This is a genomic window from Collinsella sp. TM05-37 (genome assembly GCF_003436455.1).
Lineage (GTDB): Bacteria > Actinomycetota > Coriobacteriia > Coriobacteriales > Coriobacteriaceae > Collinsella.
Map to the genome: position 1 here is coordinate 57,672 of NZ_QSPN01000002.1, position 45,392 is coordinate 103,063.

Annotated in this window: 40 protein-coding genes and 7 tRNA genes (1 of these 47 only partly in view); 13 read left to right on the forward strand and 34 right to left on the reverse strand. The window is 59.6% G+C overall.

All coding sequences use genetic code 11. From position 1 onward, the window contains the following. The 9 genes from asnS to DXD48_RS02030 form a co-directional block, all read left to right on the forward strand. Nucleotides 1-8, forward strand: the 3' end of a protein-coding gene (asnS, locus tag DXD48_RS01990; RefSeq protein WP_117563868.1) for an asparagine--tRNA ligase. It extends 1,396 nt beyond the left edge of the window; only the last 8 of its 1,404 coding nucleotides appear in the window; its start codon lies off the left edge, out of view; the stop codon is at nt 6-8. 249 nt (nt 9-257) lie between these two features. Then, the gene (locus DXD48_RS01995) at nt 258-1,043 is read left to right on the forward strand and encodes a hypothetical protein (RefSeq protein ID WP_117563783.1); all 786 of its coding nucleotides are present in this window, start codon (nt 258-260) and stop codon (nt 1,041-1,043) included. Nucleotides 1,044-1,203: 160 nt separating this feature from the next. Beyond that, nucleotides 1,204-2,184, forward strand: coding sequence for an ABC transporter substrate-binding protein (locus tag DXD48_RS02000; protein WP_117563784.1), 981 nt, complete (start codon nt 1,204-1,206; stop codon nt 2,182-2,184). Between the two features lie 204 nt (nt 2,185-2,388). Next, nucleotides 2,389-3,312, forward strand: a complete 924-nt coding sequence (locus tag DXD48_RS02005; RefSeq protein ID WP_099432089.1) for an ABC transporter permease — start codon at nt 2,389-2,391, stop codon at nt 3,310-3,312. Beyond that, complete coding sequence (locus DXD48_RS02010; protein WP_117563785.1) at nt 3,305-4,099, forward strand: ABC transporter ATP-binding protein; 795 nt, start codon at nt 3,305-3,307, stop codon at nt 4,097-4,099. Before DXD48_RS02005 ends, DXD48_RS02010 begins: the two co-directional genes overlap by 8 nt. A 157-nt stretch (nt 4,100-4,256) precedes the next feature. After that, nucleotides 4,257-6,275, forward strand: a complete 2,019-nt coding sequence (locus tag DXD48_RS02015) for a bifunctional UDP-sugar hydrolase/5'-nucleotidase (RefSeq protein WP_117563786.1) — start codon at nt 4,257-4,259, stop codon at nt 6,273-6,275. 128 nt (nt 6,276-6,403) lie between these two features. Next, on the forward strand, nt 6,404-7,171 hold the full coding sequence (locus tag DXD48_RS02020) for a mechanosensitive ion channel family protein (protein WP_117563787.1): 768 nt from the start codon (nt 6,404-6,406) through the stop codon (nt 7,169-7,171). A 93-nt stretch (nt 7,172-7,264) separates the two neighbouring features. Next, a complete protein-coding gene (locus DXD48_RS02025; RefSeq protein WP_117563788.1) occupies nt 7,265-9,181 on the forward strand; it encodes a BMP family ABC transporter substrate-binding protein in 1,917 nt (638 codons plus the stop codon). After that, complete coding sequence (locus DXD48_RS02030) at nt 9,178-9,888, forward strand: metallophosphoesterase (protein ID WP_117563789.1); 711 nt, start codon at nt 9,178-9,180, stop codon at nt 9,886-9,888. Before DXD48_RS02025 ends, DXD48_RS02030 begins: the two co-directional genes overlap by 4 nt. A gap of 125 nt (nt 9,889-10,013) precedes the next feature. Here DXD48_RS02030 and rplA read toward each other — a convergent pair whose 3' ends face one another. From rplA to DXD48_RS02085, 11 genes are all read right to left on the reverse strand, one after another. Beyond that, nucleotides 10,014-10,721, reverse strand: a complete 708-nt coding sequence (gene rplA, locus DXD48_RS02035; protein WP_022093892.1) for a 50S ribosomal protein L1 — start codon at nt 10,719-10,721, stop codon at nt 10,014-10,016. A 117-nt stretch (nt 10,722-10,838) separates the two neighbouring features. Then, nucleotides 10,839-11,267 carry a 50S ribosomal protein L11 gene (gene rplK / locus DXD48_RS02040; RefSeq protein ID WP_022093893.1) on the reverse strand — a complete coding sequence of 143 codons (429 nt, stop codon included), beginning with the start codon at nt 11,265-11,267 and terminating at the stop codon, nt 10,839-10,841. Nucleotides 11,268-11,387: 120 nt separating this feature from the next. Continuing rightward, nucleotides 11,388-11,924 (reverse strand): transcription termination/antitermination protein NusG, encoded by a 537-nt coding sequence (gene nusG / locus DXD48_RS02045; protein WP_006234984.1) that lies wholly within the window; start codon nt 11,922-11,924, stop codon nt 11,388-11,390. 3 nt (nt 11,925-11,927) lie between these two features. Beyond that, entirely contained in the window at nt 11,928-12,266 is a 339-nt protein-coding gene (secE, locus tag DXD48_RS02050) for a preprotein translocase subunit SecE (RefSeq protein WP_089572519.1), read from the reverse strand. 76 nt (nt 12,267-12,342) lie between these two features. Beyond that, nucleotides 12,343-12,418 (reverse strand) — tRNA-Trp (locus tag DXD48_RS02055). Between the two features lie 13 nt (nt 12,419-12,431). Then, complete coding sequence (gene rpmG / locus DXD48_RS02060) at nt 12,432-12,581, reverse strand: 50S ribosomal protein L33 (RefSeq protein ID WP_022093895.1); 150 nt, start codon at nt 12,579-12,581, stop codon at nt 12,432-12,434. Between the two features lie 279 nt (nt 12,582-12,860). Next, nucleotides 12,861-14,051, reverse strand: a complete 1,191-nt coding sequence (tuf, locus tag DXD48_RS02065) for an elongation factor Tu (RefSeq protein WP_117563790.1) — start codon at nt 14,049-14,051, stop codon at nt 12,861-12,863. Between the two features lie 96 nt (nt 14,052-14,147). Beyond that, nucleotides 14,148-14,224: transfer RNA gene (locus DXD48_RS02070), tRNA-Met, on the reverse strand. A 3-nt stretch (nt 14,225-14,227) separates the two neighbouring features. Further along, nucleotides 14,228-14,303, reverse strand: a tRNA-Thr gene (locus DXD48_RS02075). Between the two features lie 10 nt (nt 14,304-14,313). Beyond that, nucleotides 14,314-14,395, reverse strand: a tRNA-Tyr gene (locus DXD48_RS02080). A 430-nt stretch (nt 14,396-14,825) separates the two neighbouring features. Continuing rightward, entirely contained in the window at nt 14,826-15,659 is an 834-nt protein-coding gene (locus tag DXD48_RS02085; protein ID WP_158548907.1) for a MurR/RpiR family transcriptional regulator, read from the reverse strand. A gap of 151 nt (nt 15,660-15,810) precedes the next feature. Here DXD48_RS02085 and DXD48_RS02090 point away from each other — a divergent pair, with 151 nt between their 5' ends. Continuing rightward, complete coding sequence (locus DXD48_RS02090; RefSeq protein ID WP_117563792.1) at nt 15,811-17,229, forward strand: glycoside hydrolase family 1 protein; 1,419 nt, start codon at nt 15,811-15,813, stop codon at nt 17,227-17,229. A 9-nt stretch (nt 17,230-17,238) separates the two neighbouring features. Further along, on the forward strand, nt 17,239-18,639 hold the full coding sequence (locus DXD48_RS02095) for a PTS transporter subunit EIIC (protein WP_117563793.1): 1,401 nt from the start codon (nt 17,239-17,241) through the stop codon (nt 18,637-18,639). A 532-nt stretch (nt 18,640-19,171) separates the two neighbouring features. On the opposite strand, the gene DXD48_RS02100 is transcribed toward DXD48_RS02095, so the two are convergent. The 7 genes from DXD48_RS02100 to disA all read right to left on the reverse strand — a co-directional run bounded on the left by DXD48_RS02100 (nt 19,172) and on the right by disA (nt 25,076). Continuing rightward, nucleotides 19,172-19,246: transfer RNA gene (locus DXD48_RS02100), tRNA-Thr, on the reverse strand. Nucleotides 19,247-19,469: 223 nt separating this feature from the next. Beyond that, on the reverse strand, nt 19,470-20,147 hold the full coding sequence (locus DXD48_RS02105; RefSeq protein ID WP_117563794.1) for an NYN domain-containing protein: 678 nt from the start codon (nt 20,145-20,147) through the stop codon (nt 19,470-19,472). A gap of 3 nt (nt 20,148-20,150) precedes the next feature. Further along, the gene (gene rlmB / locus DXD48_RS02110; protein WP_117563795.1) at nt 20,151-21,071 is read right to left on the reverse strand and encodes a 23S rRNA (guanosine(2251)-2'-O)-methyltransferase RlmB; all 921 of its coding nucleotides are present in this window, start codon (nt 21,069-21,071) and stop codon (nt 20,151-20,153) included. Between the two features lie 255 nt (nt 21,072-21,326). Then, nucleotides 21,327-22,793, reverse strand: a complete 1,467-nt coding sequence (cysS, locus tag DXD48_RS02115) for a cysteine--tRNA ligase (RefSeq protein ID WP_117563796.1) — start codon at nt 22,791-22,793, stop codon at nt 21,327-21,329. A 3-nt stretch (nt 22,794-22,796) separates the two neighbouring features. Next, entirely contained in the window at nt 22,797-23,291 is a 495-nt protein-coding gene (ispF, locus tag DXD48_RS02120) for a 2-C-methyl-D-erythritol 2,4-cyclodiphosphate synthase (protein WP_006234975.1), read from the reverse strand. Continuing rightward, nucleotides 23,281-24,009: a 2-C-methyl-D-erythritol 4-phosphate cytidylyltransferase gene (gene ispD, locus DXD48_RS02125; protein WP_117563797.1), complete on the reverse strand. Its 729-nt coding sequence runs from the start codon at nt 24,007-24,009 to the stop codon at nt 23,281-23,283. Before ispD ends, ispF begins: the two co-directional genes overlap by 11 nt. Then, nucleotides 24,009-25,076: a DNA integrity scanning diadenylate cyclase DisA gene (gene disA / locus DXD48_RS02130; protein WP_089572525.1), complete on the reverse strand. Its 1,068-nt coding sequence runs from the start codon at nt 25,074-25,076 to the stop codon at nt 24,009-24,011. The genes ispD and disA overlap by 1 nt, the downstream gene beginning before the upstream one ends. A 358-nt stretch (nt 25,077-25,434) precedes the next feature. On the opposite strand from disA, the gene DXD48_RS02135 reads away from it, so the two are divergent. Further along, nucleotides 25,435-26,013 carry a manganese efflux pump MntP family protein gene (locus DXD48_RS02135; RefSeq protein WP_117563798.1) on the forward strand — a complete coding sequence of 193 codons (579 nt, stop codon included), beginning with the start codon at nt 25,435-25,437 and terminating at the stop codon, nt 26,011-26,013. Nucleotides 26,014-26,093: 80 nt separating this feature from the next. Here DXD48_RS02135 and DXD48_RS02140 read toward each other — a convergent pair whose 3' ends face one another. The 16 genes from DXD48_RS02140 to asnB form a co-directional block, all read right to left on the reverse strand. Next, on the reverse strand, nt 26,094-27,551 hold the full coding sequence (locus tag DXD48_RS02140) for an aminoacyl-histidine dipeptidase (protein WP_117563799.1): 1,458 nt from the start codon (nt 27,549-27,551) through the stop codon (nt 26,094-26,096). A 214-nt stretch (nt 27,552-27,765) separates the two neighbouring features. Then, nucleotides 27,766-30,408, reverse strand: coding sequence for an ATP-dependent Clp protease ATP-binding subunit (locus DXD48_RS02145; RefSeq protein ID WP_117563800.1), 2,643 nt, complete (start codon nt 30,406-30,408; stop codon nt 27,766-27,768). Between the two features lie 298 nt (nt 30,409-30,706). Continuing rightward, nucleotides 30,707-32,275 (reverse strand): threonine/serine exporter ThrE family protein, encoded by a 1,569-nt coding sequence (locus DXD48_RS02150; protein ID WP_199407875.1) that lies wholly within the window; start codon nt 32,273-32,275, stop codon nt 30,707-30,709. A 442-nt stretch (nt 32,276-32,717) separates the two neighbouring features. Further along, nucleotides 32,718-34,682, reverse strand: a complete 1,965-nt coding sequence (gene lysS, locus DXD48_RS02155; protein ID WP_117563801.1) for a lysine--tRNA ligase — start codon at nt 34,680-34,682, stop codon at nt 32,718-32,720. 79 nt (nt 34,683-34,761) lie between these two features. Then, complete coding sequence (greA, locus tag DXD48_RS02160; protein ID WP_006234960.1) at nt 34,762-35,232, reverse strand: transcription elongation factor GreA; 471 nt, start codon at nt 35,230-35,232, stop codon at nt 34,762-34,764. A 106-nt stretch (nt 35,233-35,338) separates the two neighbouring features. Beyond that, nucleotides 35,339-35,614 carry a twin-arginine translocase TatA/TatE family subunit gene (tatA, locus tag DXD48_RS02165; RefSeq protein ID WP_022094895.1) on the reverse strand — a complete coding sequence of 92 codons (276 nt, stop codon included), beginning with the start codon at nt 35,612-35,614 and terminating at the stop codon, nt 35,339-35,341. A gap of 112 nt (nt 35,615-35,726) precedes the next feature. Further along, nucleotides 35,727-35,803: transfer RNA gene (locus DXD48_RS02170), tRNA-Pro, on the reverse strand. A gap of 49 nt (nt 35,804-35,852) precedes the next feature. Then, entirely contained in the window at nt 35,853-36,749 is an 897-nt protein-coding gene (ispE, locus tag DXD48_RS02175; protein ID WP_233506758.1) for a 4-(cytidine 5'-diphospho)-2-C-methyl-D-erythritol kinase, read from the reverse strand. Nucleotides 36,750-36,751: 2 nt separating this feature from the next. Next, the gene (locus DXD48_RS02180; protein ID WP_006234957.1) at nt 36,752-37,048 is read right to left on the reverse strand and encodes a Veg family protein; all 297 of its coding nucleotides are present in this window, start codon (nt 37,046-37,048) and stop codon (nt 36,752-36,754) included. 114 nt (nt 37,049-37,162) lie between these two features. Then, entirely contained in the window at nt 37,163-37,609 is a 447-nt protein-coding gene (gene dtd / locus DXD48_RS02185) for a D-aminoacyl-tRNA deacylase (protein ID WP_117563802.1), read from the reverse strand. A gap of 3 nt (nt 37,610-37,612) precedes the next feature. Then, nucleotides 37,613-38,254, reverse strand: a complete 642-nt coding sequence (rdgB, locus tag DXD48_RS02190; RefSeq protein WP_117563803.1) for an RdgB/HAM1 family non-canonical purine NTP pyrophosphatase — start codon at nt 38,252-38,254, stop codon at nt 37,613-37,615. Between the two features lie 143 nt (nt 38,255-38,397). Further along, nucleotides 38,398-39,123, reverse strand: a complete 726-nt coding sequence (gene rph / locus DXD48_RS02195; protein ID WP_117563804.1) for a ribonuclease PH — start codon at nt 39,121-39,123, stop codon at nt 38,398-38,400. Nucleotides 39,124-39,177: 54 nt separating this feature from the next. Continuing rightward, entirely contained in the window at nt 39,178-40,062 is an 885-nt protein-coding gene (murI, locus tag DXD48_RS02200) for a glutamate racemase (protein WP_117563805.1), read from the reverse strand. Between the two features lie 51 nt (nt 40,063-40,113). Then, nucleotides 40,114-41,025 (reverse strand): HAD family hydrolase, encoded by a 912-nt coding sequence (locus DXD48_RS02205; protein WP_117563806.1) that lies wholly within the window; start codon nt 41,023-41,025, stop codon nt 40,114-40,116. 107 nt (nt 41,026-41,132) lie between these two features. After that, nucleotides 41,133-42,695: a Mur ligase family protein gene (locus DXD48_RS02210; RefSeq protein WP_117563807.1), complete on the reverse strand. Its 1,563-nt coding sequence runs from the start codon at nt 42,693-42,695 to the stop codon at nt 41,133-41,135. 112 nt (nt 42,696-42,807) lie between these two features. Then, nucleotides 42,808-44,688 carry an asparagine synthase (glutamine-hydrolyzing) gene (gene asnB, locus DXD48_RS02215; RefSeq protein WP_117563808.1) on the reverse strand — a complete coding sequence of 627 codons (1,881 nt, stop codon included), beginning with the start codon at nt 44,686-44,688 and terminating at the stop codon, nt 42,808-42,810. Nucleotides 44,689-44,875: 187 nt separating this feature from the next. Here asnB and DXD48_RS02220 point away from each other — a divergent pair. Next, nucleotides 44,876-44,951: transfer RNA gene (locus DXD48_RS02220), tRNA-Val, on the forward strand. The last annotated feature ends 441 nt before the right edge of the window (nt 44,952-45,392 follow it).

A 45,392-nucleotide genomic window follows, 5' to 3' on the forward strand; every position in this document is an offset into this window, starting at 1 on the left:
ACTTCTAATCGCCACAGCGCCACCAAACGCGTTCCAGCGCATCACGCCAGCGCCTCTCGGCAAGCCGAGGGGCGCTTTTTTCAACAGCATCCGTCAAGCTTTTGGCAAGTTTTTGGTCAGTTGGGCAGGGCTGTTGAAAACTCGACCCGCCGCTTGCCGACGGCTACCGACCGCCCAGGGCGTCCTGCGCCCCTGGGAAAGCCCCTCGTCCTAGGCTCCATACCGTCGCCACCCAAAACGGAAAGGACGTGGGCGCCATGACCGAAACCGCTGTTGAAACTTACGAGACCACGACGAGGGGCGCCGCCTCGATGGCAGCCTATCGCGCCGTTCGCATCCTGCAACTATTGAGCGAAAACACCGGTGAGGACAAGGCCATGCTTTCCGATGAGTTGATCCGGCGCCTCGCCCATCCCGACGACCCCGCCCGCATGCCCATCTCGGCGGCGCGGCGCAGCATCTACACCGCCATCTCCGCACTTCGCCATGCTGGATACGAAATTGAGTACAAGCGCGGCGTGGGGTATCGGCTCTTGACCCGTCCGCTCACCGACGAAGAAATCATCCGACTCCACGGCATGGTCATGCGCAACCGCTCTACGCCCATCGCCATTCGAAAAAGCATGGCGCAGCACCTGGTCGCCATGGCGAGTGCCGACGTTCGCGGCTACCTCGATGCACCCGAGCCTGCTCCAAGCGCAGGCGGCAAATCCACCAAGGCCACACGCACGCCCGTCAAGCGCATCGATGCCTGCGAGCTCATCGAGCAGGCCATCGACCACGGAACCACGGTGAGTTTTGATATTTCGAGTGTCACGGCACGCGGAGAGGTCGAAGTGGCGCGGATGACACTCCGGCCCTTTGCCATCAAGCAACGAGACGGCATCTCGTATTTGCTGGGAACGGTCTATGACGCGCGAGGCGCCGACGACACGCTGCGTACCGTTGAGATCGGCCGCATGAGAAACGTCACCACACGTCTCCTTGACGGCAAGAAGCTCTTCGCCGTCCTGGACGAGGACGATGCCTCCTCCGCCGCATAAGACCCTCCGCCGCCCATTCGACTACCCGTACCGCCCATCCGATTCTGTATTAAAAAACCCGCCAGGCTGTTGTAAAAATGGACATCAGCGCTACTATAGTTCCACTTGCACTTTGTCCCAGTGCAGTGTTTCCAGCCATTTTTATACTGGGGGTAATGATATGAAGGACATCACCATCAGCCGCAGGAGCCTTCTGGTCTCCGCCGGTCTGCTCGCGCTCGCCCCGCTCGCCGGATGCGGCGGCAACTCTGGTTCCGGCTCTGCTGCCGCCGGTTCCGACTACACCATCGGCGTTCTGCAACTCACCGAGCACTCCGCACTCGATGCCGCCAACGACGGCTTTGTCAAGGCCATCAAGGAGAGCGGCCTTAAGGTCAAGATCGACCAGAAGAACGCCCAGAACGACCAGTCCACGTGTAAGTCCATTGCCGACAAGTTTGTGGGCGACAACGTCAACCTGATTTATGCCATCGCCACGCCCGCCGCGCAGGCTGCCGCCGGTGCCACGGCCGATATCCCCATCGTGGGCTGCGCCATCACCGACTACGCCGCCTCCGGCCTGGTCCAGGACAACGACAAGCCCGGCACCAACGTCACGGGCGCCTCCGACCTCACCCCGGTCGCCGAGCAGCTCGAGATGATGCAGAAGGTCCTGCCCGACGTTAAGAAGGTCGGCTTGCTCTACTGCACCGCTGAGTCCAACTCCGACGTCCAGATCAAGGCCGCCAAGAAGGAACTCGACAAGCTGGGCCTCGAGTACACCGATTTCACCGTCTCGAGCTCCAACGAGATTCAGTCCGTCGTCGAGTCCGCCGTGGGCAAGGTCGACGCGCTGTACTCCCCCACCGACAACACGATTGCCGCGGGTGCCTCGCAGGTGGGCCAGATCTGCAAGGAGAATAAGCTCCCCTTCGTGACCGGCGAGGAGGGTATGTGCATGGCCGGCGGCCTGTTCACCCTCTCCATCAACTATAAGGACCTGGGCTACGCCGCGGGCGAGATGGCCGTTAAGATCCTGAAGGGCGAGGCCAAGCCCGAGGATATGCCGATCAAGCACCTCTCGAGCAAGGACCTGGTCGTCGTCAAGAACGACGAGACGGCCGAGGCCCTGGGCATCGACCTTTCCGCTCTGGACGAGTAGCGCCATGCGCGGTAACGCGTCTAGGGCCCGCACGCGCGCCACAGCCGCGTTATTCAATATCTGAGTCCTTGGGGCGAACGCTAAAGACCGGCGTTCGCCCTGCTTGTTTCGGATGAGACAAAACATCCGTCCGCAGCTCTTTTATGCATTGGTACCGCTATTATGGAAAATCACGTGTCCACCCTATCCTAGGAGGTATGAAGCATGCTCATTGCATTGCAGGGCGCCGTTTCGCAGGGCGTCCTCTGGGGCATTATGGTGCTTGGCGTGTTTATCACGTTCCGCCTGCTCGACATCCCCGATATGACCTGCGACGGCAGCTTTGCCCTCGGCGGCTGTGTCTGCGCCGTGCTCATCGTCAACAATAACGTCGACCCCTTGCTCGCCGTGCTGGCCGGCATGTGCGCCGGCGCCATCGCGGGCGCCGTCACGGGCATCTTGACCACCGTCTTTGAGATTCCCGCAATCCTCGCCGGAATCCTTACGCAGATCAGTCTGTGGTCCATCAACCTGCGCATCATGGGCAAGTCCAACACGCCCATCCTTGCCAAGGGCACTATCTTCTCATCCGTCAGCAACATGACGGGCCTGCCGCAGTCCACTGTTGCCATTATCCTAGGCATTGTGCTGGCCGTGGCCATCGTCGCCATCCTGTACTGGTTCTTTGGCACCGAGATCGGCTCGGCGCTGCGTGCCACCGGCAACAACGAGTACATGATCCGCGCCCTGGGCGTTAACACCAACACCACCAAAATGATCGCCCTCGTGCTCTCCAACGCCCTCATTGGCCTTTCGGGTGCGCTCATCTGCCAGAGCCAGAAGTATGCCGACATTGGCATGGGCACCGGCGCCATCGTTATCGGTCTTGCCGCCATCGTCATCGGCGAGGTGCTCGGTCGCCTGCTGCCCGGCGGTCTCACGCAGTTTAGCGTCCGTCTTGCCTCCGCCGTCTTTGGCTCCGTGGTGTACTTCCTTATCCGCGCCATCGTGCTGCAGCTGGGCATGGACGCCAACGACATGAAGCTGCTCTCCGCCGTGATTGTCGCCGTGGCCCTGTGCGTGCCTGTGGTTTGGGAGCGCTATAAGCTCCGCAGCTCCTACACGAAGGGAGATGAGGCAGATGCTTAAGCTCTCGCACGTCAAGAAGACCTTTAACAAGGGCACCGTCACCGAGAAGCGCGCGCTCACCGGCGTCGACCTCACCCTGAATGACGGCGACTTTGTAACCGTGATTGGCGGCAACGGCGCCGGCAAGTCCACGCTGCTCAATATGATCGCCGGCGTGTATCCGCTCGATTCGGGCGTTATCGAGCTCGACGGCACCGACATCTCGCGTCTGAGCGAGTCGCAGCGCGCCAAGTACCTGGGCCGCGTGTTTCAGGACCCCATGCGCGGCACCGCTGCCGATATGCAGATCGCCGAGAACCTGGCCCTCGCCAAGCGTCGCGGCCAGCGTCGCGGCCTTTCGTGGGGCGTCACCAAGGCCGAGAAGGACGAGTACGTTGAGCTGCTCAAGCGCCTGGACCTTGGCCTGGACACACGCCTCAACGCCAAGGTCGGCCTGCTCTCGGGCGGCCAGCGTCAGGCACTCACCCTGCTGATGGCCACGCTCACCAAGCCGCGCCTGCTGCTGCTCGACGAGCACACGGCGGCCCTCGACCCCAAGACGGCCTCTAAGGTGCTCAGCCTGACCGAGGAGATCGTCGACGAGAACCGCCTGACCACGCTCATGGTCACGCACAACATGAACGACGCCATCCGTCTGGGCAACCGTCTGATCATGATGCACGAGGGCCATGTGATCTACGACGTGGCCGGCGACGAGAAGAAGTCGCTCACCGTGGCCGACCTGCTGCAGAAGTTCGAGGAGATCTCGGGCGGCGAGCTCGCCAACGACCGCATGCTGCTGAGCTAAACCTACCAAAAAGGGACAGGTTTATTTTGGCAGGTTTTATCTGCGCAAACGTCAAAACCGCCGCAAAGGGACAGACGCCCTTGCGGCGGTTTTCGCATATTATGTCGATAATCCGATATTCAACCAGACTTTCTGGCTAAGGACTAAGGAAACTGCCATGAAAAGACTCCCCCGCCTTGCGTTAGCCGCCGCGTTGTTTGCCGGCTCGCTCGCAGGCATCCCAAGCCTCGCTTTCGCGGGGAACCTGCCCGCCGCTATTGACGGCTCTGTGACCGTCATGCACACCAACGATATCCACGGCAGCTACAAGTACAGCTACAACGCGGGCACTGTGGGCTTTGACGGACTGGCGGTTCTCTACAGCGCCCAGGGCAACGGCCCAGATCTTTTGCTCGATGCAGGCGACACCTTCCACGGGCAGTCCTTTGCCACCATGAGCGAGGGCAAGAGCATCGCCGAGCTCATGGACACCTTCTACGCCGACGGCTACGATGCGAACACACCGGGCAACCACGACTGGAGCTATGGCGCAGACAAGCTCCGCACCATGACCGGCTACAGCACCACCGGCACGCCCTTCGCCATGCTCTGCGCGAACGCGAAGTCTACGAGCGGCGTATGGAGCTCGAGCATCACCAAGACGCTCAACCGCACTTGGAAGGACGACGAGGGCAGTTCCACGTTTGATTACAAGATTAAGGTCGGTGTCGTCGGAGCCATGGATGAGTCGCTGGGCTCCTCGCTGCGCGCGGACCTGATCGAGGGCACGTCGTTCTCGGGTGCGGTGGACGCCATCAATGCCGAGGCCAAGCGACTGCGCGAGGACGAGGACTGCAACGTTATCGTCTGCATCGCGCACACGCTCAACGCCAAGACCTTTGCCGCACAGCTCAATGGCGTCGATGCTCTGGTCGCGGGCCACGAGCACATCAACTTAGACGAAAACGTGACGGGGGCTGACGGCAAGTCGGTCCGCGTCGTCGAGGCGGGCAGCGCCTTTGCCGAGGTGGGACTGCTTTCCGTCCCCTACGAGTACGACACCAAGGGCACCGAAAGCACCGACGATGACACGGTGGCAGTATACGCAGACAAAAGCGACGAGAAGCTCTATACCGCCAAGGATGTAAACGTTCTTTTGACCGATCCCAACAAGGGCTCCACCTATCAGAGCATCCTTGATGAGGTCCACGACAACAAGATCAAGCCGCTCGACGATGCCTTTAGCGCCGCATCGAGCGAGGTGATCGGCACGAGCTCTACCAATTATTTCTACGGCGAGAACGCATCTGGCACGCACGGCTGGGAAATGGTGCGCACCACCGATTTCCGCCCCAGCAAGGAGGGCGACACCACCAAGGCCCAGACCATCGGCCATGTGATCTGCGGCTCCTATCTTGACCTGACGGGCGCAGACCTTGCCATCGAGAACGCGGGTGGCATCCGCGGCGGCATCGCTGCAGGCGATGTGACCGCAGGCAACGTCATCGCTATCTCGCCCTACGGCAACACCGTGGAGACCTGGACCATGACCGGTGCGGACTTCCTGGCAGCGCTCGAGCACTCGCTGCAGATCAGCGACGAGTGCAATCACAGCTACGAGCTTCAGCAAGCCTACGTAGCGGCCGGCCACACCGAGCAGGAGGCGCAAGACATGTACAAGTGGCGCGACGACTCCGGCAGCGTCCTTTCCTTCGGCGGAATCAACGTGACAATCGATTGGACGCAGCCCGAAGGCAAGCGCATCGTGAGCGCCACGCTCACCAAGGATGGCAGCACGCTCGACCCCGCCAAGACCTACACCGTCGCCACCAACAACTACATCATCACCAACACGACCGACTTCCCCACCTTCGCAAACGCCACCAAGCACACCGAGTGGGGTACCTGCGAGTCAGCGCTAAGGGCGCTAATTGGGCAGAACGGCTGGGAGAGCAAGATGGCCTCGCTCGCGGGCACCATCAGCTTTGGCTCCGCTGCCGTGGACCCCACGCCCACACCGGCCCCGACGCCTGAACCCTCGCCTAAGACGGACGCGACGACCACGAAGGTCATCACCAAGAAGACGACCGGCAAGCTCGCCGCAACGGGAGACCGCACGCTAGCCGTGATCGGCGCATGCCTCATCGGCGGTATCGTCATCATCATTCTCGGCATTATCTGGAAGCGTCGACGCTAAGCTACACCGCCGGGCCTTGCAGCCCCGCCGCGTAAACCTTATATCGAGCACAGAAGCCCGTCCGAATTTGATCGGACGGGCTTCTTGGTGGGTATCATGGTTGGATGATCATGAGGAGGTTTCCCTACATGGAATTGTTTGAGCCAATTCTTCATTTCTTTGCACAACGATGGGTCCACAACATCATCTGGGCCGGTATCTTGGCCATCGGCACCGCCGTTGCCGCCAAAATCGCGTCCAAGACCCTGCACCACCTGCTTAACCGCGATGATAACCCGCTCCCAGCATCGAGCATCTTCATCAACATCGCGCGCGCCGTCATCTGGATGATCGGCGGCAGCTTTATCCTAGACAACTGTTTTGGCATCAACGCAAACGCCCTCGTCGCCGCTCTTGGCGTCGGCGGCATCGCCATCTCGCTCGGCTTTCAGGACACGCTGTCGAACCTTATCGGCGGTATGCAGGTGACCTTCATGGGCATCATCAAGCCCGGCGACAATATCGAGGTCGGCGGCGTGTCGGGCGTGATCCAAGACATCACCTGGCGCCACACGACCATCGAGGATGCCTGCGGGCAGACCATCATTGTGCCCAACTCCAACATCTCCAAGAACACGCTCGTGCATCTGATGCCCTTTGGGCGTGTGGCCGTGCCCGTTGCCGTAAAGGACACGTCTAAGTGGGCCTCGCTGGACGCGCTGGCAGATGAGCTTACCGACGCCACCAAGGCCGCGGTGCTTCCCATCTCTGGCTTTGACAAGGAGCCGTACGTGCTCTTTAGCGAGATCGGCGACTTTGGCGTCAAGGGCAAAATCATCTTTATCGTCAGCGACGATAGCACCACCTTCACGGCAACCGACGCCTGCATTCGTGCCATCGCCCCCATCATCGCCTAAACTACCACAAAGGGGACAGGCACCTTTGTGGTAGTTTCGCATCGTGGTACCATGGTTCATATCGTTGTTTAAACGACTAAGGGAGTAGACACCATGGAAGAGGCCTATCGTCAAGCACGCAAGCGCGGCGAGCAGGGACGCCGTCGCGCCATCAGCCAAAGCGAGCACCCGTACCTTACGGACCTCGACAGCTTGGTTGCCCAGCTCCCCTTAGGTCAGCGAGAGAGCGTCGGCCTGCGGGATATTCCGCTCGAAATGGTCGTCGGCACGGTTACCAAGGGCCGTCAGTCTGCCTTTTCGTGCAACTTTATGCCCCTGTTGCCATTTAGCACCGAGTTCGCCCGCAAGTGGTCCAACCTCTACGACATCCAGGTAACCGAGGGCTATCGCGACCCCATCATCGTCACCGAGTTCATGCATCGGTTCTACGTCCAAGAGGGCAACAAGCGCGTCAGCGTCCTCAAATTCCTGGACGCCCCGACGGTTTCGGCCAAGGTCACCCGCCTCTACCCCGGAAAATGGGATTCCGTCGAAAGCCGCCTCTATGGCGAGTTCTGCGCGTTTTGGCGCGTCTGCCCCCTATACGAGATCGAGTTCTCGCGTGAGGGAAGCTACGAAACGCTCGCCAAGATGCTCGGTCAGAACCTTATCGAAAAATGGCCGCAGAAAAAGGTCGACTACCTGCGCCACACCTTCCTGCTCTTTAAGCGCGCCTACCTGCGCGCCGGCGGCGACCATCTGGACATTACGCCCGCCGACGCTATGCTCGTCTACCTCAATGTGTACAACCAGGACCGCCTGCTGGATACGCCGACGGATATCGTCGTAAACCGCCTGTGCAAGATTTGGCGCGAGTTGGTCATTGCCGGCAAAAGTGATGAGGAGAAGGTCGATCTTGTCGAGGCACCGAGTGTCGATGAGGAAGAGGCGCCCGCCAAGTCCACCTCCGGCGTGCTCAACTTCTTTATGGGCAAGACCGTCTACTCGGCGGCCAGCCCCCTGCGCATCGCCTTTATCCATGAGTTCCCCTGTGCGACGTCGAGCTGGGACAGCCTGCACGACCAAGGGCGTCAGTATCTCGATGAGCACTTTGGCGGTATCGTGCGCACCGAGGCGTTCGAGGACTGTCATAATCCGGATGTGTTCTACGCCGCCGTGGAAACGGCTGTCAAACATGGAGCTAACGTCATCTTCTCGACCTCGCACCGCCTGATGGAATACACGCTCAGAGCTGCCGTTGAGTATCCCCAGGTGCGGTTCCTTAACTGCTCTATCGGCCTTCCCCACCAAAGCGTCCGTTCGTACTTTGGCAAGATGTACGAGGCCAAGTTCCTCCTGGGCGCCCTTGCCGCCAGCATGGCGGACAACCACCGCATCGGCTACCACGCGTCGGTCTTCGCCTCGGGCGCACTCAGCGAGATCAACGCCTTTGCGATTGGCGCCTCGCTGCTCGACCCCCGTGCGCAAATTATCCTGACCTGGGGCGATGTGCCCGCTGGAGGTCTTGCCGAAGCCATGTGTCGCGAAGGCGTGAGCGTCATGACCGGCGCTGACATGTCAAAGTCGCTCGTAGACCCTACGGCCTACGGACTCCATCGCCTGGTCGATGGCAAGGTCGTCGGCATCGCCATGCCGGTCTGGAACTGGGGCCGATACTACGAGCTTATCGTTCGCAGCCTTCTGCACGGCACGTGGGACGAGACCAGCGACGACAACCAAGTGCGCGCCGTCAACTACTGGTACGGAATGAGTTCCGGCGTTATCGACATCCGTTACGCTCCGGGCCTACCCTACCAGACGCGCAAACTCGTGCAGTTGCTCCGCAACGGCATTGTCGAGGGCTCCATCAACCCCTTTGGCGGCGAGCTCCACAGCCAGAACGGCGTGGTACAGATCGAAGGCTTCCCTCCGCTGCCGAGCACGCAGATTGTCGAGATGAATTGGCTGGCGGACAACGTGGTGGGCACCATTCCGCAGCTCGACGATGAGCCGAAAGTCCCTGCCCTATGAAAATCCTTGCCATAGCCGATACCGAAGAACGATGCCTTTGGGAGTGCTTTCGCAAGGAACGCTTTGAGGGTGTCGACCTGATTTTGTCCGCCGGCGATCTGGACCCGGACTATCTTGAGTTTTTGGTTACGGTCATCAACAAACCGCTCATCTACGTGCGCGGCAATCACGATGACCGCTACGCACGTCATGCACCGGGCGGATGTATCTGCGTGGAAGACAGCGTGTACACGTACCGAGGGATTCGCATTGCGGGCCTTGGCGGGTCCATGCGTTATCGCGACGGCGCCAACATGTACACCGAACGCGAGATGTCCAAGCGCATGCGTAAGCTGTCGCGTAAGGTTAGGATGGTCGGCGGGTGCGACATTCTGCTTACCCATGCACCCGCCGCCGGTATGGGTGATCTGGACGATCTGCCGCATCGAGGGTTTGAGTGCTTTAACACGGCGCTTGAGTCCTGGGGGGCCGACTACATGGTGCATGGGCATGTACACCAAAGCTACGGTTACGATTTTCAGCGCGAGCGGCAGCATGTGTGTGGAACGACGATCATCAACGCCTGCGGCTATACGCAGTTTGAGCTCGACCAGACGCGCTACCCCATCCGTGGCTGGCAGGCAGCCTGGCTCAATTCGCAAACCATGCGCCGCGAGCTCAAACGCCACGAGGCCATCGAGTCCTCGACCGCCAGAACCCCCTGGTAACCGCCACAAAGGGGACACTGTCCCCTTTGTGGTGGTTTTGACGCGATAGCAAGAAACCCGGTCCTGCGCAGGGCAGAACCGGGTTTCTTTAGCAATGCTTGCTTTGCTCAGGCAGTAACTAGCAGTTACTCAGCCAGGAAGTCACGCTGGACAGCGGGATCGACCTTGACGCCAGGGCCCATGGTGGAAGACACGGAGATGGACTTGACGTACTTGCCCTTAGCAGAAGAGGGCTTGACGCGCAGGATCTCGGTGTACAGGGCAGCGTAGTTCTCAACGAGCTGCTGCTCAGAGAAGGACTTCTTGCCCAGGGGCACGTGGCAGATGCCGTAGCGGTCAGCGCGATACTCAACGCGGCCGGCCTTGAGCTCGGAGACCATCTTGGCGACGTCCATGGTCACGGTGCCGAGCTTGGGGTTCGGCATAAGGCCACGGGGACCAAGGATCTTACCGATGCGGCCAACCTTGGCCATCATGTTCGGCGTAGCGATAGCGGCGTCGAAGTTGATCTCGCCCTTCTGGATCTGGGCGACGAGCTCGTCGGAACCGATGATGTCGGCGCCGGCGGCCTCGGCCTCGCGGGCCTTCTCGCCCTCGGCGAAGACGGCAACACGAACGGTCTTGCCGGTGCCGTGGGGCAGGGAGATGGAACCACGGATGTTCTGGTCAGCCTTACGAGTATCGATGCCCAGACGGAAGTGGGCCTCGACGGTCTCGTCGAACTTGGCGGTGTCGAGCTCCTTGATGAGCTTGGCAGCCTGAAGGGGGGTGTAGAGCGTGGCGCGGTCGATCTTCTCGGCAGCGGCGTTATAGCTCTTACCATGCTTAGCCATGTGCATTACCTCCTGTGGTTAAACGGGCGTGAGCCCTCCCACATCGTATCGTGTGCCCTATTGCACACATATAACGGTCGCCCCGGTCGGAGCACCCGTCATTACCTAAAGAAATCGCTACTCAGCGATGGTGACGCCCATGGAACGGGCGGTACCGGCGATGATCTTCTTGGCGGCGTCAATGTCGTTGGCATTGAGGTCCGGCATCTTGATCTCGGCGATCTTGGTGAGCTGCTCCTGGGAGAGCTGACCGACCTTGTCGGCCTGAGGCTTAGCGGAACCAGACTTGAGGTTCAGCTCCTTCTTGATGAGGTGAGCCGCCGGCGGGGTCTTGGTGATGAAGGAGAAGGACTTGTCCTCGTAGACAGAAATCTCAACGGGGATGATGTCGCCCTTCTTGTCCTGCGTCTCGGCGTTAAAGGCCTGGCAGAACTGCATGATGTTCACGCCAGCAGCGCCCAGGGCGGGGCCGACGGGAGGAGCGGGGTTAGCTGCACCAGCAGGAATCTGGAGCTTAATGACGTTGGCAACCTTCTTCTCAGCCATGGTCATTCCTTTCGAATCACGAGTGTGAAGTACTTGCTATATCGTAAGCACGCACGTGTTAGAAGCACTCCTGAGATGAGCAGTCACAGAAGAAGCACGCTCGCGCGAACGTACGAAAACTTAAGCGATGACAGCGACCTGGTTAAAGTCGAGCTCGACCGGCGTCTCGCGGCCAAAGATCATCAGCGTGACCTTGAGCTTGCCAGCCTCGGTGTTAACCTCGGAGACCTTGCCATCAAAGTCGGTAAGCGGGCCATCGGTGACGCGGACGGACGTGCCGACCTGAATATCAACCGAGGTGCGCTTGGGCGAATCACCCTTACCGGGACGACGAGTCATCTTGTTGTACTCGTCGCGGGAAAGCGGAGCGGGCTTGCCGTTGCCGCCCAGGAAACCGGTGACGCCAGGCGTGTTACGAACGCACGTCCAAGCATCGTCATCCATCTCCATGCGGACCAGGACATAACCCGGGAAGATCTTGGAATCCTTGGTCTCACGCTTGCCACCCTCTTTAATCTCGGTGACGCGCTCCATAGGAATCTCGATATCAAAGATACGGTCCTGCATGCCCATAGTCTCGATGCGATGCTCGAGATCGGACTTAACGCGGTTCTCGTATCCAGAGTAAGTGTGAACGACGTACCAACGCTTAGACATGGTTTAGCCCCTCAATCCAGAGAACAGAGCAAGAGCCTCGCCAAAGCCAGCATCGAGCAGAGCGATGACGACGCCGACGACGATCAGAGAAGCGCAAACGACGACCGAGTAGTTCACGAGCTCCTTCTTATCGGGCCACGTGACACGCTTCATCTCGGACTTCACCGAAGCGAAATACTTCTTGGTGCGGGCGAAGAAACCAGGCTTCTCGTTCTTCTTAGACTTCGCAGCCTTCTCGCTCTTCTTGGCAACGGCCTTCTTGGCCTCAACCTTGGAGTTGGCGGCAGCGTTGTTGGCAGGCGCCTGCTGCTGTGCCTTCTTCTTGTTCTTCTTGTTGGCCATTTGGGTTACCTCCGCGCAATGCGCTTATACATGAGTAAACCGTAAGCCCCCAACTGGGAGCTTACGGAATAATGACTGGCACGCCAGGAAGGACTCGAACCCTCAACACTCGGTTTTGGAGACCGATGCTCTACCAATTGAACTACTGGCGTATATGACTAGAGACTAGCGAGTCTCTTTGTGCAGCGTGTGGTGACGGCACCAGGGGCAATACTTCTTGATCTCCATACGATCAGGCATGGTCGACTTGTTCTTGGTGGTCGTATAGTTGCGGCGCTTGCACTCAGTGCACGCAAGAGTAACTAGAGTACGCATGTATCCTGAACCTTTCATTTCCGCCCCGTACGGGCACGAGTTGTTACTTTATCAGCTCCACGTAAGTGCTGTCAATGAAAACCTCGAGTCAATTGGTTCTCGGTGGATCCATTCATATTAGGAACACATCAATGAAGCCATCGAAAGCTAATCGACGGTGCATCCAGGACCATTATCGATCCTCTCGACACCAGCAACGGCTCAATATCCATTGCAGAAAAGAACCCGGCACCCATATAAGTGCCGGGTTCTCTAAGTCAACTATATCAGAGAGCTAATTTACTCAATGATCGTGGAGACGATGCCCGAACCGACGGTGTGGCCACCCTCGCGGATAGCGAAGCGCAGGCCCTCCTCCATGGCGATCGGGTGGATGAGGTCGCCCTCGATGGTGATGTGGTCACCAGGCATAGCCATCTCGGTGCCCTCGGGGAGCTTGACCGTACCGGTAACGTCGGTGGTACGGAAGTAGAACTGAGGACGATAACCATCGAAGAACGGGGTGTGACGGCCGCCCTCCTCCTTGGTCAGAACGTAGATCTCACCGGTGAACTTGGTGTGCGGGGTAACCGAACCGGGCTTGCAGAGAACCTGGCCGCGCTCGATGTCCTCGCGCTTGATGCCGCGGAGCAGCAGACCGACGTTGTCGCCAGCCTCGCAGAAGTCCATGGACTTACGGAACATCTCGATACCGGTAACGACGGTGTTCTGGGTATCCTTGATGCCGACGATCTCGACGGGCTCGTTGAGCTTGAGCTCACCGCGCTCGACACGGCCGGTAGCAACGGTACCACGGCCGGAGATGGTCATAACGTCCTCAACGGCCATCAGGAACGGGAGGTCGTTGTTACGAGCAGGCGTCGGGATGTACTCGTCGACGGCGTTCATGAGCTCGCGGATAGCGTCCATCCACTTGGCGTCGCCCTCGAGAGCGCCCAGAGCGGAACCACGGATGACGGGGATGTCGTCGCCGGGGAAATCGTACTCGGAGAGGAGCTCACGGGTCTCCATCTCGACGAGGTCGATGAGCTCGTCATCGTCAACCATGTCGCACTTGTTCAGGAAGACGACGATGTAGGGAACGCCGACCTGACGGGCGAGCAGGATGTGTTCGCGGGTCTGAGCCATGGGGCCGTCGGTAGCGGCGATGACCAGGATAGCGCCGTCCATCTGAGCAGCACCGGAGATCATGTTCTTGACGTAGTCAGCGTGGCCCGGGCAGTCAACGTGAGCGTAGTGACGGGCAGCAGTCTCGTACTCGACGTGGGAGACGGAGATCGTAATGCCGCGCTCGCGCTCCTCGGGAGCCTTGTCGATGTTCTCGAACGCAGTGAAGTCAGCCTTGCAGCCCTCGGTCTCGGAGAGAACCTTGGTGATGGCAGCGGTCAGCGTGGTCTTGCCGTGGTCGACGTGACCAATGGTGCCGATGTTAACATGCGGCTTAGTGCGCTCAAACTTCTCTTTGGCCATAAAGCCCTCCTCTAAACAGGTCGTCCCCGGACGGGACTTTGCCTTTATACCATAGTGGCCTCTCAACATACTATTGAGAAGCCACCGTGTTACCTATGGTAGCGGTGACTGGATTCGAACCAGTGACGCCACGGGTATGAACCGTGTGCTCTAACCAACTGAGCTACACCGCCGGATGGAGCCTGCAACCAGACTTGAACTGGTGACCTCTTCGTTACCAACGAAGTGCTCTACCGACTGAGCTATACAGGCACTTGACGGGTGGGAGCTATAGGATTCGAACCTATGTAGGCAGAGCCAACGGGTTTACAGCCCGTCCCCATTAACCACTCGGGCAAACTCCCAATCGTTCAAGTATCCGCAGGTTCTTTGGTCTTTTGGACCGCCGCCCCCGCGAACGAAAAAGATAATACGATGCAACCTTGGGGGCTGTCAACGAAAACCTCTAGATACACGGTTCCGGGCGTATCTATATAGCCGTGACCTGCGGTTTTATTGAGTTTGGATGTGAAGGACAGTGGTTTTGGATACAGAGGTGACATTTCCCAAGGTAACACTTTGGCGTAGTGGAGTACGCCTACAGCATCGACCTTCGATACCGGCTTATTTACACCTATATATAGGTCGAGATCGGGCTTCCGCGGCAGATTCGATCGTGGATTTTCTTCCGTTTGAAATCGAGCGTGGACAATCTCCCACTTTTGGCGTGTCTCCAAGGCCAAAGTGGCAGATTTTCCACGATCATTCACTAAGCGGGAGAACTATAGAGCCGAACTACTCGGGCCAGGCCAAAGTAGACCCATAGAGCGGCTCCCCCTTGGTGCAGGGGTAGCGACTCAAGTAACACGACGATAGCAAGTCGAAGAAATAAGTCATGGCATATTTCGAATAAACGCCGAGTCGGTCAATTCCGTTTCCCGCATTACCAAGACGATATACACGGTCAAAAGAGCTCGATTTGTCATCGTTGCTAAACGCAGTAATTAGAATCTTCCTGCCCGAACGGCAATCAAGATACTCACGCGCCTGTGACGCAAATAGCCCGGAGACCGATACGAGAATTATCAATGACTGCGAAGCGTCTCCCATGTTTTTCAATTCCGCGACGTTAGCCCCAGCAACTATGCGAACTATCTTGCCCGCATAAAACATTTCCTGCTGAAATCGTACGAGATTGGCGCTCACATTATTGGTGCACCAGATTTCAACGTTTTTATGGCCATCAATTTCGTCGGCAAGGTGCTTAATAGCGATATCGGACACGCCGCTTTCAACCTCAGCGAACATCTCGATCATGCGAACGTCGAGCTCTGCCCTGTACTCCTCGTAGCCAAATTCCTCCTCTCGATGGCTTAAGTCGCTTGGAAAGACTGATTGAGTAAATGATTCTTTCAAATCGCTAAGAGACTGGTAGCCCAATCGATTGCAGAAACGACGAACAGCGGAACGGGTCACGAATGCATCGCGGGTTATAGCGGCAACATTGATTTCGCTCGAACGCCTAATGTGAGCGATGAGATATCGAGCGATGGCGGCATCGTTTGACCCAAACTCGCTGTTGATGATGGAGCTAATGCGATTGAGCACATCGAAGTCATTGATATTCACATGATCCCTCTTTCCGCTCTCCTCGAAATCATGGTTCATTTATTGAATCAAACAGCTTTGGTCGTTCTCCTATGATTCAAATCAGTTGACGTCATCTTAATCGTAATTCCGCCACACGTATCCACCGTGTTGAATGATGGAAAGGGGATTCATGGGCAACGTGAACAACATGCCGTTTCTCTGGGGTTCCGCCACAGCGTCTTATCAGTGCGAGGGTGCCTGGAACGAAGACGGCAAAGGCCTTGGCGAGTGGGATTTCTTTAGCCACACAAGCAATAAGAACATCAACCATGTTGACGGTGATGTATCTTGCGACTTCTACCATCGCTATGAAGAAGATATCCGCATGATGAAAGAAGGCGGACAAAACACCTATCGCTTCTCTCTTTCATGGAGTCGAATCATCCCCACGGGTATCGGCGAAGTGAATGAAGAGGGCATCGATTTTTATAATCGGGTCATTGATTGTTGCCTCGAAAATGGCATAGAGCCCAACGTTACGCTGTTCCATTACGATCTACCATTCACGCTTGCTTGCAAAGGCGGATGGCTGAACAACGACATGGCAGAGTGGTTCTGCAAATACGCCAAGATTTGCTTTGAGCGCTTTGGAGACCGCGTCAAAATCTGGGCTACCGTTAACGAGCCGCATTTCTACAGCTACTGCGTAAACATGTTGGGCAACTATCCCCCCAATCGATCGCTCGACGTTCAGTCGTACATGCAGTTTCAGTACAACCTGATGCGCGCAAGCGCACTCGCAGTCCGAACATATCGTCAAATGGGCTACGACGGCATCATCGGCGCCGTCCACGATGGCGGCGTTGTCGAACTCGACCCGGCAACCGAGCAACCTGATGACGTATTTCGATACGCAGACTTTTTCGCCAATCGCATGATTCTGGCACCAGCGCTTCAGGGTCAACTGCCGCCAGAAATGGACGAAATCCTTGAAAAACTTGGCGTCTCGCTCTATCGATCCCCAAATGACGTAGAAGAATTCAGAGACGGTAAAGTCGATTTTATTGGACTCAACGTGTATTGCCGAGAGTATGTAACCGACTGGCACGGTGGAGAGCTTGCCGTTTCGGCGAACAATAAGGGCGGTTCGAGCAAAAAGGTCGAAGGAAAATGCATTGCGCCCTTGTTTGAAAGCGCCCGCGACAGCAATGTTCCCCGCAATAAATGGGGCCGCGAAATACTCCCAGGTTGCATGTATTCAACCATCATGGATGTCCACGAGCGCTATGACGCGCCCCGCATCTTTATTACGGAAAACGGACATGGCGCCTATGAGCAACCAGACGCAGACGGAATGATCCACGATGATGACCGCATCGAGCTTCTGGGCCAGTTCATCGAGCACATGATGAGGGCTAAGCGCGACGGCGCGCGCGTTGAGGGCTACTACCTCTGGTCGACGATGGATCTGTATAGCTGGATCAACGGCTACGAAAAACGATACGGACTTGTCCATATCGACTTCGAGAACAATCTGAAGCGCACCCCCAAAAAGAGCTGGTATTGGTACCGAGACCTTATCTCGAAGTATCAGGAGCAGGAAGGTTAGGAGAAAGAGATGAAATATCAGGCAATGTCCGAAACAGTCCTAAAGGCTGTTGGCGGCAAAGAGAACATTACATCGGTAACTCATTGTGCGACGCGCCTTCGCATCGACGCACGAGACACCTCGATCATCGATCTCCAGCTCGCCAAATCGGCCGATCAGGCGCTCGGGGCAGTAGTCAGCGGTGGCCAGCTTCAGGTGATCATCGGCCCCAACGTCACCGAGGCTTACAACGACTTCCTCGACTTCGCGGGAATCGAAGTCGGCGGTGGCACGGTTGCCGACGATGCCCAAACCGCCAAAGACCTTGCAGAAGGCATTAAAAGCGGTAACACCGCCATGGGCTTGATTGAGAAATTCGGGAACGTCTCTGCACAGGTATTCATGCCCATCGTCCCGGCGCTCATCGTTGGCGGACTCATTCTTTCGATCAAGAATCTCCTGGTCAATTATTGCGGATTGAGCACCGATAGCGGAACCGCCCAGGTCCTGTTGGCGATCTTTAGCGCTTCGTTTAGCTTCTTACCCGTTTATCTTGGTTATCAGCTCGCAGCCGTCATGAAGATGCAGCCCATCATGGGCGCATTGTTGGGCGCGTTCATGATCAGCTCGTCCATTAGCGGTGCCGAGGGTCTCGACTTTCTTGGTATTCCCATCCCGACAAACGACTATTCGAGTACGGTAGTGCCCATCGTACTGGGCGTTGTATTCATGTACTTTGTCGACCGCGGCCTTCAGAAGATCATTCCCGACGTTACCAAACTGTTCTTGAAGCCGCTGCTCACCATGATCATCGTCGTGCCCGTCGAGCTGATTATCCTTGGCCCCGCCGGCAGCATGATGGGCTACGCGCTGAGCGATGCCGTCACGTGGCTTATGGACAACGTGGCATTTATCGCTACTCCGATCCTGGCAGCCCTTAACCCCTATTTCGTCATGCTCGGTCTCGATAAGGCTTACATCGCAATCGAAGTTACGAGCCTGGCGCAGCTCGGTTGGGCACCCATTATCTTTGGATTCATCTCGAACCTCTGCATTGGCGGCACGAGCCTCGCCCTGGCAACTGCCATGAAGGGAAACAAAGAGAAGAGGGGTATGGTCACCACGGTTGCCGTCACCGCACTCTGTGGCGTAACCGAGCCCGCGTTCTACGGTTGCCTCATCGAGCGTCCCCGCCTGCTTGTCGGAACGGCAATCGGCGCGCTCTGCGCTGGACTCCCTGCAGGCATCTTTGTTCTGAAAGAGTATGTTGCGGGAGCATGCCCCGGCCTTCTTTCGGCACTCATCTTTATCGCTCCCGATGGGTCCATGGGCAACTTCGTGCTGGCATGCGTTGTCGCCATCATCGCCATCGTCGTCTCCTTCATCGCTGCACGCGTGATCATCAAGAAGAACCCCAGCTATATTGAGTAGATGCCCGCTGTTTGCATTGGGGACATCCTCGGCAGACCATTAGCAAGAACCCAAGAAGTTCCTTAGGAGCTCGATTAATCCATTCGGATTCCTGAAGCACAAACGACCCCGATTCCACAATGAAATCGGGGTCGTTGTTTCTAAAGCCGTCGATAGACAATCGGTGTTTACCTTAGCTCCCTATCCAAGTTAATTATCCACGCTCGTTCTCCGGTCGGGAGATTTTCTTCGCTCGCCTGTCCAGAAATCCACGCTCGAGCAGGACATCCAGATCCGCGCCCGCCCTTGTCTCGATCTGTAACAGCAAGAGGCCTATTCCGCTTCTACATGTTACAGATCAAGATATTCCTAAAACACCCTAAGTTTCATCTCAATCTGTAACAGTTAGATGCCGAATATCGGTCTTGGTGTTACAGATTTAGACAAACTGGAGGACGAGACAAACCAAAAACGGGATGGGCGCTAACCCGATGGCGCACCACCTAACTAGAAACGGGCCCTGTCCCATAAGGAACAGAGCCCGAAACTCTCATGGAGCCAGTGACAGGAATCGAACCTGCAACCCACTGATTACAAATCAGTTGCGCTACCGTTGCGCCACACTGGCACACTTGGCGCTTTCGCGCGAAGCCTGTTAAGGATAAAGGAATTGAAGACGGGGCGCAACAGGCCCTTCGACCGACCACATCTCAAAACTATTCGCCAGAACGAATAGTTTTATCCGTTCGCCAAAACCAAAAACTATTCGTTTTGGCGACGGCAACCCACAGTCCATTGATTACAAATCAACGGGCCGGCCAATTGGGAAACGGGTCTCTATGGATAATCCCCTACCGTCCGCGCAGGGCCTTAAGCTTGGCCAGGGCATCGGGACTCAGGCGGCTGCCCAGAGTCATCTTGATCTGCGGGGCCTCCTCGGCCTCGTAAACGTCGTTATCAATCTGTTTGATCTCGTCCACCAGCATACGGCTCGAGATGCGCGTGACGCCCTTCCCCATGACGACAGCCTGGATCGTGCCGTCACTCGATACCACGGAGCACGCGCGGCCTTCCTCGCGTGCCTCGATGCAGAGCTTCTGCACCACGGTATCGGCAGAGACGCCCGTCGGCGAGAACTCGATGCGCACGCCGCGGGCCGGTAGGTTGGGGCGCTCGTTGGAGATGTTGCCCGCGCCGTCGAACACGATCACGGCCTCGTAACGGCCCTGGGCAAACGCCGCGACATCGTTGATAAGCGCAGTACGAGCCATATCGTGGACGTCGCTGGAATATGGATCGTCGGAATGGTCGTAGACGAGCTTTTCGTAGCGCGGCGTGCAGTGAATCACGTTGTAGCCGTCGACCACCAGCAGCTCGGGCTTATTGGAGTGCACCGTCGAGACCGGATCGGCGATGGCCTGCGCAAACGCATTGCCGCCCACACCATAGGTCGCGGCCGAAACGATCGGCTTGGCCGAGCCCTCGCCAAAGCGCTTGGCCTTGGACTTGGCGCGGTTCTTCTTGGACATGCGCTACTCCTCCCCCATGAGCTCGCCGGCATTGCGGCGCAACCACTCAAAGCACAGCGCAGTGGTCGCCTGGGCAACATTGAGACTCTCGGTCATGCCGCGCTGGGGAAGCTTGGTCAAAAAGTCGCATTTCTCAAGCACCAGGCGCGAGATGCCGTCGCCCTCGGAGCCCATGACGAGCGCAACGCGGCCCTCGAAGGGAGCATCCCAGCAGCTGCCCTCGGCGTGCTCGGAAGCACCGCCCACCCAAAAGCCGGCGGCCTTGAGGTCGTCGAGCGCTCGAGCGATGTTGGGAACCTGTGCGATGGGCAGATGCATAACGGCGCCGGCAGAGGTCTTGTAGCTGCCGACGGTCACACCGGCGGCGCGCTTGTTGGCAATGATGACGCCCGCCGCGCCCACGACCTCGGCAGAGCGCACGATGGCGCCAAAGTTACCGTCGTCGGTCACGTGGTCGAGCACGACGACAAGAGCCGGACCCTCGCCCGCGCGGTCGAGGATATCGGCAACATCGGCATAGGGGAAGTTGCCCACCTCGAGCGCAATGCCCTGGTGAGCGCCATGGCTCGACAGCGCATCGAGCTGCGCGCGCGGCACATACTTAATGCGGACACCCGCGGCGTTGAGATCGTCGACCAGGCGCGACAAGGCAGCATCGCGCTCCCCGCCCTCGGCGATGAGCGCGCACTTGACGGGAAAGCCGGTGCGCAGGGCCTCGGCGGCAGCACGGCGACCTTCGATAAACTCGCCCTTGGGGACCTGAATGTTGTCGCGGTTGCGATTTCGCTGCGGACGCGCAGCCTGGGCTTGGGAGCGCTCGCGCTGGCCCTTGGAAGCGGCAGCGCGGTCATTGCGGCGAATCGGGCGCGAGCCAGAAGCAGCCTGTTTGCCACCACGAGGCGCACGCTTGCGATTGTCGGCCATAAAGCGACCTCCTAAATACAACTATCAAACGAAACAAATAGACCGACCGCCCGAGGTGCGGCAGATTGCCTTGAAAGAGGAGGGCATAGACCTTGAGGTCATGCCCGACGATTGAAAGGCAAGGTGCCGTGGCTCGGGCGGTCGGCACGGGTTTTCCAAGTGTCCGAGATGGCCGTGAAAGAGGAGCGACGCGTACTTGAGTACGCGAGCGACGGTTTGAACGGCAAGGTCGGGTGCTTGGGAAACCCGCAGGGATTAGAGAGTCTTGATACGGGTGCCAGCTGCAGTATCTTCGATCGTCAGACCCAGGTCCTTGAGCTGATCGCGGATGGCATCTGCCAGATCCCAGTTCTTGGCGGCGCGGGCCTCGGCGCGGGCCTCGAGAATCTTGGCAGCGGCCTCGTCCACATCGTCGCCCGTGTAGGCGACCAGGCCGGCGGCAACGCCTAGCAGACCCAGCGGCAGCTCGACCTTGGGCTCGGGGAGCTCAACGCCAAACGTATCGAGCAGCTCGACCAGCGTATCGGCGGCGGCAAGCGCGGCGGCCTTGTCGGCAGCGTCGCCCGCCTGCTCCAGGTACTGGTTGCACTCGGTCACAAAGCCAAAGACGGCACCCATGGCACCAGCGGTGTTAAAGTCGTCGTCCATGCACTCCTTAAAGGTGGCACGGGTCTCGGCGGCCTTGGCGGCAAACGCCTCGGATGCTGCCTCATCGGCATCGGCCGTCGCATGGTTCGCGGCCCAGCGCAGGTTCTCGACCGTACCGGCGATACGCGTGAGCGAGTTCTCGGCACCCTCCAGGCGCTCCCAAGAAAAGTCGAGCGGCGAGCGATAGCTCGTCTGCAGCATCAGCAGGCGCAGAGCGGCAGCGGAGTGCTGCTCGAGCACCTCGGCCAGCGTAAAGAAGTTACCGAGCGACTTGGACATCTTCTCGCCGTCTACCAGCAGCATGCCCGTGTGCATCCAGGTGTTGGAGAAACCCTGGTGCCAGGCGCAAGTGGCCTGGGCGCACTCGTTCTCGTGATGCGGGAAGGCAAGATCGGAGCCGCCGCCGTGGATGTCGATCGGGGTGCCCAGGTAGCGGTGCACCATGGCGGCGCACTCGGTGTGCCAGCCGGGACGGCCCTCGCCCCAGGGGCTCGGCCAGCTGGGCTCGCCGGGCTTGGCGGCCTTCCACAGGGCAAAGTCGAGCGGGTCGTTCTTGTCCTCGTTCTCCTCGATGCGCGCACCAACCATAAGGTCATCGATGTTGCGGCCCGAGACCTGGCCATAGTTGGGATCGCTGCGCACGGCAAAGTACACATCGCCGTTATCGGCGGCGTAAGCGTGGCCCTGCTCGATAAGCGTCTTGATCATGGCGATCATGGGGCCGATCTCCTTGGTGGCGCGGGGGCGCACATCGGGATCGAGCACGTTGGCGGCGCGCATGACGCCGATGAACTTGTCAGAGAACTCCGTCGCGACCTCGGCGGCCGTTCGGCCCTGCTCGTTGGCGCGCTTGATGATCTTGTCATCGACATCGGTGAGGTTCTGGGCGAACGTGACCTCGTAGCCGCTCGCGATGAGCCAGCGACGAATCACGTCAAAGCTGATGAACGTGCGGGCATTGCCGATGTGGATGTTGTCGTAGACCGTGGGGCCGCACACGTACATGCGGACCTTGCCGGACTCGATGGGCTGGAACTCTTCCTTTTTATGGGTAGCGCTGTTGTAGATACGCATTCGTTACTCCTTAACAGTTTTCTGTAGCAGGCAGACGGCCCAGGCGCCAATTCCCTCGCCTTGACCTTCCCAACCGAGCTTTTCGGTCGTAGTGGCGGCGACGCCCACGTTTTCGACGTCGACGCCCAGGGCATGGGCAAGGTTGGCGCGCATGGCATCGCGGTGCGGGGTGATCTTGGGTTGCTGACAGGCAATGGTGCAATCGGCATCGACAAACTCGAAGCCCAGTTCGCGCGCGTAGTCCATCACGCGAGCGAGCAGCACCATCGAATCGGCACCCTCATAGGCGGGGTCGGTATCGGGGAATAGCTTGCCGATGTCTCCCCCGCGGCAGGCGCCCAGAATGGCGTCGGCCAAGGCATGCGCGAGCACATCGGCATCCGAGTGGCCCAGCAGGCCGCGCTCGTAGGGAATGTCAACCCCGCCGATGATACATCGACGCCCCTCCACCAAACGGTGGACGTCGTAGCCGTGGCCAATGCGCAGGTTACTGAACATGGGGAAGGTCCTCTCCCTCGGCCATGCGACCAAGCAGAATCGCGGTTACGGGACGCAGGTCCTCGGGCACCGTCACCTTAAGGTTATCGCGCGGGCTCTGGACACAGCGGACGCGCCCGCCCATGCGCTCGACCAGCGAAGAATCGTCGGTCCCGATAAAGCCCTCGGCGATAGCTGCGGTGTGGGCGCGCTTCATGGCGTCGACGCTAAAGATCTGCGGTGTCTGCGCGGCCCAGTAGAGCTCACGCGGCGGCGTCTCGACGATATTGTCGCCGTCGACGATCTTGAGCGTGTCGATCGCGGGCTGACCGCATACGACACCGTCGAGGGCGCGGTCGTCCACAAGCACGTCGATCGCATGATCGATGGCCTCGGTCGTGATGAGCGGACGGGCGCCGTCGTGGATGGCGACATATTCGAAACCCGCCGGAACCGCATGCACGCCGGCACGGGTGGAATCCTGACGGGTATCGCCGGCATCGGCGAAGCTGATGGGCGTGTTATACGAATACGGGTCGATGGCCAGGCGGCGCATCTCGGCACGACGCTCGGCAGGGCAAACCACGACGATGTGGCCGACCTTATTGCTACGGTCAAATGCGCGGATGGACCAGCTCATAAGCGGACGGCCCGCTACATTGACGAGCTGCTTACCACCGGGGTTACCAAAGCGCTGGCCGCTGCCACCGGCAACGACCACGGCGCATACGGGCGCCATTATGCGTTCCCCTGTTTGGTACCCTTCATGCGGTACAGGGAGTCCGCAAGAATGGCAGGGTTGTTGACGCCAAAGTCGCCCAGGCGCTCCGGATCCTCGCTGATGTCATCCATGAGCTCCTGCAGCGAGCCGTACTCGTCGACGATCTTCTCGGCCACGCCGTCGCGCACGACGGACACGCGCGAAAGCGTGCGCAGGCCCAGCGGCGTCATGACGGAGTCCTCGTCCAGGTCGTCGTAACCCAGAACCGCCGCCACATGCTGTGGGTCGGACAGGTCCTTAGGCGTCATACGGCTCAGGTTGGCGCGGATCTTTTCGGCATTGGCCTCGGAGGAATCACTCGCATAGTCGCGAATCATCAGGTCGTACTCGGTATCCATGCTGGAGCCGGCGAGCTGCTCGAGCTGCATCTGCACGAGCTTGCCCTGGTTGCCCAGCTTGACAATGCAATCCTTAAGTTCGGTCTTTGCCTGCTGCATGATCTCGAAGCTCGAGAAAATCCCGGTAATGTCGGCGAGCGTAACGTAGTCGTCGAGCTCGAGGGCCGTCAGGCGCAGTAGGGAGCGATCGAGCGACTGACGGGTAGTCTGGAGCGTGGCGACGAGCTGGTTGACCGAGCTCATGATGGTGGTGACGGGCTGGATCTCATAGCTCTTGCCGTGAACGTACACGTTGACGACGGCACGACGGGCCGAGACCGAGATCACGATGGCATCGGTGAGCACCGACATGCGAGCGGCAGTGCGGTGACGCATGCCCGTCTCGCTCGTGGCAAGCGAGGGATCGGGATTGAGGTGGAAGTTGGCGCGCAGGATCTGGGTGAGGTCGCCGTCGATAACGATGGCACCGTCCATCTTGGAGAGCTCGAACAGGCGGTTCGAGGTGAACGAAATGTTGAGTGGGAAGCCGTCGTTACCGGCAGCGAGCACGTTTTCGGTGTCGCCGACGCAGATAAGGGCACCCAGGTGACCGGCGATGATCATGTCGAGGGCGGTGCGGATCGGCTGACCAGGTGCCGTCAGGCGGATGGCCTGTTCCATACGCTTTTGCAGCTCGTTCTTATCCAAGGCATCGCTCCCATCGTATACGCTCCATAAACGCTAAATAGTTTCTCACGGTTTGCCCCCGCAGCGCTTGCGAAATCCGATGCTTACAGAATGAGCGAACACCGCTGGGGTAGTCAAAAGAGCCCCAACCCAAATGAGCTGCTTATGTGGTAGCATCGGGATTCGCATAAATGAGGGAGTAGTCGCGTGATCGGGTTCGCCTCCGGTGGCGCGGCAAGTCAACACACTGGCCGATGCGGCCTGGCTTGCCTTAATGAACGAGACTCGTGGCTGTGCGCGCAACGCGTACGCCACGGGTCTTTTTTGTTACTCCCCCAAGAGGTACACGCGGGCCCGCCCGCAGAGAGGGAGTCAGACTATGGGACTCGCAGAGCTCGTGCTGCTCGCCGTTGGCCTTTCGATGGACGCCTTTGCCGTATCCATCTGCAAGGGCCTTGGCATGAAGAAGATCGACCTTAAAGTCGCCGCGGTGCTCGGCCTGTTCTTTGGCGGCTTTCAGGCCGGCATGCCCGTAATCGGATGGGCGCTTGGCAGTCAATTCATGGGCATCATCGGACCCATCGACCATTGGATCGCCTTTATCCTTTTGGCCTTTATCGGCGGCAAAATGCTGTGGGAAGCCTTTACCGAGGACGAGAATGAAGGCGACGGCAAGGATGCCGAAAAGATTGACCTGGGCGAGTACCTGATCCTCGCCATCGCCACCTCAATCGACGCCCTAGCCGTAGGCATCTCATTTGCGGCGCTCTCGGTTGACATCGTTCCCGCTGTATCGCTTATCGGCGTCACAACGTTTATCTTCTCCGTCGCCGGCGTAGCGATCGGCCACACCTTTGGCGCGCGCTACGAAAAACCTGCCACCATCGTGGGCGGCATCGTGCTCATCCTCATCGGGCTTAAGATCTTGCTTGAGCACCTTGGGATCCTCGCACTGTAGCGAATAACGGCCGCCCGGCATTACGCCAGGCGGCCGTTTTCATAGCCAGCCGTTTTAGAGCGGCTTAGCCAAAGCAACCTTTACGCAGCGAGGCGCTTGAGGACGTCGATGAGCAGCTCGTAGAAGCGCTCGGCAGAAGCGAGCTCCATGCTCTCGTCCGGGGTGTGGACATCGGAGAGCGTCGGGCCCACGGCGATGGCGTCCAGGCCGTGCAGGGCCTCAGCAAACAGGCCGCACTCAAGGCCGGCGTGAATGGACTCGATGCGCAGCTCGGAGCCAAAGAGCTCGCGATAGCTCTCGACAAAAACGTCGCGGACCGGCGAATGCTCGGCATAGCTCCAGCCGGGATACTCGAACTCGAACTTGGCGTCGAAGCCCAAGACATCGGCCAGCGTCTGCAGGCGGTCCTTGAACTCGTTCTGCAGCGAGGTGATCGAGGAGCGCGGGGACAGCATGATCTTGACCTGGTCGTCGGAAGTGGCGACCACGCCGATGTTGGAGGAAACCTCGACGGAGCCGTCGGTGGCGACGTTGCGGCGAATCACGCCGTTAGGGGCAAGACGCAGGGCGCGGATGAGGGCAAGCGCGGACTTCTGATCCATGGCCTCGACCTCGGCGTCGTCGGCAATCTCGACGGTGCAGGTAAAGCCGGGGTCGAAGACCTCGAGCTCGGCAGTGACGTCGGCGATGATGTCCTTTGCGATCTGGGCCGCGGCCTCGGCGGCAGCGTGGTCGGCGTAAACCAGCTCGGCCTTGCACTCACGGTTGATGGCGTTGTCCTTAGTGCCGCCGTTAAAGCTAACGATGGCGGGCTCGCCGGCGACCATCAGGCGGTCGATGATGCGGGCCATGATGAGGTTGCCGTTGCCGCGCTCCAGGTTGATATCGTTGCCGGAATGACCACCCAGTAGGCCGGAGATGTCGAGCGTGAGGGTGCTGCCGGTCTTGTGCTCGCGCACGATGGGGCAGGTGTAGGTAACAACGACGCCGCCGGCGCAGCTGACGGTGGCAACGCCCTCTTCCTCGGAGTCAAGGTTAATCATGGTGCGGGCGCTAATCTGGGACTTGTCGAGCGTCTCGGCGCCGACCAGGCCAGTCTCCTCGTCGGTGGTGAATACGCACTCGAGGGCGGGGTGAGCAATCGAATCGTCGTTGAGCACAGTAAGCATCAGAGCGACAGCAATACCGTTGTCGGCGCCCAGGGTGGTGCCGTTAGCGGTGAGGACGCCGTCCTTGACGACCAGGTCGATACCGTCGGTCGTAAAGTCGTGCTCAACAGAGCCCAACTTGTCGCACACCATATCGATGTGGCCCTGCAGCATCACGGTCGGGGCATTCTCGGCGCCGGCAGAAGCGGGCTTGCGAATGATGACGTTGTAGACCTCGTCCTGGTACACATCGAGGCCGCGCTCCTTGGCAAACGCAACCAGGAAATCGCTGATGCCCTTCTCGTTGCCAGACCCACGGGGGATCGCGCTGACCTCCTCAAAGAAATGGAACAGCTGGGCGGGCTCGTAGCCGGTGATCTTGTAATCCATGGTGCCTCCTTGGCGCAACTGGTTAGACAGTAAGACATGCGCCTTGTATATTCCCAGACTTTGCGTGCATAAACCAGTCGAAAACGCCGAGCGCCCTTGCATCATCGGCTAACGGTGGACCGCATAGCGTAACGGTCACAACTACCGCAGCTCTACAAATCGAGGCGCCCTTTCCGGAGCGCCTCGATTGCGCGTATCAAATTGTCGCCACGCCCTACAGCGCGCCGGAACCGGCTTGCATCATGCCACCGGGGCCCGAGGTCACGCCGCCGCTCACGGGCGCGGCGTTGCCAGTGTGCGGTGCCGCCGGGGCGGTATCACCACCGAGCGTGCCCGCCAGACGCGGTGCCGGGATCTCGCCCGTGCCGTGGCTAAAGACAAACTTGCCATCGGCCACGTCGCACAGGACGGTATCGCCCTCGCCCCACTCGCCGGCCAGCAGCTCCTCGGACAGCGGGTCCTCGATGAGCTTTTGAATAGCACGGCGCAGCGGACGCGCACCGTTGGTGAGGTCGGTGCCCTCGGCCACGATCTTGTCATAGGCCGCATCGGTGAGCTTGATGTTCATGCCGTTGGCAATCAGACGCTGGCGCAGGTCGTCCACCAGCAGGTGCGCGATCTTGGTGAGATTCTCGCCCGAGAGCTTCTGGAACACCACGATGTCGTCGATGCGGTTGAGCAGCTCGGGGCGGAACAGGCGCTTGAGCTCGCCCATCGCGCGGCCGCGGATCTCACTCGACGTGAGACCCTGCTCGCCGGTGGTGCCAAAGCCCACGCTCGCATCCTGCGCAATCTCGCGGGCGCCCACATTGGACGTCATGATGATCACGGTGTTGCGGAAGTCGACCGTCTTGCCCTGGCTATCGGTCAGGCGGCCCTCCTCCAGCACCTGCAGCAAGATGTTGAAGATATCGGGGTGCGCCTTCTCGATCTCGTCGAACAGCACGACCGAGTACGGGTGGCGACGAACGGCCTTGGTGAGCTGGCCGCCCTCGTCGTGACCGACGTAGCCCGGAGGGCTACCGATGAGCTTGGAGACCTCGAACTCGCTACCGAACTCGGACATGTCGAAGCTGATGAGCGCGTCCTTGCTGCCAAAGAGATACTCGGCGAGCGTCTTGGCGAGCTCGGTCTTGCCCGTGCCGGTGGGACCCAGGAAGATAAAGCTGCCGCCGGGACGACGCGGGTCCTTGAGCGGCGAGCGGCTGCGGCGCACGGCCTTGGCGACGGCCTCGACGGCCTCGTCCTGGCCGATGATGCGCGTCTTGAGCACGCTTTCGGTCTGCAGCAGGCGCCGGCTCTCGCTCTCGGTAAGCGAGGATACCGGCACGCCCGAAGTCACGGACACAATATCGGCGATCTGACTCACATCGATGGTGAGCGGGCTGGCGTCGAGCTCGGCGGTCCAGGCAGCCTTGGCCTCGGCGAGTTCAATCTCGGCAGCCTTCTGCTGCTCGGTGATCTCGGCGGCCTTGTTCATGTCGTCGCTCTCGGTGGCCTCCTGCGCGGCGGCCTTGAGCTCCTCTATGCGATGCTCGGCCTCGCGCACCGGCTCGGGCGCGCGGTTGGCGGCGATTCGGGCGCGGGCACCGGCCTCGTCAATGAGGTCGATGGCCTTATCGGGCAGGAAGCGATCCTGAATGTAGCGGTTGGAAAGGTTCGCGGCGGCCTCGATAGCACCCTGCGTATAGCGCACATGGTGGTGCTCCTCGTAGCGCGGCTTGAGCGCGGTCAGGATCTTGACCGTGTCCTCGACGCTCGGCTCCTCGACATCGATGGTCTGGAAGCGACGCTCGAAGGCCGGGTCCTTGGTGAGGTACTTGCGGAACTCCTCGGCCGTGGTGGCGCCGATAATCTGGAAGGCACCGCGCGCGAGCACGGGCTTGAGCATGGAGCTCGCGTCGATGGAGCCCTCGGCAGAACCGGCACCGATGATGGTGTGCATCTCATCGATAAACAAGATGACGTCGTCGGCCTCGGTTGCCTCCTGGATCACGTTCTTGAGGCGCTCCTCAAACTCACCGCGATACTTGGCACCCGCGACAAGACCCGGCAGATCGAGCGTCCAGATATTCTGGTTCATAAGATTCTCGGGCACATTGCCAGCAGCAATCTGCTGCGCCAGGCCCTCGACGATAGCCGTCTTGCCCACGCCGGGATCGCCCAGGATAAGCGGATTGTTCTTGGTGCGGCGCGAAAGGATCTCCATCATGCGCTGGACTTCCTTTTCGCGGCCAATCACGGGATCGAGCTCGCCGTCGCGCGCCTTCTGCGTGAGGTTGGTGGCGAACTGCTTGAGCGTGTCGGTGCCGCCCCCCCTTTGCTGAGAGGCATCCGAGCCGCTAAAGAACGGCAAGCCCGCACCGGGGCGACCGGCGCCGGCTCCGGCGAGCGGACGCTTCTTGTCCTGATCCTTGGCGGTGAGTTTCTCGATAGCCTTTTTGATGGAGGCGGACGACACACCCAGGCGCATGAGGATGTCCATGGCCATGCCGCTGCCCTCTTCGACGATGCCGATCAGCAAGTGCTCGGTCGACACGTAGGTCTGGTTGTTCTCACGCGCCACGCGGAAGGAGCGCTCCATCACGCTAATGACGAGCGGCGTAAAGGCAAGCTTGGCAGCCTCGGTCTCCTCGCTGGGCTCGGGAACCGTGGTCTGGACCTCTTTGAGGGTATCCATGATGTCGTCGTAGGAGATATCGAGCGAGCGCAGCGCCTCAGCGGCAATGCCCTCGTCCTCCTTGGCGAGCGCGAGCAACAGATGCTCGGTACCCACCTTATTTGAATGAAGATCAAGCGCCTCCTGCTTGGCCATGGACATGACCTTGCGCGCGCGATCGGTAAAACGGTCTAACATGCTAGTTCCTCTTAGACGAGCTAGTTTTTTCAAACGCAAAGCGCCACTCGTGGCGGCGCTTTGGTCTCTTTACCCATATGGAGTATATGTTAACCGCTGGGGCCTTTTCCGCATGCAGCCATACGACAACGTCTACAAAAAAGGAATTGCCAGGTGCGTCTGCATCGGCCCAACGAGCGTGGATTTTCGGACACCCATTCCACGAGCGTGGATAATCTCCCGTTTTGAGCCCGTAAACAAGCCAAAAACGGGAGATTTTCCACGTTCATGTTTTGCGGATCAGTTTCATTTGCACCAATTAGCTGGTGTGGCGCCAGCGAGGGTCGGTGAGCGTACGCGCCACACCCAGGCCAACGGGCAAAAACGCCACGATGAGCACTGCACGCACAAACCAGCCGAGCATATTGACCGTGTCGAAGGTGCACATGTAATACATCGAGCGATACAGATACAAGCCCGGCACCATAATGACAATCGATGGCACCGTGAGGGCGATACGTGGGTAGGTGAGCTTGATTTCGGCTAAGCTCGCGAGCAGCCCCGATACCAGCGCGCCAATAAACGCTGCCGCCTCGGGAGGCATACCTACGCTCAGGCCCAGGAAGGGAAACAGCGCCGGCGCATCGACGAGCGTAAGGCGCAAGGTATTGGACACGGCGCCGATCAGCCCAGCTGCCGCGGCCATCTTTACCGGGCTGTTGAACATCACCGAGAAGCCGAATACGCCAACGAAGCTCATCACCACGCGCAGGAGCGTAAGGGCAAGCGGCGAAAGGCCGAGCGGAGCAAAATCATCCGGTGCCAGCCCCACACACTCGGCAACCATCCAGCCCACAAGGGTCGCCATCACAATAATCGACACGGCATACGAAAGACGCTCAATGCCGCTTCGCATATCGAGCTTAGCGATGTCGAGGCCTGCCGTAATGAGGGGAAAGCCGGGAATCACAAAGAGCATGGCGCCGATATAGCCTTCTTGGTGCGACATTGCCCCCGGTACGACCTGGCCAAGGCCGAGCAATGCCAGCAGATACGAAACGCAAGCGAGCGCAACGCCAATCGTCAGCGCGCTAAACTGGCCAAGACCCTGCTTGAGAATATGAGAGCGAGCAAAGTTGCCAACACCAGCGCCTACGAATGCGCAGGCCATCTCGATAGGGCCGCCGCCGAGCAAAAAGACGAAGGCGCCGCAAGCACAAGCTGCCGCAAGGCCCTGTTGCCAGGGAGAGTAATCGGGTTTTGAACTCTCAACGGTCTTGAGCATCTCGTGGTATTCGTGCACGGTAAACCGGCGCCCATACGTCTCGATTTCCTTTAGGAAGCTCTCCATCATCCAAATGCGATGGGTATTGACTCCCGTTGTGGGCAGGCTGACAACCTCGTTAAAGCAGTGGCCATCTTCGATGCAGGTGCACTCAAACGACAGAAGACTTAAGTCAACGTGGACGGTGACACCGAGTACGGCGGCAACGCGATTCATGGTATCGCGTACACGCCAGGCACCCGTTCCGCTCGCGAGCATAAGCATACCGGTGCGGCAGATGATGGATGACTTATCGGTGAGCGGCGCATCGACGGCAAGCTCATCGCCTGCCGTCACGATCTGGTGCCAGTCTGTTTTCATATGGAGTGCGCCGGCACGAACACCGTGGTGCATGGGGGCTCTCGAAAGCAGCGAGTCAAGGCGCGAAGACTGTGGGGGCTCCGTTGATTCGTCCTCAACCTCATCAGTCTCTTCATCGACCAGATCAAATGAGTCAAGCGATGCCGGCTCGCGACGATCGATTAGCTCCTCATCCTCATCGTCAAAGTAATTGAACTGATCGAGCATGTCCTCTTCGATTGCACGCTCGCTCGCGTCGTCCATATAGACGCTCCCTTCCTACCGACTAACCCCCATCCTAGGCAGCGACGGCTAAAGGAAACATAAAAGAGACGGCTGTCATGCGAGCCATGTGCACAAACGTCGATTCATCGATGGACCACTCTCGTGTATTTGGTGCAAAGTAATGATCCCTTTTCCTCCGTCCCCAAGGGATCAAAGTGCCGGCAGAAAAGGAACGTCCCTAAGTGCCAACCAGGGCAACGCCGCAGGTAGAGGACGGACAGCGAGCGACGTCCAGCTTGACAGCCAAGGCAACGCCGATGCCTTGGCAACGACAGCGAAAGCCCGCCAGAGCGAGCAAGGTGCCTTGAAACGAGGCGGCATTGATCTTCTGATCATGCCGCCGAAGTTGAAAGGCAGATTGCCGCTCTGGCGGGCTTGCAGCGTCAACTGGTTACGCGGGTTGGTAAACCCGCGTAACCCCCTAGTACATCTTTGCGCCGGCGGGGATGGAGGCGTCGAGCTGGATCAGGTTGAGACGCTCCTCACCATCCTCCTCGTGGATAGCGCTGATGAGCATGCCGCAGCTGGGAATGCCCATCATCTTGCGCGGCGGCAGATTGGTGATGGCGAGCAAGGTCTTGCCGACCAGGTCCTCGGGCTCATAATAACCGTGAATGCCGGAGAGGATGGTACGGTCGGTGCCGGTGCCGTCGTCGAGCGTAAAGTTCAGCAGCTTCTTGGACTTCTTGACGGCCTCGCATGCCTTGACCTTCACAGCGCGGAAATCGCTCTTGGAGAAGGTATCAAAGTCGACGAACTCCTCAAACAGCGGCTCGACGGCGATCTTGGAGTAATCGAGCGTGGGCTTAAGCGACTTAACGAACGGGCTCGCGGCGTTGCCGGCCTCGGCAGCCTTGGCGGCAGCGGCACCGGACTGGAAACCCTTCTCGGGCTTCATGTGCGGGAACAGCAGCACGTCGCGGATGGAAGCCTGGTTGGTGAGCAGCATGACCACGCGGTCGATACCGATGCCGATGCCGCCCGCGGGAGGCATACCGTACTCGAGGGCGCGCACGTAGTCCTCGTCGTACTCCATGGCCTCATCGTCGCCACCAGCCTTCTCGGCCATCTGGGCGGCAAAGCGCTCGGCCTGGTCGACCGGGTCGTTGAGCTCGGAGAACGCATTGGCGTACTCGTGACCGGCGATAACCAACTCAAAGCGGTGCGTCAGGCGCGGGTCGTCCTCAAAGCGCTTGGCAAGCGGACTGACCTCGATGGGGTAATCGCACACGAACGTGGGGTTGACGATGGTGTCCTCGCCCAGCTCATCGTAGATCTCGGCGATAATCTTGCCGGCGGTCCACTCGGGCTTAATCTCCAGGCCCTTCTCGCGCGCGGCAGCAGCAAGCTCCTCGACCGGCGTATCGATGGTGACCTGTTTGCCGAGCACGTCGGAGACGATGTCGGTCATGGGACGGCTGGCCCACTCACCAGAAAGGTCGATGGTCTGGCCCTGGTACTCGATGACCTCGGGGTTGCCGATGGCCTTGTTAGCCGCCTTAATGACACCTTGGGCGAGCGCCTTCATGCCCTCGAGGTCGGAGAAGGCACGATAGGCCTCCATCGTGGTGAACTCGGGGTTGTGGGTAAGGTCCATGCCCTCGTTACGGAAGATACGGCCGATCTCGAACACGCGCTCAAAACCGCCGACGATGCAGCGCTTGAGGTGCAACTCGGTAGCAATGCGCAGGTAGCACTCCTGATCGAGCGCGTTGAAGTGCGTGATGAACGGCTTGGCAGTAGCGCCGCCCTGGATGGTCTGCAGGATGGGGGTCTCGACCTCCATGTAGCCGTCGGACTCCATAAAGCGACGGAAGGTGGAGAGAATCTGCGAACGCTTACGGAAGGTCTCGCGAACGTCGTCGTTGGCGATCAGGTCAACATAGCGCTGGCGATAGCGGGTCTCCTTGTCGGAAAGACCGTGGAACTTCTCGGGCAGCGGACGAACGGCCTTGGCAAGCAGGGTCGCGCTCTTAGGGGCAACGGAAAGCTGGCCGCGCTGGGTGCGCACAACCACGCCGGTCACGCCCAGGATGTCGCCCAGGTCGAGGGACTTGAGCGTATTCCAGGCGGCCTCGTCCATGTCGTTGATGCGGCAGAACAGCTGAATCTCGGCAGTCGCATCGCGTACGACGATGAACATGATCTTGCCCTGACCGCGCTTGGCGACCACACGGCCGGCGATCTTCACGACGTCCTCGGTGTCCTCGCCATCGGCAAGCTCGGCGTACTTAGCCTCGATATCGGCAACGTAGTCCTCAAGCTCAGAGTGCTCGGGATAGGGGTTCTGGCCCGCCTCGAACAGGGCGGCGCGCTTGGCCAGGCGGGTGGCGCGCTCGTCGTTGAGCGTCGATGCCTGATCTGCGGCGTTCTGGTTCTCTGCCATAAGTTAGCTCCTCAAACTAAAACGCTCCCCAGGATTCGGTCCCAGGGAGCGAAAACAAACCTTTACGCGGGACCGTGGTCTAGCGTGCAATCTTGGCGATGGTGTAGACGCGAGTCTTGCCGGAAGGCGTAACGACCTCGACGGAGTCGCCCTCGCCGTGACCGATGATGGCGTGACCGACCGGAGACTCGTTGGAAATCTTGTGCTCGAGCGAGTTGGTCTCGGTGGTACCGACGAGCGTGACTTCCATGACCTCGCCGTTGGGATCAATCAGCGAAACGGTGGAACCGATGGAGACGGTCAGATCACCTGTGGTGGCAGCAACCTGAGCGTTGGCGAGGATGGCCTGGATCTCGGCAATACGAGCGGCGTTCTGGGCCTGCTTGTCCTTGGCGGCGTCGTACTCGGAGTTCTCCGAAAGGTCGCCGAACGCGCGGGCTTCCTTGATGTCCTCGACGATCTCCTTGGCGTAATCGCCCTCACGCCAAGCGAGCTCCTCGACGAGCTTCTGGCGGCCCTCAGCGGTCAGTACGATCTGGCTTGCGTCCATACGGATATCTCCCCAACTCTGATCAAACAATCAACTGTCAACAAAACGAAAAAGACCGGCTAGCCTGCGGGCAAGCCGGTCAGGTGCTCACCCCAAAGGGATGGGACTACTCTGCGTCCGCGTCGCTGTCCTCTGCCTGCTTCTTCTTGGCAGCAGCGAGCTTGGCCTCGAGCTCAGCGATCTCCTTGTCCTCCTCGGACTGCTCGACCACGACCTCCTCGGCCTGCTTGGTCTCGGCCTTATCGTCGCCCTCCATACCCTCACGGATATTCTTGACGGTAGAGCCGAGGGACTTGCCGAGCTTCGGCAGGTTCTTGGGCCCGAAGATAATCAGGACAACGACGAGAATAATGATGAGCTCAGGAGCCCTCAGTCCAAACATTTAGACCTCCACAATACAGCGAGACAAGCTCGAATGAGTATACCGCGGGTATCGCGGTATCACAACAATAGCTAAAAAAAGGGACCGCAAGAAGCGGTCCCTCCTCATGCTCTGGTCGGGTTGACTGGATTTGAACCAGCGACCCCTGCGTCCCGAACGCAGTGCTCTACCAAACTGAGCCACAACCCGTTAGCTCGACTATAGTAACAAAGATTTTCGCCGCGTGCTAGAGAAAATTTTATTTCTTTGGCGCGTCGATTTGAACCGTGTTGGGAATGAGCTCCGTCGCGCAGGACCACCAGCCGTTTTGCTGGGCAGCGTCGGCAAGCCTTTCGGCCGTGGCGGCGGTGTCGCAAATGGCAAATGAGCAGGCACCCGATCCGCACACATCTACAGCAACGGTGCCGTCCTGTTTACGCAGCCAATCGAGAACCATTTGAATCTGCGGCTCCATCTGTGCGGAAATGGCACCCAGGTTGTTGTGGACGAGCGCGTAGGCCGCCTCTGCGTCTCCCGAGCGAAGGGCAGATGCGATCGCGCCGGGCTTGTCTGCAGGCACCGGAGCCTCGTCAAAACGTCGATAGGCTTCAATTGTCGAAACGCTTGCCTCGCGCGGCTTGACCAACACGCCGGGCGTTGCGGGCAGCGCGGGATACTCAGTTGCCAGCACGTCTCCCCCACCTACGTAGAACGCAGGGCTCGCGTGCAAAAAGAACGGGACGTCAGCACCAATACCCCGCGCAATGTCGTCGAGCGCGGGGTCGGTGCGATCAATTCCCCAGAGCTCCGCCAAGGCGACAATGACCGCGGCCGCATCCGTCGAGGGGCCGCCCAAGCCGGCGCACAATGGAATGCGCTTCTCAATCATCACGCAGATGTTTGCCTCGCGACCATAATGCTCGGCCATAGCAACCGCAGCCCGATACGCCGTATTCTTTTGCATGGGAAAATCTGATGCCGGAACCGTCTGGACGGTCAGCGCCTGCGCCGGCGCGACCGTCACGGAATCGGAAAGACCGACGGCTGCCATCAGGGAATCGACCCTGTGGTAGCCGCGGTCATCGCGCTCGGTATGAACCCCCAGGTAGAGGTTAATCTTTGCCGGCGCGGAAAGAGTCAGGGACCGATCGGTCACCGCTAGTGCTCCTCGAGCTGATTGCCGAGCGGGGTAAAGATATGCTCGCCGCTCTCGGGGTCGAACAGCTCGACCTGACCGGTGAGGACATCGATATACTGGTAGGACTGACGCGACTTGCGGCCGCGGCGCTCGTCAACCTCGACGATAAAGACTGCCGGATGGACGCTCTTGATGGTGCCCATGCGCTCGACGACGCGGGTGCGGCCCATGTTGGCCTTCACCTTAACGCGATCGCCCACCATATCGGTCAGCTTCTCGTGGATGTCGTCGACGTGATTGACTTCCATCTCTTCCATGAACAGGGCCTCCAGAAGATGCAATTCAAAAAGGGGATAATACCCCTAAGATAGACAAAACTCTAATACTATAGCACCCTGTTGCGACCACGCGCAAGTAGCTAATTTGGCTACTTACAGATTGTCGGTATCGAGGACGATGGTGAACGGACCGTCGTTGACCAAGTCGACTTTCATATCGGCGCCAAAGATGCCGTGCGCCACGTGTTCGACATCTTTGCGAACGAGCGTCAAGAAGTACTCGTAGAGCTCGTTGGCAACATCGGGGGCGCCGGCATCGGTAAACGATGGGCGGCGGCCGTGACGGCAATCGGCGAACAGCGTGAACTGCGACACTACGAGAACCTCGCCGTCGACATCGGCAAGTGCCAGGTTGGTCTTGCCGTTCTCGTCCTCGTTAATGCGCAAGCCGCGGAGCTTGCCCCACAGCTTATCAGCCTCGGCGCGCGTGTCGCCGTGGCCCACGCCCAACAGCACCAGATAGCCGCGCCCAATTTTGCCCACGTACTCGCCGTCGACCGTCACGCCGGCGTTGAGCACGCGCTGAACCACCGCACGCACGGCCTACTCCTCGCCCGTCAGTTTGGCGGATAGGTGCTCGAGCGCATGGAATCGATGGCTGATGGCGTTCTTCTCGTCCGCCGTGAGCTCGGCCATAGTCTTGCCCGGCGTATCGACCGGCAGGAACAGCGGGTCGTAGCCAAAGCCGTGATCGCCGCGGCCCTCGTGCGCGATAACGCCCTCACAGGCGCCCTCGCCATAGGTGACCAGGCCGTCCGTATCGATGAGCGCAACGACGCTCATAAAGCGCGCGGTGCGGTCCTCGTCTGCCACGCCTTCCAGATTCACGAGCAGCTTGGCATTGTTGGCGGCATCGTCGCCGTGAACGCCCGCGTAGCGCGCGCTATACACACCGGGCTCACCGTCCAGCGCGTCGACGACCAGGCCCGAATCGTCGGCAATGGCCATGAGCCCCGTCTCTTCGACGGCAACCTGCGCCTTGATGATGGCGTTCTCCAAAAACGTCGTGCCGTTTTCCTCGGGGTCCTCAAATTCGCCCAGCTGGCCGAGCGCCACAAAGCGCACCTCGGGCATGACCTTGCCCAAAATGGCCTCGATCTCGGTGAGCTTATGGGCGTTGCCCGTTGCCACGACAATGGTCGCCGCCGGGTCGAGGGTGTCGATGTCGATCTTCTCAAGTGCCATGAGTGGTCTCCTTGTCTCTATAGCAATGCCGCGCCGAGGGCGACGAGGGCCTCCGCCTCTCCCCTCTCAATCAACGGCAGTCTTATACTTCGACGTTTTCCCAGATAAAACCTGCCAAAATAAACCTGTCCCTTTTTGGCAGGTTAGGCGATGGCTTGGCGCTGAAGCTCGATGAGCTCGGCGATGCCTTTGTCGCCCAAGTCGAGCAGGGCGTTGAGGCGCTTACGGTCAAAGGGCGCCTGCTCGCCAGTGCCCTGGAGCTCGATCATCTCACCGGTGTCGGTGGCGACGAGGTTCATGTCGACTTCGGCATGGCTGTCCTCGGAATAATCGAGGTCAAGCAGCGTATTGCCGTCGACAACGCCCATGGAGATGGCGGCCACCTGGCCGGTAAGCGGGATGCGCTCGATCTTGCCCGCCTCGACCCACATGGCGAGGGCGTCGTGCAGTGCCACCCAGGCGCCGGTAATGCTCGCCGTACGCGTACCGCCATCGGCCTGAATCACATCGCAGTCGACGGTGACGGTGTACTCGCCGAGCGCTTTCATGTTGACGACGGTACGCAGGCTGCGGCCAATGAGGCGCTCGATCTCCATGGAGCGGCCCTTGCGGTTGGCGTGTTCGCGCTTGCAGCGCTTGCCGGTCGACGTCGGCAGCATGGCGTATTCCGCGGTCACCCAGCCGGCCTTAGCTCCCTTTCGCCAGCCCGGCACGCCCTCCTCGATGGTGGCGGCGCACAGCACGCGCGTGTCGCCGAACTCGGCCAAGCACGAACCGTGGGCGTGCTTCATGACGCCACGGGTGAGCTTAACGGGACGCAACTCGTTGGCGGCGCGGCCGTTGGCGCGGTTGACCTGCATGTACTCCATAGAAATATCCTTTCGGCAAAAGATGTGGCGAAGGCTTTGGCGGCTGCCTTACATCTATTCCAGCTCATCGATATCGATATGTTCGATGCTCTTGAGCGGCTGACCAAAGATAAAGCTGCCCGCCACCGCAAACTCGGCAATGTTATCGGCCGTCGTGGCAAAACGATGCTGCGGCTCGGCGGCGTCACCCGCCAGCTGCTCGCGGCGCGTGAGGATATCGGTCAGCTCTCGTGTGGTCTCCTCGGCGGAACTCACGACGCGCACCCCAGACCCCAGCGCATGGCGGATAGGTCCCACCAACAGCGGAAAATGCGTACAGCCGAGCACCACGGTATCGATACCGTGGTCGCGCAGTGGCTCAACCGTGGCACCCACCAGCGCACGCACGGCAGGCGTATCGAAGATGTCCTCGTTCTCAAGCCACTGCTCTTGCAGATGCGCACCCGAGGCGAGCTCGTGTTCGACAACCTCGACAAAGCTCGAGGCGGGGCAGCCGTATACGTCGACGCCGGCATCTAGATCCTGAATGGCGCGCGTGTAAGCGCCCGAGCGAATGGTGAGGTTGGTGGCGAGCACGCCCACGCGACGCGAACGGGTGCTGTTGATTGCCGCACGGGCACCCGGCGCGATCACGCCGATCACGGGAACGTCGAGCACCTGCTGGGCCAGACGTAAGGCCGCAGCTGTCGCCGTGTTGCAGGCGATGACCATAATCTTGACGTCGTGCTTCGACAGCCAACGGCCCGCCTGCAACGCAAACGAGCGCACCTCATCCTCGGTGCGCGTGCCGTAGGGGCAGCGTTTGGTGTCGCCGAAGTAGTAGACGGACTCGTGCGGCAGCGCCGTCGCGATGGCGCGCGCAACCGTCAGACCGCCCAGGCCAGAATCGAACACACCGATCGGGCGCGTGTCGCCTGCCGGATTCTCGATATCGGACATTACCTCACCAGTCTCTCTCGAAAAGACATATCCAAGTGCGGCGACGCCGCGCTACGAACGCGCCGCGACCAGCAGCTCTGCCGTCGCCGCCCAACCGTCGACAATTTTGCCGCGCGTAACGAAAGCGTTCTCGCAAGCAGCCAGGAACTCGGGCGCGCCGGCGCTCGTCAGGCCATTCTCGACCAGACAGAACGTGCCCACGTGATCGGCCATGTAGAAGTCGGACTCGGAGTCGCCGAGCGCGAGCGTCTCCTCGCGCTCGATCCCCAGGTGCTCGCAGAAGCGCGCAATGGCGACGCCTTTGTTGAGACCCGCGGGGTTGATGTTGAACGCGCGACCGTCCTCGACGCGATCGAGCTCGAGCGTCGTCGGCTTGGACAGATGCGTCAGGTGACCGTTACAGGCCCACACCAGGCCGCAGCCGGCCTCGTCGAGGATGGCCTGGACCTCATCGTCGGGCACATCGCCGCGCATGCCGACGGTGACCTCGCGGTACTTGTAGCCGGTCGACATGTCGTTGTGATACTCGATCTTGTGCGGCCAGCGGGCGAGGATCTTCTCGCACACGCCGGTCTGCTCGATCACCTGGTGCGGAGTAAGGCCGCAAACGGGGTCGTAAGGCATGTCGCCAGTCAGATACTCCCAATCGTTGGCTTTGAGGTCGTACATGACCAGGCCGCCCATCTCACCAATGTAAGAGTTGAGGCCGAGCACGCGCGCGTCCTCGTGGATCATGGTACGGTTGCGGCCCGAGGTGGGAACCACCTGAATACCAGCGCGGGCAAGTGCCACGACGGCCTCGACGAGTTTGGTCGAGGGGTTGCCGTCGTTGTCGCACAGCACGCACGAGCCGGGTGCGAGCATCGTGGCATCCAGGTCGGTAAAGACGTACTTGACCTTGGCCAAGCGCTCGCGCATCTCGCCCGAAAGCTCGGCAACGGTCGGCAGGGTGTTGTGGGACATGGTTACTCCGTTTACGTAGAAGGGTTTGGACTTGGACGGCATGTTTTGATTGAGGGAACACGCTTATGGCGACAGCGCACTCAGGGCGCCGCCGCCATCATGGTTCATTAGTCAAACTGGGTAACATCGATCAGGCGATTGGCCAACGAAAGGTCGCTCTCGATAGGCACGAACTCGTCACCCACGTGCATGAGCTCCTCGTCACCCTTTGCCAGCAGCAAGACAATGGTGGGAGCATTGGGGCTGACGTACTCCTCGCGCGCCGCCTTGAACGCCGCATGCACAGCGGCTTCGCGATCGAGGATGATCTCGTTCGGCGTATCGTCGGGAACATGCTCGGCAAGCTCGCGACAGACCTTCATCGGGTCCTCGTGAGCCGGGTCCTCGTTGGCAAAGATCATCAGGTCGGAATATGGTGCGGCCTCGCGCGGAAGCTGCTCGCGGCGCTCCTGCGCCTTGCCGCCGGCAGCGCCAAACACTGCAATGACTGGACTAGTGGGAAACGCGCGCTTGACCGACGAGAAAAGCGAACGGAACGAAAGCTGGTTGTGCGCATAGTCAACGACGCAGATCACGCGGCCGTCCTTCGACTCCACGACCTCCATACGGCCCGGCACACGCAGTTTGGAGAGGCCCTTCTTGATGGCATCGATACCGATGCCGATCTCGTGCGCAGCGGCGATAGCGACCAGCGCGTTTTCCACGTTAAAGTCGCCCGCGATGCCCAGCAGGACCTTCTCCCCCGCCTCGGACTCGTCGGCACACAGGCCATGCAGGTTAAACTCGATGTTAAAGCCGACCATGCGCACATCGCTCGCCCACAGGCTTGCCTCGGGATGCTCGACGCCAACGGTCACCAAGCGCTCGGCCGTCGACGCTGCCTCCAACACACGGTCAACCTCTTCGGTGCCCAGATTCACCACGGCGGTCTTCGCCTGGTCAAAGATCCTGAGTTTGCTCTCAAAATAATCCTCAAACGTGGGGTGTTCGATCGGCGAGATGTGGTCACGGCCGATGTTGAGGAAGCACGCCACGTCAAACGGCAGATTCTCGACGCGTTGGTACTTGAGTGCCTGGCTCGAGACCTCCATGACCATGGACTGGCGACCGGACTCACGGCAGTTGGCGATATGGCGCCAGACCTCGGGGGCCTCGGGCGTAGTATTGGTGCTCTCGTAGCACTCGATGCCATCGTCGGTACTCACCGAGCCGATCATGCCGCAGGACTCGCCCGCCGCTTTGATAATCGACTGGAGCATAAAAGCGGCCGTGGTCTTTCCCTTGGTGCCGGTGATGCCCACGATCTTGACGTCGTGGTCGGGACGGTCGTAGACCTCCGGCGGCAACAGGGCCATGGCCGTGCGAACGCTATCAACAACCAGCATCGCAGCACCGCTCTCCTGCGCCAGCGGCTCCAGAGACTCGACCAGCGACTCCTCGCACACAAATGCGACGGCGCCCGCATCGAGCGCCATGCTCAAAAACGCGGGCTTAAAGGCAACACCTTTGCAAAAGAACACGTCACCTGCCGAGACCGCACGCGAATCAAACGAGCAGCCGGTCACGGCACGCTCGTCAACCTGCTCTGATGCGCGCAGCTCGCCGCACACATCGAGAAGCTTGGCAAGCGTATCGACCGTGGTCACGGTCGCGGAATCCGAATGGTGCATCTTTCGCCTTTCTCAGCCATTTGGCAGGGACGGTTTTTATAGTAACTGAAACGCACCCACGCAAAAACGGCTCCCGGAGGAGCCGTTACGCGCAGGCGTTCGTAAGCCGAGGCTAGGCAGCCTGAACAGCGGGCTGGTCCTCGTCGATAAAGAAGCGCTTGTACCACACCAGGAACACGAGCGGCGTATAGATCTTGCGCTGGAAATCGCCCTTGCCCGCAAAGTGCAGATCGAGCAGGTGCATGAGCTCGTCGGTATCGAAGAACTCGCTTGCCCACGGCGCGGTGAAGTACTCCTTGACATAGTCGTACCACTTTTGCTCGCGCAGCCAGTAGACAATGGGCACCGGGAAGCCCACCTTGGGACGGGTGGCCCACTCATCAGGCAGCGACTTGTTGGCAGCGTGGCGGAGTACTTGTTTGTTGCCGTTCTCGTTGATGCGGTAGCGGTCGGGAATGTGCTCGGCGAACTCCATGACTTTGCGGTCCAGGAAGGGCACGCGCAGCTCCAGCGAGTGCGCCATGCACATCTTGTCGGCCTTGAGCAGAATGTCGCCCGGGAGCCACATGTTCATGTCCAGGTACTGCTTCTTGACCAGCTCGGGCTGACCCTTCACGCGCGCATAGATGGGAGCGGCAAGCTCGAAGGCGCCATCGCCGGTGTTGTACTCGGGCTTGAGCACGCCGTCGACCTCGCGCTCCGGCCATACCAGAGCCTGTCCCAGGAACGACTTCTCGGGGATCTCGGCACCCTTGACCAGGAAGTTATGTCCCTTGAAGTACGGCATATGCAACGCCAGGTTACCGAGCGCGCGACGGATGGGCAGCGGCACCATCTTTTTGTACTTGCGGACTGGGACCGTGTCCTCGTAGTAGGCGTAGCCGCCAAAGAGCTCGTCGGCGCCTTCGCCCGAAAGCACGACGGTGACGTCCTTGCGGGCCATCTCGGCCAAGAACCACAGCGGCACGGAAGACAGGTTGGACTGCGGCTCGTCCATGTGATACTGGATGTCCTCGAGCGCACCGAAGAACTCGTCGGCGGTAATCATCTTGCGAACGTTTTCGACGCCGAGCTTATCGGAAAGCTCCTTGGCGTAGTTAGTCTCGTTGAAATTCTTGTAATCGAAGCCCACCGAGAAGGTCTTGTCGGGCATGAGGCAAGCGGCGATGTAGCTGGAGTCGACGCCGCCGGAGAGGAACGACGCGACCTTGACGTCGGCGATGCGATGGGCCTCGACGCTCTCGTGCACGACCTCGTCCAGCTCGTCGACGTACTCCTCGAACGGCTTCTCGACGGCAGAGTAATCGCAATCCCAGTAGCGCTCGATGTTCATCTTGCCGGTCGGGATATCGACGGTAAAGTAATGCGCCGGCGGCAGCTTGTAGACACCCTCGAAGAAGGTCTCCTCGGTTGCCGAATACTGCAGCGTCATGTACGGACGCAGGGCCTTTTTGTTGACCGCCTTGTGGAAGTGCGGGTAGTCCAGGAAGCTCTTGATCTCGGAACCGAAGAGCACGCCCGGAGCGCCGTCGCCCGCATCGGCCATGGGATAGTAGTAGAGCGGCTTGATGCCAAAGATATCGCGGGCGCCAAAAAGCTTATTCTTCTTCTTGTCCCAGATGACGAAGGCGTACATACCGCGCAAGCGATCGAGTACTGCCTCGCCCCACTCCTCGTAGCCGTGCAGGAGGCTCTCGGTGTCGGCGCCGCAGTGGAACTTGTAGCCCTTGGCCTCGAGCTCGGAACGGAGTTCTTGGAAGTTGTAGATCTCGCCGTTGAAGACAATGACGACGCTACCGTCCTCATTGGCCATGGGCTGAGCGCCGGCCTCGGTCAGGTCGAGGATCGACAAGCGGCGGAAGCCGAGGGCAACGCGGCCGTCGATAAACTGGCCGCCCATGTCGGGACCACGATGGACGATGCGGTCCATCATCTTGGTGAGCACCTCGGATTGGTTATCCGTCCCACCGACAAAACCGACAAAACCGCACATATACTATCCCCTCTGCTGTTGCTGGGTATCAAATCGAATCAGTAGCTTTTGAGTATACCCGAGGGCGTAAAGAGGGGCGGAATGTTCAGGCAATCTCAACTGAATCAGCTCCGCGCCGACACGCGCCGGTTACCTTTAATGGATATGAGATGAATGAGGCGATTGTTTTGCTATACTCTCTCCGCACGGGCGATTGGCGCAACGGTTAGCGCAGGTGCTTTACACGCACAAGGCTGGGGGTTCGAATCCCTCATCGCCCACCATTGAATTGGAAACGGTCCTCGCAAGGGGACCGTTTTTGTTTGGGCCCAGCGCATGGGATTCGAACCCGACAGGGTGCGAAGCTGAGGAAACGCGAAGCGTTTTCCAGCGCAGCACGCGAGGGCCGCAGGCCCGAAGCGAAAACGGGCGGCGTCAGCCGCACGCGACATCCCTCATCGCCCACCACTGATTTGATAGGCTCCCAGCTATGGGGGCCTTTCTTTTTTGGGCCCATCGCGGGGGGATTCGAACCCGCAAGGGTGCGGAGCTGAGGAAACGCGAAGCGTTTTCCAGCGCAGCACGCGAGAAGCGGAGCGACGAAGCGAGAGCGGGCGGCGTCAGCCGCACGCGACATCCCTCATCGCCCACCACTGATTTGATAGGCTCCCAGCAATGGGAGCCTTTCTTTTTTGGGCCCATTTCATGGGATTCGAACCCGCCAG

Bases quoted from the DNA above. Each gene is read 5' to 3' on its own strand.
- cysS (WP_117563796.1), bottom strand. From the start codon at position 22,793: ATGCGTATCTACAACAGCGCTACCCATAAAAAGGAAGAGTTCCAGCCC.
- tatA (WP_022094895.1), bottom strand. From the start codon at position 35,614: ATGTTTGGACTGAGGGCTCCTGAGCTCATCATTATTCTCGTCGTTGTC.
- DXD48_RS02180 (WP_006234957.1), bottom strand. From the start codon at position 37,048: ATGGAAGAGATGGAAGTCAATCACGTCGACGACATCCACGAGAAGCTG.
- asnB (WP_117563808.1), bottom strand. From the start codon at position 44,688: ATGTGCGGTTTTGTCGGTTTTGTCGGTGGGACGGATAACCAATCCGAG.
- DXD48_RS02210 (WP_117563807.1), bottom strand. From the start codon at position 42,695: ATGCACCATTCGGATTCCGCGACCGTGACCACGGTCGATACGCTTGCC.
- DXD48_RS02000 (WP_117563784.1), top strand. From the start codon at position 1,204: ATGAAGGACATCACCATCAGCCGCAGGAGCCTTCTGGTCTCCGCCGGT.
- rph (WP_117563804.1), bottom strand. From the start codon at position 39,123: ATGGAGTACATGCAGGTCAACCGCGCCAACGGCCGCGCCGCCAACGAG.
- DXD48_RS02030 (WP_117563789.1), top strand. From the start codon at position 9,178: ATGAAAATCCTTGCCATAGCCGATACCGAAGAACGATGCCTTTGGGAG.
- DXD48_RS02140 (WP_117563799.1), bottom strand. From the start codon at position 27,551: ATGGATTACAAGATCACCGGCTACGAGCCCGCCCAGCTGTTCCATTTC.
- rplA (WP_022093892.1), bottom strand. From the start codon at position 10,721: ATGGCTAAGCATGGTAAGAGCTATAACGCCGCTGCCGAGAAGATCGAC.
- rlmB (WP_117563795.1), bottom strand. From the start codon at position 21,071: ATGGCCGACAATCGCAAGCGTGCGCCTCGTGGTGGCAAACAGGCTGCT.
- ispD (WP_117563797.1), bottom strand. From the start codon at position 24,009: ATGGCGCCCGTATGCGCCGTGGTCGTTGCCGGTGGCAGCGGCCAGCGC.
- murI (WP_117563805.1), bottom strand. From the start codon at position 40,062: ATGTCCGATATCGAGAATCCGGCAGGCGACACGCGCCCGATCGGTGTG.
- DXD48_RS02025 (WP_117563788.1), top strand. From the start codon at position 7,265: ATGGAAGAGGCCTATCGTCAAGCACGCAAGCGCGGCGAGCAGGGACGC.
- DXD48_RS02150 (WP_199407875.1), bottom strand. From the start codon at position 32,275: ATGGACGACGCGAGCGAGCGTGCAATCGAAGAGGACATGCTCGATCAG.
- DXD48_RS02010 (WP_117563785.1), top strand. From the start codon at position 3,305: ATGCTTAAGCTCTCGCACGTCAAGAAGACCTTTAACAAGGGCACCGTC.
- nusG (WP_006234984.1), bottom strand. From the start codon at position 11,924: ATGTCTAAGCGTTGGTACGTCGTTCACACTTACTCTGGATACGAGAAC.
- DXD48_RS02095 (WP_117563793.1), top strand. From the start codon at position 17,239: ATGAAATATCAGGCAATGTCCGAAACAGTCCTAAAGGCTGTTGGCGGC.
- DXD48_RS02020 (WP_117563787.1), top strand. From the start codon at position 6,404: ATGGAATTGTTTGAGCCAATTCTTCATTTCTTTGCACAACGATGGGTC.
- DXD48_RS02090 (WP_117563792.1), top strand. From the start codon at position 15,811: ATGGGCAACGTGAACAACATGCCGTTTCTCTGGGGTTCCGCCACAGCG.
- rpmG (WP_022093895.1), bottom strand. From the start codon at position 12,581: ATGCGTACTCTAGTTACTCTTGCGTGCACTGAGTGCAAGCGCCGCAAC.
- DXD48_RS02145 (WP_117563800.1), bottom strand. From the start codon at position 30,408: ATGTTAGACCGTTTTACCGATCGCGCGCGCAAGGTCATGTCCATGGCC.
- ispF (WP_006234975.1), bottom strand. From the start codon at position 23,291: ATGTTCAGTAACCTGCGCATTGGCCACGGCTACGACGTCCACCGTTTG.
- rdgB (WP_117563803.1), bottom strand. From the start codon at position 38,254: ATGGCACTTGAGAAGATCGACATCGACACCCTCGACCCGGCGGCGACC.
- secE (WP_089572519.1), bottom strand. From the start codon at position 12,266: ATGGCCAACAAGAAGAACAAGAAGAAGGCACAGCAGCAGGCGCCTGCC.
- DXD48_RS02205 (WP_117563806.1), bottom strand. From the start codon at position 41,025: ATGTCCCACAACACCCTGCCGACCGTTGCCGAGCTTTCGGGCGAGATG.
- DXD48_RS02005 (WP_099432089.1), top strand. From the start codon at position 2,389: ATGCTCATTGCATTGCAGGGCGCCGTTTCGCAGGGCGTCCTCTGGGGC.
- greA (WP_006234960.1), bottom strand. From the start codon at position 35,232: ATGGACGCAAGCCAGATCGTACTGACCGCTGAGGGCCGCCAGAAGCTC.
- DXD48_RS02015 (WP_117563786.1), top strand. From the start codon at position 4,257: ATGAAAAGACTCCCCCGCCTTGCGTTAGCCGCCGCGTTGTTTGCCGGC.
- rplK (WP_022093893.1), bottom strand. From the start codon at position 11,267: ATGGCTGAGAAGAAGGTTGCCAACGTCATTAAGCTCCAGATTCCTGCT.
- DXD48_RS01995 (WP_117563783.1), top strand. From the start codon at position 258: ATGACCGAAACCGCTGTTGAAACTTACGAGACCACGACGAGGGGCGCC.
- tuf (WP_117563790.1), bottom strand. From the start codon at position 14,051: ATGGCCAAAGAGAAGTTTGAGCGCACTAAGCCGCATGTTAACATCGGC.
- lysS (WP_117563801.1), bottom strand. From the start codon at position 34,682: ATGGCAGAGAACCAGAACGCCGCAGATCAGGCATCGACGCTCAACGAC.
- DXD48_RS02135 (WP_117563798.1), top strand. From the start codon at position 25,435: ATGGGACTCGCAGAGCTCGTGCTGCTCGCCGTTGGCCTTTCGATGGAC.
- DXD48_RS02105 (WP_117563794.1), bottom strand. From the start codon at position 20,147: ATGTCCAAGAAGAACCGCGCCAAGTCCAAGGCCAAGCGCTTTGGCGAG.